The 45,419-nt window shown below is 65.3% G+C and carries 44 protein-coding genes; 27 read left to right on the top strand and 17 right to left on the bottom strand.

What is annotated here, in order from left to right; all coding sequences use genetic code 11:
* Positions 1–49: 49 nt before the first annotated feature.
* The 5 genes from B215_RS0118085 to B215_RS20415 all read right to left on the bottom strand — a co-directional run bounded on the left by B215_RS0118085 (position 50) and on the right by B215_RS20415 (position 9,109).
* Complete coding sequence (locus B215_RS0118085; protein ID WP_162839602.1) at positions 50–2,449, bottom strand: TonB-dependent receptor; 2,400 nt, start codon at positions 2,447–2,449, stop codon at positions 50–52.
* Between the two features lie 109 nt (positions 2,450–2,558).
* Entirely contained in the window at positions 2,559–4,415 is a 1,857-nt protein-coding gene (locus B215_RS20420) for an ABC transporter ATP-binding protein (protein ID WP_019371052.1), read from the bottom strand.
* A 217-nt stretch (positions 4,416–4,632) separates the two neighbouring features.
* Positions 4,633–7,536: a TonB-dependent receptor gene (locus B215_RS0118075; protein WP_236704491.1), complete on the bottom strand. Its 2,904-nt coding sequence runs from the start codon at positions 7,534–7,536 to the stop codon at positions 4,633–4,635.
* A gap of 161 nt (positions 7,537–7,697) precedes the next feature.
* Positions 7,698–8,213, bottom strand: a complete 516-nt coding sequence (locus B215_RS0118070) for a GAF domain-containing protein (protein WP_019371050.1) — start codon at positions 8,211–8,213, stop codon at positions 7,698–7,700.
* Positions 8,210–9,109, bottom strand: a complete 900-nt coding sequence (locus tag B215_RS20415; protein WP_236704490.1) for a GGDEF domain-containing protein — start codon at positions 9,107–9,109, stop codon at positions 8,210–8,212. Before B215_RS20415 ends, B215_RS0118070 begins: the two co-directional genes overlap by 4 nt.
* A gap of 299 nt (positions 9,110–9,408) precedes the next feature.
* Between B215_RS20415 and B215_RS0118060 the strand changes: the two genes are divergently transcribed.
* The 4 genes from B215_RS0118060 to B215_RS0118045 all read left to right on the top strand — a co-directional run bounded on the left by B215_RS0118060 (position 9,409) and on the right by B215_RS0118045 (position 12,823).
* On the top strand, positions 9,409–10,872 hold the full coding sequence (locus B215_RS0118060; protein ID WP_019371048.1) for a UxaA family hydrolase: 1,464 nt from the start codon (positions 9,409–9,411) through the stop codon (positions 10,870–10,872).
* A gap of 127 nt (positions 10,873–10,999) precedes the next feature.
* On the top strand, positions 11,000–11,230 hold the full coding sequence (locus tag B215_RS0118055) for a hypothetical protein (RefSeq protein ID WP_019371047.1): 231 nt from the start codon (positions 11,000–11,002) through the stop codon (positions 11,228–11,230).
* A 5-nt stretch (positions 11,231–11,235) separates the two neighbouring features.
* Positions 11,236–11,763: a gamma carbonic anhydrase family protein gene (locus B215_RS0118050; RefSeq protein WP_019371046.1), complete on the top strand. Its 528-nt coding sequence runs from the start codon at positions 11,236–11,238 to the stop codon at positions 11,761–11,763.
* A gap of 109 nt (positions 11,764–11,872) precedes the next feature.
* Complete coding sequence (locus B215_RS0118045; protein ID WP_019371045.1) at positions 11,873–12,823, top strand: NAD(P)H-dependent flavin oxidoreductase; 951 nt, start codon at positions 11,873–11,875, stop codon at positions 12,821–12,823.
* On the opposite strand, the gene B215_RS0118040 is transcribed toward B215_RS0118045, so the two are convergent.
* Both B215_RS0118040 and B215_RS0118035 read right to left on the bottom strand, forming a co-directional pair.
* A complete protein-coding gene (locus B215_RS0118040; RefSeq protein WP_026009388.1) occupies positions 12,820–13,278 on the bottom strand; it encodes a DUF1465 family protein in 459 nt (152 codons plus the stop codon). The genes B215_RS0118045 and B215_RS0118040 overlap by 4 nt on opposite strands.
* A gap of 72 nt (positions 13,279–13,350) precedes the next feature.
* On the bottom strand, positions 13,351–13,548 hold the full coding sequence (locus B215_RS0118035) for a YdcH family protein (RefSeq protein ID WP_019371043.1): 198 nt from the start codon (positions 13,546–13,548) through the stop codon (positions 13,351–13,353).
* A 159-nt stretch (positions 13,549–13,707) separates the two neighbouring features.
* Between B215_RS0118035 and B215_RS21090 the strand changes: the two genes are divergently transcribed.
* A complete protein-coding gene (locus B215_RS21090; protein WP_019371042.1) occupies positions 13,708–13,860 on the top strand; it encodes a YdcH family protein in 153 nt (50 codons plus the stop codon).
* A gap of 188 nt (positions 13,861–14,048) precedes the next feature.
* Here the strand turns inward: B215_RS21090 and B215_RS0118025 are convergent, their stop codons facing one another.
* The 3 genes from B215_RS0118025 to B215_RS0118015 form a co-directional block, all read right to left on the bottom strand.
* A complete protein-coding gene (locus B215_RS0118025) occupies positions 14,049–14,423 on the bottom strand; it encodes a PilZ domain-containing protein (protein ID WP_019371041.1) in 375 nt (124 codons plus the stop codon).
* Positions 14,424–14,539: 116 nt separating this feature from the next.
* Complete coding sequence (dksA, locus tag B215_RS0118020) at positions 14,540–15,007, bottom strand: RNA polymerase-binding protein DksA (protein WP_026009387.1); 468 nt, start codon at positions 15,005–15,007, stop codon at positions 14,540–14,542.
* Between the two features lie 311 nt (positions 15,008–15,318).
* Positions 15,319–15,828, bottom strand: a complete 510-nt coding sequence (locus B215_RS0118015; protein WP_019371039.1) for a host attachment family protein — start codon at positions 15,826–15,828, stop codon at positions 15,319–15,321.
* A 90-nt stretch (positions 15,829–15,918) separates the two neighbouring features.
* On the opposite strand from B215_RS0118015, the gene serS reads away from it, so the two are divergent.
* Genes serS through B215_RS0118000 form a run of 3 tightly spaced genes read left to right on the top strand, consistent with a single transcriptional unit; the run spans position 15,919 to position 18,329 of the window.
* Positions 15,919–17,199, top strand: a complete 1,281-nt coding sequence (gene serS / locus B215_RS0118010; protein WP_019371038.1) for a serine--tRNA ligase — start codon at positions 15,919–15,921, stop codon at positions 17,197–17,199.
* Positions 17,199–17,966 carry a 5'/3'-nucleotidase SurE gene (gene surE / locus B215_RS0118005; protein WP_019371037.1) on the top strand — a complete coding sequence of 256 codons (768 nt, stop codon included), beginning with the start codon at positions 17,199–17,201 and terminating at the stop codon, positions 17,964–17,966. Before serS ends, surE begins: the two co-directional genes overlap by 1 nt.
* Before the next feature lie 18 nt (positions 17,967–17,984).
* Positions 17,985–18,329, top strand: a complete 345-nt coding sequence (locus B215_RS0118000) for a DMT family protein (protein ID WP_019371036.1) — start codon at positions 17,985–17,987, stop codon at positions 18,327–18,329.
* A gap of 6 nt (positions 18,330–18,335) precedes the next feature.
* Here B215_RS0118000 and B215_RS0117995 read toward each other — a convergent pair whose 3' ends face one another.
* Positions 18,336–18,851 carry a GNAT family N-acetyltransferase gene (locus B215_RS0117995; protein WP_019371035.1) on the bottom strand — a complete coding sequence of 172 codons (516 nt, stop codon included), beginning with the start codon at positions 18,849–18,851 and terminating at the stop codon, positions 18,336–18,338.
* Positions 18,852–18,968: 117 nt separating this feature from the next.
* Here B215_RS0117995 and rimO point away from each other — a divergent pair, with 117 nt between their 5' ends.
* The 3 genes from rimO to B215_RS0117980 all read left to right on the top strand — a co-directional run bounded on the left by rimO (position 18,969) and on the right by B215_RS0117980 (position 22,784).
* Entirely contained in the window at positions 18,969–20,300 is a 1,332-nt protein-coding gene (gene rimO / locus B215_RS0117990) for a 30S ribosomal protein S12 methylthiotransferase RimO (protein WP_019371034.1), read from the top strand.
* A gap of 59 nt (positions 20,301–20,359) precedes the next feature.
* Positions 20,360–21,760 (top strand): serine hydrolase domain-containing protein, encoded by a 1,401-nt coding sequence (locus B215_RS0117985; protein WP_019371033.1) that lies wholly within the window; start codon positions 20,360–20,362, stop codon positions 21,758–21,760.
* A 352-nt stretch (positions 21,761–22,112) separates the two neighbouring features.
* Positions 22,113–22,784, top strand: coding sequence for a hypothetical protein (locus tag B215_RS0117980; protein ID WP_019371032.1), 672 nt, complete (start codon positions 22,113–22,115; stop codon positions 22,782–22,784).
* A gap of 21 nt (positions 22,785–22,805) precedes the next feature.
* On the opposite strand, the gene B215_RS0117975 is transcribed toward B215_RS0117980, so the two are convergent.
* Positions 22,806–25,223, bottom strand: coding sequence for a membrane-bound PQQ-dependent dehydrogenase, glucose/quinate/shikimate family (locus B215_RS0117975; protein ID WP_019371031.1), 2,418 nt, complete (start codon positions 25,221–25,223; stop codon positions 22,806–22,808).
* A gap of 180 nt (positions 25,224–25,403) precedes the next feature.
* Between B215_RS0117975 and B215_RS0117970 the strand changes: the two genes are divergently transcribed.
* The gene (locus tag B215_RS0117970) at positions 25,404–26,798 is read left to right on the top strand and encodes a leucyl aminopeptidase family protein (protein ID WP_019371030.1); all 1,395 of its coding nucleotides are present in this window, start codon (positions 25,404–25,406) and stop codon (positions 26,796–26,798) included.
* Here the strand turns inward: B215_RS0117970 and B215_RS0117965 are convergent.
* Complete coding sequence (locus B215_RS0117965) at positions 26,776–28,743, bottom strand: putative bifunctional diguanylate cyclase/phosphodiesterase (protein ID WP_019371029.1); 1,968 nt, start codon at positions 28,741–28,743, stop codon at positions 26,776–26,778. The two genes, B215_RS0117970 and B215_RS0117965, sit on opposite strands and share 23 nt — an antisense overlap.
* Positions 28,744–28,786: 43 nt before the next feature.
* The gene (gene tpiA / locus B215_RS0117960) at positions 28,787–29,533 is read right to left on the bottom strand and encodes a triose-phosphate isomerase (RefSeq protein WP_019371028.1); all 747 of its coding nucleotides are present in this window, start codon (positions 29,531–29,533) and stop codon (positions 28,787–28,789) included.
* A 134-nt stretch (positions 29,534–29,667) separates the two neighbouring features.
* On the opposite strand from tpiA, the gene B215_RS0117955 reads away from it, so the two are divergent.
* Positions 29,668–31,653, top strand: coding sequence for a peptidylprolyl isomerase (locus B215_RS0117955; RefSeq protein WP_019371027.1), 1,986 nt, complete (start codon positions 29,668–29,670; stop codon positions 31,651–31,653).
* Complete coding sequence (locus B215_RS0117950; RefSeq protein WP_019371026.1) at positions 31,650–33,137, top strand: anthranilate synthase component I; 1,488 nt, start codon at positions 31,650–31,652, stop codon at positions 33,135–33,137. Before B215_RS0117955 ends, B215_RS0117950 begins: the two co-directional genes overlap by 4 nt.
* 21 nt (positions 33,138–33,158) lie before the next feature.
* Here the strand turns inward: B215_RS0117950 and B215_RS0117945 are convergent, their stop codons facing one another.
* The gene (locus B215_RS0117945) at positions 33,159–33,569 is read right to left on the bottom strand and encodes a hypothetical protein (RefSeq protein ID WP_019371025.1); all 411 of its coding nucleotides are present in this window, start codon (positions 33,567–33,569) and stop codon (positions 33,159–33,161) included.
* Between the two features lie 114 nt (positions 33,570–33,683).
* Between B215_RS0117945 and B215_RS0117940 the strand changes: the two genes are divergently transcribed.
* From B215_RS0117940 to B215_RS0117890, 11 genes are all read left to right on the top strand, one after another.
* Entirely contained in the window at positions 33,684–34,271 is a 588-nt protein-coding gene (locus tag B215_RS0117940) for an anthranilate synthase component II (protein WP_019371024.1), read from the top strand.
* Between the two features lie 44 nt (positions 34,272–34,315).
* The gene (locus tag B215_RS0117935) at positions 34,316–34,723 is read left to right on the top strand and encodes a hypothetical protein (RefSeq protein ID WP_019371023.1); all 408 of its coding nucleotides are present in this window, start codon (positions 34,316–34,318) and stop codon (positions 34,721–34,723) included.
* A 58-nt stretch (positions 34,724–34,781) separates the two neighbouring features.
* The gene (trpD, locus tag B215_RS0117930) at positions 34,782–35,777 is read left to right on the top strand and encodes an anthranilate phosphoribosyltransferase (protein ID WP_026009384.1); all 996 of its coding nucleotides are present in this window, start codon (positions 34,782–34,784) and stop codon (positions 35,775–35,777) included.
* On the top strand, positions 35,774–36,544 hold the full coding sequence (gene trpC, locus B215_RS0117925) for an indole-3-glycerol phosphate synthase TrpC (protein ID WP_019371021.1): 771 nt from the start codon (positions 35,774–35,776) through the stop codon (positions 36,542–36,544). The genes trpD and trpC overlap by 4 nt, the downstream gene beginning before the upstream one ends.
* Positions 36,541–37,014 (top strand): cyclic pyranopterin monophosphate synthase MoaC, encoded by a 474-nt coding sequence (gene moaC, locus B215_RS0117920; protein ID WP_019371020.1) that lies wholly within the window; start codon positions 36,541–36,543, stop codon positions 37,012–37,014. Before trpC ends, moaC begins: the two co-directional genes overlap by 4 nt.
* An 80-nt stretch (positions 37,015–37,094) precedes the next feature.
* Positions 37,095–37,892, top strand: coding sequence for a uroporphyrinogen-III C-methyltransferase (gene cobA / locus B215_RS0117915; RefSeq protein ID WP_019371019.1), 798 nt, complete (start codon positions 37,095–37,097; stop codon positions 37,890–37,892).
* Positions 37,889–38,185: a DUF2849 domain-containing protein gene (locus tag B215_RS0117910; protein WP_019371018.1), complete on the top strand. Its 297-nt coding sequence runs from the start codon at positions 37,889–37,891 to the stop codon at positions 38,183–38,185. Before cobA ends, B215_RS0117910 begins: the two co-directional genes overlap by 4 nt.
* The gene (locus B215_RS0117905; RefSeq protein WP_019371017.1) at positions 38,182–38,574 is read left to right on the top strand and encodes a hypothetical protein; all 393 of its coding nucleotides are present in this window, start codon (positions 38,182–38,184) and stop codon (positions 38,572–38,574) included. Before B215_RS0117910 ends, B215_RS0117905 begins: the two co-directional genes overlap by 4 nt.
* Before the next feature lie 16 nt (positions 38,575–38,590).
* Entirely contained in the window at positions 38,591–40,225 is a 1,635-nt protein-coding gene (locus B215_RS0117900) for a nitrite/sulfite reductase (protein WP_026009383.1), read from the top strand.
* On the top strand, positions 40,218–40,643 hold the full coding sequence (locus B215_RS0117895; protein ID WP_019371015.1) for a DUF934 domain-containing protein: 426 nt from the start codon (positions 40,218–40,220) through the stop codon (positions 40,641–40,643). Before B215_RS0117900 ends, B215_RS0117895 begins: the two co-directional genes overlap by 8 nt.
* A complete protein-coding gene (locus B215_RS0117890) occupies positions 40,636–41,400 on the top strand; it encodes a phosphoadenylyl-sulfate reductase (RefSeq protein WP_019371014.1) in 765 nt (254 codons plus the stop codon). Before B215_RS0117895 ends, B215_RS0117890 begins: the two co-directional genes overlap by 8 nt.
* A gap of 9 nt (positions 41,401–41,409) precedes the next feature.
* Here the strand turns inward: B215_RS0117890 and B215_RS0117885 are convergent, their stop codons facing one another.
* Together B215_RS0117885 and B215_RS0117880 are read right to left on the bottom strand one after the other, a co-directional pair.
* A complete protein-coding gene (locus B215_RS0117885) occupies positions 41,410–42,006 on the bottom strand; it encodes a DUF1826 domain-containing protein (RefSeq protein ID WP_019371013.1) in 597 nt (198 codons plus the stop codon).
* The gene (locus tag B215_RS0117880; protein WP_019371012.1) at positions 42,003–43,259 is read right to left on the bottom strand and encodes a GTP-binding protein; all 1,257 of its coding nucleotides are present in this window, start codon (positions 43,257–43,259) and stop codon (positions 42,003–42,005) included. Before B215_RS0117880 ends, B215_RS0117885 begins: the two co-directional genes overlap by 4 nt.
* A 119-nt stretch (positions 43,260–43,378) precedes the next feature.
* Here B215_RS0117880 and B215_RS0117875 point away from each other — a divergent pair, with 119 nt between their 5' ends.
* Positions 43,379–44,182: a fructosamine kinase family protein gene (locus tag B215_RS0117875; protein ID WP_019371011.1), complete on the top strand. Its 804-nt coding sequence runs from the start codon at positions 43,379–43,381 to the stop codon at positions 44,180–44,182.
* A gap of 141 nt (positions 44,183–44,323) precedes the next feature.
* On the top strand, positions 44,324–44,959 hold the full coding sequence (locus B215_RS0117870) for a VIT1/CCC1 transporter family protein (protein ID WP_019371010.1): 636 nt from the start codon (positions 44,324–44,326) through the stop codon (positions 44,957–44,959).
* Positions 44,960–45,419: the final 460 nt, after the last annotated feature.

The following is a 45,419-nucleotide window of genomic DNA, read 5'->3' as shown; positions in this document are numbered from 1 at the left end:
TGGGAATCCCTCACCGATTCAGTGCGGTCGAAATCCGCTCTAGGCGCGGTCAGAAGCGGCCCGACACCTGTAGATACCAGTTGCGTGGCCGCGCATACATCCGCTCGGCATAACCGAGCGTCGCAAGCGAGGCGTTGCCTTGGATCAGATAGCGTTCGTCGAACAGATTGTTCACGCCGCCGCTCAACTCGTACCGATCGGATAGCTTGAGCGTCAGGGAGGCATTGCCGATGAAATAGCCATCCTCTTCGATAAGCGGGATGCTGCCGGTGATGAAGGTGATCTTCGACGTGTAGCTACCGTCGAACCGCGGTGTCAGTGTCATGCCGTTGGCCATCTTCAGATCAAAGGCGATGCCGATATTTGCCTGCAGATCCGGCGTCAGCGGCAGGTCATCGCTGGGCGTTACCGTTGCGGTCGCCCCCGGCACGGGCGTGATGCTCTTGATCTTGTCGTCGAGCACACTTGCCCCTGCGTCGAGGATGAGGCCCCAGGGCGCGCGCCAGCTGGCTTCCGCCTCGAGGCCGCGGATCCGTGCCTTGCCGGCGTTGAACAGCAGCGGCACCACGCCCTGTCGGAAGATCAGCTGAATATCGTCATACTCGGCCTGGAACGCGGCCAAATTCAGCCGCAGCCGGCCGATGTTCGTCTTGGCGCCGATTTCGTAGCTGGTGACGCTCTCCTCGTCGAACGGCACCGGCACGTTGCCGGCGGGCGCCGCGTTATAGCGTGTGTTGAAGCCACCCGATTTGAAGCTGCGGGCATAGGAGGCATAGGTGCTGATCGCATTGCTCCAGCGATACTGGATGCTCGCCGATCCGGTGAGCGCCGAGAACGTCTGGACGAACGGGCGGCGATAGAGAAACAGCGGCCCGCCTTCCGGGATGGCTAACGTCGGCAGCGGATCGGGATCGGGCAGCGTCGCCGGGAACAGATTGAACGCGGTTCCCAGATAGGTTTTGCGATCGGTGGTGTAGCGCAGCCCTCCGGTAAGTTCGAGCCCGGCCACCGGTTTCACGCTGACTTCACCGAAACCGGCCAGCGAGTCGGTCTTCAATCGTGACACCTGGAGGTCACGCGAGCCCGGGCCGCCCGCCAGGATCGAGCGGATCACCGGCGGCGAAGGCGGGAAGGATACCGGTACGGTCGCACGCTCGTTGGTCACTTCATTGAAGTAATAGCCGCCCAGAATGGCACTGACGCTTTCCCAATCGAGCTGCAACTGCACTTCCTGACTGAACTGGTGGGATTGGGCACCGACGTCGGTAGTGATCAGCAGCAGCGGCGTATTGTCTGCATCGCGAATGCCGCGTGATTCCGTGTTACGATAGGCAGAGATGAGCTTCACCGCCGCCACATCGGTCAGCCGGATATTAGCGGTCGCACCAATACCCCAAACCTCCGACGAACTCATCACCGGGGCGGTGCCGCCATTCACGAATGGGCCCCGTGCCTGCAGATCGTTGGCACAGCGGACGTCGTTCAGCATCGGCACATTGGGCGCGCCAAACCTCGGATCGCCCGCAGTCAGTGGCGCAAAGGGAATGGTCGCGCCCGGGCAGCCCGCACCGACGCTGGCGATTGCGGCGACAGGCGCCTGCTCGTTCACGCCGGCGAAGACGAACGGTGCGCCGTTTTCGTCACGCTTCGAATAATCGGCGCGGAGGAACAGGTCGAAATCGCTTGATGGTTCCCATTTCAGCGCGCCGTTGGCCGACCAGCCATTCTCATTGCCCAGGTCAAGACCGTCGACGCTGCGGATCACATAGCCGTCGCGCTTCCGAAAGCCGCCCGAAACCCGCGCCGCAAGCGTATCTGCAAGCGGGATGTTGAGCGCGGCGAACCCTTCGCGCAGGTTATACTCACCGGCGCGCAAGCGGGCACGACCGCTCCATTCGCCCAGCACCGGCTGCTTTGTCCGGACAAGGATGGCGCCGCCGATGGTGTTCCGGCCGAACAACGTACCTTGGGGCCCACGAAGCACCTCAACCCCATCGATGTCGCCGAAATCGATGGTGCCTCCCACTGCACGGCCCAGATAAACTTCATCGAGATAGATGCCGACGCCGGGGTCTACCGCCGCTGTCGGATCCACTTGGCCGACACCACGGATGAATACGACTGACGAGGCGCTGTTGCCTGAAAGCTGGCCCGCCGGCTTGAACTGCAAGCTGGGCGTGATCCGTTCCAGGTCCTGGGTTTGCTGGATCTGGCGGTCCTGCAGCGTCTCGGCGCTGAGCGCGGTGATCGCCACCGGCGTATCCTGAAGGCTCTCGGCGCGCCGACGCGCCGTGACGACGATTTCCTGGTTCGCCTCATCGGCTGTCTGCGCAGGCGAAGACGCCGATTGAGCGAAAACGGCAGCAGGATTGCCGCCGAGCATTGCCGCCACCATCGCAGCGACGCAATAGGTGCCGCGCAACCGAATGCGCGCTGTAAAGCCAGCCATGCCAACCTCCCCTGTCCAGCCTCTCGTGGGAAGCCGGTACAAAGGGAAAATCGCATTCTATTTAGTTTCCGTCAATAACAGTTATGGCACCGATCTAATTTGATATGGGTCAGCTGGCAGCCTGCCGCTCGAGTACCCGAAGCGGCGGCCTGCTCCCCAGCCCCAGTACGCGGCGTGCCGTGCCCGCCATCAGGCGCGGCATCACCGTCATGCGATCCAGCGGCGCGTCGAGCCCTTCGGCCTGCAAGGCCCATAGGCGCTGGAAAGCACCACCGGCCCGCAGCAACTTCAGCGGCGGACCATCTTCGACCACCCGGCCTTGTTCGACGACGATCACACGGTCGAGGCCCACAACCGTCGATAGTCGGTGAGCGACGGCCAAGACGGTGCGATCCGCCATCAGCGCTTCCAGTGCCTGCTGCACTTCGATCTCGGATCCGGTATCGAGCGCAGACGTCGCTTCGTCGAGCAGCACGATCGGTGCCTTGCTGAGGAAGGCACGGGCGATGCCGATTCGCTGCCGCTGCCCCCCTGACAGATTGGTGCCGCGCTCGCCCACCACCGTGTCATAGCCCTGGGGCAATGCGGCGATGAAATGCGCGCAATGTGCCGCCGCCGCTGCCTCGCGCACTTCCGCATCGGAAGCATCGGGGCGCGCGAACCGGATATTCTCCAGGATCGAGCGATGGAACAGCAGCACCTCCTGCGGCACCACGGCAACTGCCTGGTGCAAGCTTTCCTGGGTCACGCGCTCGATCGACTGCCCGTCGATCAAGATGCGGCCTTGCTGCGGATCGTGGAGACGCTGGACAAGCTGCAGGATCGTCGACTTGCCCGCGCCCGAGGGGCCGACAATGCCGATCTTCTGGCCGGCGGGAATTTCGAGGGTCACGCCGCGGACCACCGGGCGTGCGGGATCGTGACCAAACACGACCTCGTCGATGCGCAACCGGCCCTGGGTGACGCGGAGCGGCACCGCACCGGGCGCATCGGTGAGCTTGTGGGGGGTGCCGACGATCTCCAGCGTCTCGCGCAAATAGCTGAACTGCTGGCTGGTATCGATCAGCGCCATCGCCAGATCGCGCGAACCGTTGAGCATCCGGAAGGTCATGGTGCTCACGACCACCACGTCGCCGGCGGTGATGCCACCCGCAACCCAGCGCTCGATCGCCCACACCAGCGAACCTGCTACCAGCACCACCAGCGCGACATCGTGCAGCGCGCGGATACGCTCCACAAACATCCAACCGCGCCGCTGCGCCCTGCCTTCGGCTTCGAAGAAGCCGCGGAGCCGCTCGGCTTCCCGACGACGGGCCCCGAAGGCCTTGATCGCGGCGATGTTGCCAACAAGATCGACAAGCTCACCACCACTCTCGCTGGCACGACGCGCAAAGGCGGTATGATGGCGATCGCCTTTCAAGCCGAGCAGCACCAGGCCAATGCTGGCGCCGACGAAGACGAGCGCGATCACCGCGGCCATCCGCCAATCTATCGCAGCGAAGATCAGAAGCGCGCCGCCGAAGGCGATCAGCGGCGGCGTGATCTCCATCAGAATGCGGTGGGTAAGCGCCGAAAACGAGCCGGTCAGCGCGCCCACGCGATGCCCGAGCGACCCGCCGCGCTGGTTCTGGAAGAAGCTGATGTGGTGCCCAGTAAGATAGTGAAACATGTCGAGCCGGATGCGGACGCCGCTGGCTACGGTAATGTTGCACAACAGCATCGACGCACCGCGTACGAGGCCGTTCTCCAGTGCGACCAATCCGACGAATGCCGCCAGAGCGACATACACCGCGCCCCGCGAAGGCGCATGTACGGTCATGGCATCGATCAGCAGTTTCATGGCGTACTGCACACCCACAGCGCTCGCCGAGCCGCCGACGACAAGCGCCGCCAACAGCGCGAACGCCCAGGGGCGCTGCGTGACATAATGAAACAGGAACCTTGCCGGGCTTACAAGAAACGGCATTCTGCTCCCCTCACCTTCTGTTGGGCGCTGCGTTGCAACAAACATGGCCGCGAAAAGAGCCATCGCGCCATGAACCCGAAATGAATTTTGGTAAGGATAGCCGCCGGAGAGAGTGCGCTGGGCGACGAATGGTGGCAAAATCTGGGCAGCGGGGACGGGACGCAAAAAAGGGGAGCGCGAAGCTCCCCTTTTCTTACGCCCGACGATGTCCGTTCGGTTAGAAGCGATAGCCGACCCGGAACTGGATCCGGCGCGGCAGCGTGAGCAGGCCGGACGCCGTGGTGCCATTGGCAGGGCGAAGCGGATCGATGACCTGCCCCGTTGCCGGATTGATCTGGTTGTTGAAGCCTTCGTCGAACCCGGTGAAGTTCTTGTTGTTGAAGGCGTTGAGCACATCGACCGCCAGTTCGACCTCGTGGCTGCGGGCGATCTTCACGCGATTGGCGAGCGTCAGGTTGACCTCGCAGAAGGCAAAAACCCCCTTGATGCAATTCTTCTCGGGATAGGCCGCGGTGAACCGATTGAACCCGGCGGATTGGCCGTTAGTGCTATCGACCACCTGATATGCCGCGCCGCTGCCGAACGTGCTGAGCGTCGAAAACTGGAAGCCCAACGGCAAGTCGACCATGCCCGAGAAGACGACGCGGTGCCGCTCGTCGCCACGCGAAGGCCGCCACCCATAGGCATCCGGCGTGATCGCATCTAGGCTGAACAGGTCCCCACCGTTCTGCTCGGCCTTGCCCAGCGTGTAGGCGATGTTCATGCCCCAGCCAGACGTACGCGTGTAGTTCTTGTCGAGCGTGAAGAAGAGCGCCTTGTACCGGGTATCAAGCCCGTCATAGCCAATAATCACGTTCGAGTAGCCGTTGGCGATCGCCGAAGCGGTGTCGCAGCACGGACCCAGACCTGCGTTCCGACGGGTGGCAAACAGGTTCGTATAGCCATTGCGGCCACGCTGATAGGAACCCGACAGCGATGCTTCGAACACGCCGATGCGCTGGCGCACGCCGAAGCTGAACTGATCGTTCACCGGCGGCTTCGCGTCGTTCTTCACAGCGAACAGTTCCGGCAGGGCGACCTGCGGGTTTGCGTTGCGCAGGGCCAGCAGGCCGTCACGCGTCAGATAAGACGGGTTCCATACCGTCGTGGGCTGCCCGTTGCGCGGCGTGCCGTCCGCCGAGAAGCGGAAGACCCCCACGGGATTGATCGTGCGCGACAGTTCGTCGACGGTGTTGTTGAAGTTGTTGCGATCATAATAGCGGCCCGCGCCACCGAAGATCACCGTCGATCGGGTGCCCGTGATATCCCAGGAGAAGCCGAAACGCGGCGCGATTGCGCCCGCGAACGGAGACCGGCCCGAGCCGTCGGTGATGTAGTTTTCGGGATCGAAATAGCTGGTGCGCGGCAACGAACGCAGCGCTGCGGCCGCAGCAGGGGGCGTAACATAATCGTTGTTGAAGCCGTTGGTTTCGTAATCCCAGCGCACACCCAGATTCAGCTGCAGTCGATCGGTGACATCCCAGTCGTCCTGTGCATACAGACCGATTTGCGTGTTCGACGCGATAATGTTCCCATTGCCCAGGCCGAGACGTGCTTCCGCCGGGAAGGAGAAGTTCAAATTGTTGTTCGGCTCGCGCAGGAAGGTGTAACGCGGCTGGATATAGGCGTTGTTGGCGAACTGGATGTCGGTGACCTCGACGCGCGCGCCCACCTTGATCACATGGCCATCAAAGCCGCTGTAGGTGAAGTCATCGCGGATCGTGTAACCCTGCTGCAATTCGCGCCGCGTAGAATCCTTACCACCAAACAGGATCACACCACTGTAGTCGAAGCTCGGCAGGTTCGGATTGAGCGATGTCGGATTGAACTCGTAATTCAAATAGTTCGCATTGAACTCGTTGATGAACTTGTCGCCATTATAGGTCCACTTGAACAGATAGGTGTCGACCTTGTTGCGCTTGTTCTCAGCATATTCATAGGCGGTGTTGCCACCGAAGCCCTGAATGTCGGTTTCTTCGCGACGGCTGAACGACAGATCAAATACCTGGCGATCGTCCGGCGTGAGGGTGAGCTTGCCGAAATAGAAATCGCCGCGGAATGGGCTGACGAACGCGCCCTGGAAATCGGTGATCCGCCGACCGGAGAAGCGCTCGAATTCCTGGATCTGCTCCGCCGTGCCGTTGCTACGCACGTTGAAGGCGCGATCCTGGTCGTTGCCTTCATAGGCGCCGAAGAAGAACAACCGATCCTTGATGATCGGGCCGCCCAGCGACACGCCATATTGCTTGCGCTCGAACGACGGCTTCCGGTTGCCGTCGCGCGCGTCGATGAAGCTCTTCTGCGTCAGGCCGCGATCAGTGTACTGCCCAAACGCTTCGCCATGGAACTCGTTGGTACCGGACTTGGTGACCGAGGTGATGATCGCCGATCCAGCCTGCTCATATTCGGCCTTGTAGTTCTGGGTGAGAACACGGAATTCCTGCACCGCCAGCTGGCCGAACGGGTTGCCGCGGCTGTTCTGCTGGCCGGCGACGCCGCCTTCCCGCAGCTTGTTCTTCAGGCTCACGCCGTCGATGAAGACGTTCACCTGGCTCGCGGTGGAGGCGCCGGAACGGAAACCCTTATCGGTTTCCGAGTCGACATAGCGTACGCCCGGCGCCAGCGCGGCGAAGGACAGGAAGTTACGATCGGTCTGCGGCAGACGCTCGATCTGCTCGCGGCTGACGTTGGTGGCGACTTCGCTGGTACGAGTTTCGTTCAGACGTCCGCCGGTCACCACGATTTCCGCCCCACCCTCTGGTGCCGCAGCCGCGATGTCCGCGGCGAAACCGAGATCGAGGCTGGCCGACTGCCCGATGCCGAGTTGCACGATCTGGCGAGTGGTTTCCGTGCCGACCGTCGCGCTCACTTCATATTGACCAGGGCGCAGGCCGGTAAGGACGTAGTTGCCATTCGCATCGGCAATCGCGCGATAGGTCTGGTTCGTGCCAGTGCTGCGCGCCGCCACCTGCGCGCCTGCCGCCGGCGTGCCATCCGGCCCGGCAACCGCACCGCGGATGTTACCGGTGGTTACCTGCGCATGCGCACCCGCAACCGGAACGATCGCACCGCCTGCGAGCATGGTGGCCGCAACCAAACGACCTCGAAACGAGTTGAGCTTGAGCACCCTGGTCATCCCCTCTACATTTGTAACCGGTTACATTTCAGGGCCGAAAGAATCGGCTTGATAAGCAGGCCACTTGTCAAGTGGCACGGTCGGTGTCAACCAATTTCGTTACAGGCCTAATCCAGCCTTCGCGAGGCCGCACCAATATGCGCCGCGACAGCTTGGGCAAGTCGGGTCAGCGTGCTGCGTTTCGCCGACGAAAGCGGCCCGCCTGGCCGTGTGTCGATCCCGCACAAGGCACCGACGCGATCCAGGCCGTTCATTACGCTGGCGCCTGCATAATAGCGGATGCCCATCGGGCCGGAGACCATGGGGTTGGCGCTGAAGCGACTGTCGGCACGCAGGTCGGGTACGCACAGCACGCCGTCCGGTTCGGCCATGGTATGCGGGCAGAAGGCCATCGCGCGACTGACTGTCATGGGCTGCACCCCGATCGCGATCGGCATGTGTTGCACCTCATGATCGATGATCGTCAGCATAGCCATCGGCGTCCCCAGCACCGCGCGAACCTCTTCGAGGATGAATTGCAGCTCGGCGTCGTCGGCAGGGATCGACGGAAGGGCGTCGACAGCGCGCTGCCGCGCCACTTCATCATAGGGCCTGAATGCCGCCGAAAAGAAATGAAGCGTCATGCGGCTCTCCTCGAGCGTGGCTGTTCCGCTTCCGGGGCGTCGGAAAAGGCAATGCGAATTGCATCCTTGCCGCTGCGCTTCACCTCCAGCATTGCCTGATCGGCAAGCGAGATCAGCCGGTCGGTTTCCATCGTGTCCGCCGCAGCGACGACCACCGCACCCATGCTGCAGGTAACATCGAATCCGGTCGCGCGGAGCGCTTCGGTGAGCCGAGCGTGCAGGCTTTCGGCCACCTGTTCGGGCGCCACCCCCCGCTCGACGACTAGAAAGGCGCAGAACTCGTCGCCACCCACTCGTGCGAACAAGTCCCCGGCGCGTATCCGCGCACGCGCCTCGTCGGCAAATCGGCGCAGGACCAGATCACCGGCCGAATGGCCGTGCCTGTCGTTCACCGCCTTGAACCCGTCGAGGTCCATATAGACGAGCAGGAGCTGCGCCCGACGGCGGCGCGCCATCCTGGCGACCCGTTCAACCCGGCTGCGAAATGCGCCACGATTTAGGGACTGCGTCAGATGGTCGGTGGAAGCGATCCAGCGCTCGCGATCGATGGAATGGCGCAGCGTGGCGACCATCAGAACGATCATGATCGCCGTCAGCGTGCGAGTGCCCATGTTCCACAAGGTGACGGCAGCGGAATATTCTTCGCGCCCTGCAAACGCGTTCGCACCGAAGCCGTTGATCAGCGAATTGGCCGTGATGCAGAGAAGAACCACAGCGATGCCGCCCGCCTCGCGCAACGTCCACGCTGCAAGGCACTCAACGAAAACATATCCCATGCTGGGCGAAAGTCGCGGTCCGGTAATAATGTCCAGCGCCGCTACAATGGCAAAACAAAGGGCAACCGCGTGCACCGCCTGCCGGCGTTCCAGCTGCATGGTCCAGCGGAAGCTGCGCATCAGCACTGCAATCACCGCAGATCGTTTTGGCGGTGCGTTCACTACGACCCTCTTCCCATCTCAGCCGCCTGTTTGCAGCCCCAGGGTTAACGTAACTGGAACCGATACTCCCGCGCTCGCCCCTTCAGGGAATATACTTAGCCGACTTCAGCGCGGGCTGAATACCTGACTTACCAATTAATACGGAGGGTTCGTGCGACTTCCAAGCTGAGGGCCCTACGTCAGGGAAGTACCGCCCGCTGCAAAAAGCAGCACATCCGGCGGTGGACCGCGCATGGGAGCCGCAGTACGACGACGTTATGACCATCGCCCTGTTCCAGATCGATCCGCGCGACGCCGTCGCCAACACTCTTCGCGACGTGCAGGCAGGCGAAGTCGCGCTGGGCGTTACCGTGACATCCGATGTTCCCAAAGGGCACAAGATCGCTGTTCGCCCGATCGCCGCCGGCGCGCCTGTCCACAAGTTTGGCTTCCCCATCGGTCGCGCGACCCAGCCGATCGCGCCGGGCGAGCATGTCCATGTCCACAATGTCGCGACCGCGCTGGAAACGAGCGGCAGCTACACCTATCGGCCCGCGTTCGAAGCGCCCGCTCCTCGGGCAGGGCGAGGCGAATTTCTCGGCTATCGGCGCGCGGACGGCCGGGTCGGCACCCGCAACGAGATCTGGGTCCTCCCCACCGTGGGTTGTGTCGGGCGCACGGCGGAGAAGATCGCAGCGCTGGCGCAACAGCGGTTCGCCGGACGGGTGGATGGCATCCACGCCTTCGCGCATCCGTTCGGCTGCTCGCAGCTGGGCGACGACCTTGAAGGCACGCGCGCCATCCTCGCGGCATTGGCCAACCATCCGAATGCCGGCGGTGTGCTGCTCGTCGGGCTCGGCTGCGAATCCAACCAGATGGCCCGACTACTACCGGACATCACCCAGCCCAACCTGCGCACCATCGGGGCCCAGGCCGCGGGGGACGAGGTGGAAGAAGGTCTGGCGCTCGTCGAGGCGCTGATCGCGCAGGCGGAACAGGCGCTGCGGACCCCTACCCCGTTAGCCGATCTGGTGCTCGGGGTAAAATGTGGTGGCTCGGACGGCTTCTCGGGCCTTACCGCGAACCCGCTCGTTGGGCGGATGAGCGATGCGGTCACAGCAGCCGGCGGCGCTGCGATCCTGACCGAGATCCCGGAGATCTTCGGCGCCGAACAATTGCTCATGGCGCGCGCCGAAACTGCCCAGATCTTCGATTCGATCGTCGGACTGGTGAACGGCTTCAAAGCGTATTTCACTCGTCACGGCGAACCCGTGTCCGAAAACCCGTCGCCCGGCAACATCGCGGGCGGGATCACAACGCTTGAGGAAAAATCGCTCGGCGCGGTCCAGAAAGCGGGCCACGCGACCGTCACCGATGTGCTGCACTATGGAGAGCGTATCCGGCGGCGTGGACTGACGCTGCTGGAAGCGCCGGGCAACGATGCGGTTTCTTCCACCGCGCTGGCAGCGGCCGGAGCGACGGTCATCCTGTTTACCACCGGACGCGGTACGCCGCTCGGCTTCCCGGTGCCGACGATCAAGATTGCGTCGAATAGCGATCTTGCCGCACGCAAGCCGGGCTGGATCGACTTCGACGCCGGGCAGGTGCTGGCCGCGGGCATGGACGCGGCGGCGGACGCGCTACTGGCAAAGATCGGCGAAATCGCGTCGGGCGCGACTACCGCCTCCGAGCGCAATGGCGAACGCGAAATCGCGATCTGGAAGAGGGGCGTCACGCTTTGAACCTCCGAAAGTTCCCGGGCGGTGCGGCGAAAGCGCGCTGCACCGCGGCAGTCCGCAATTTCCCTGGATTGATGGTGCGACCTGAACGGTTTAGCCCTGATTGCGAGCAAGATCGGGGTGGTCGCAGGTGGCTGAATTCTTTGTCTTCGTCTATGCCATGGCATCGGGTTTCGTGCTGCTGACGATGCAGCGCAATCGCCGGGAACAGCGGCAGGATTCCCCTATGGTGACCATGGTCGGCTGGGGTCTTTTCTCGCTCTCCTCGACGCTGGCGCTGCTGATGGGCGCCGTTGCCCTCGCACTCGCCATGGGCCTGCAGATGCCGCTGCCTGGCGATTTCAGCGCACCGGTTTTCTGACGAACGTGCCGCGTTACAGCCTGGACGGAGTCGCGCCGCACGTCGCAACCGACGCCTGGATTGCGCCCAGCGCCGAACTGATCGCCGATGTGCAGCTTGGCCCGTTGTCCAGCATATGGTTCGGCGCTGTCGTGCGTGCGGACAATACCCCCATCATGATCGGCGCGCGCAGCAACATCCAGGAGGGCGCCATGCTTCATTCGGATCCTGGTGCACCGCTGACGATCGGCGAGGATGTGACGGTCGGACATCACGCCGTGCTGCATGGCTGCACGATCGGCGACCGCGTGCTGATCGGCATGGGCGCCATTGTGCTCAACCGGGCTGTGATCGGGCCGGATTGCCTGATCGGCGCAGGAGCGTTGGTGACGGAGGGAAAGGAGTTCCCTGCCGGTTTCCTGATCGTCGGCAGCCCCGCCCGCGCTGTGCGTCCTTTGAACGACGCGCAAAAGGCCATGCTGCGATCCAGCGCGGCACTTTATGTCGAAAAGGCGAAAAGCTACGCGATGAGCCTCACCCGACTCGAAGACTGACGCGATTCGCTGGCCAGGTAGCTTGATGCTCGCTTGCACTTGAAGGCTTTCCGTAGCGTCCGTGACCACCACCTAGACAGACTTCGTCATTGCGGTATCACTTCTGCGCATGGCACTTCCCGCGCTGTTTGATCGTCTGCGGCTTCCGGTTATCGGATCGCCGCTCTTCATCATCTCAGTCCCTGATCTGGTGATCGCGCAATGTACCGCCGGTATCGTGGGCTCCTTCCCGGCGCTCAACGCGCGGCCGCAGAGCCAACTCGACGAATGGCTGCACCAGATAACCGAAGCGCTCGCCTCCTGGGATCGCGACCATCCCGATCGTCCCTCTGCGCCATTCGCCGTGAACCAGATCGTCCACCGTTCCAACCCACGGCTCGAGGACGACTTGACGACGTGCGCGAAATGGAAGGTGCCGATTGTCATCACGTCGCTCGGCGCGCGCCCCGAATTGAACGATGCGGTCCATGCTTGGGGTGGCATCACTCTGCACGACGTGATTGACGATAAATTTGCCCACAAGGCGGTCGAAAAGGGAGCGGACGGACTGATCCTGGTGGCCGCGGGAGCGGGCGGCCATGCTGGTCGACTGAGCCCCTTCGCGCTGGTACAGGAAGTCCGCGCATGGTTCGATGGGCCGATTGCCCTTTCCGGCGCCATCGCAACCGGGGGAGCCATCCTCGCCGCACAAGCGATGGGCTCGGACCTGGCGTATATCGGATCGCCCTTCATCGCGACGAAAGAAGCCAATGCGGTCGACGCGTACAAGCAGGCGATCGTAGACGGCCGCGCCGACGATATCGTCTATTCCAACCTCTTCACCGGCGTACACGGCAATTATCTGCGCGCGTCCATCGTGGCTGCCGGCCTCGACCCGGACAATCTTCCCGAAAGCGATCCCAGCGCGATGAACTTCGCGGGCGCGAAGGCATGGAAGGAAATCTGGGGATCCGGCCAAGGCATTGGCGCCGTCCATGCCGTGGAGCCGGCAGCGGTGCGGATCGAGCGCCTGGCGGAGGAATATGCAGCCGCCCGCGCGCGGCTGCTCGCCAGCAGCTAGAAAGCGCCGGCGAGCCGGTCCAGCATCCGCCGGGCGGGGCTCGCCAGATCCGCCGGCACATCAACCGCGCTGTCGAGCCGCGCAACGCGACGATAGAGATCCTGGCTAGCCTGGATCAGCGCAATCGCCTGCTCAGGCAGGCCCTGCATCACGGCCGGGTTGGTTTCCGGACCAACGCCCAGTCGACGACCCGGAGCGCAGGCATCGTGCGTGCTCAATTCGCCGGCGTCGACGGCACGCTGGGTCAGCAGCCATGCGATTATATGCATCAGCCGCGTGGTTATCTTCAGCGACTCGCACGAAAAGGCGACGCGATCGAGTGCGCAGAGTGTCTCGCGCTCTTCACGGCCCAGGTGATCGAAATAGCCGCGCGTCTCATCGGCCAGCACCATCGCTTCGACATAGAGCGAGTCGATCAGCTTGCGGCGAATGGTGGATGGCCCCTCAGCAATCATGAAGGATCCGTGCCACAGCTGGCGATGGTCCGAAAAGCCCAAATCCGCGGTGCGCGCGTCCCGCTGCGGGCCTCATGCGATGATGTCGGGAATCAGTTGATCCTCAAGCAGCGAAATCTCGTCGCGCAGCTTCAACTTACGCTTCTTCAGCCGGGCGATCCGCAGCTGATCGCCGGTGGCGTCTTCGATCAATGTGGCGATGTTCGCATCCAGATCGCGATGCTCGGTGCGCAAATCCTCCAGACGTCGCCGGATCTCGCTATCGTCCATCCCTGCCCCCCGAAACGCTTAGCGAACGAAACACTCGCCCGTCGCAACCCATCGCGGGTTTTCGCCGATCTGTCGATGAGGGATGATTCTGCACGCGACAACCGGAGCGAATCATGGTCTAGTTGTCACCCCCTAGACGTACCAAGGAGGAACGCTTCCATGCACAATGCGCATATTTCGGCACTTAACGCCAAACATTCGCACCTGGACAAGCGAATCGCCGCGGAGTCGCAACGCCCCCTCCCCGATCAAATGCTTCTAGCGCAATTGAAGAAAGCCAAACTGCGCGTCAAGGAAGAGATGCAGCGCTAATAGCGCTATCCACAATTTATTTACCAGAGGATCGGTCGCGCGAGCGCGTTGCTCGCGCGGCAGGTCCTTCAAACAGCCCAAGCGCGAAAGAAGCTGCGAGCAGTTGCCTGACTAGCACAGCGCATCGAACGTGCGATGCACAGGCTTGCGCGAGACCCACCAACGATGTCGGGGAACCTGTTGGGCGTTCAACGACGCGTGAGGATGGGCTTCACATATTCCGGCGTCTGGGCGCCACCGCCCACCGGCTTGCGGGCGAGCTTGGGATCGATTTCAATGTCAAACGCCACGCCGACACGGCCTTCCGCAGCCCAGGCGATCTTGCCCGAAACCCAGCCCACGCCACGCACTTCGATCTCAACGGGTGCGCGCAGGCCGATCGGGCCCGGATACTCCGCCATCAGCCCGCCGGCCGAGAGGTTTCGGACGCGCACCTGCCCAACATGTTCGCCGTCAACGCGGAACTGCGCCGTCAGCAACAGGCTGTCGCGGGCACCGCTCCGTTTGCCGGCAAAATCATCGGCCGAAAGCGTGCTTGCGGGGATATACGACTGCTGGTCCATTCGAGACTCTCAAACGCAGATTCTCACGCGACGATGCGTAGACCAGCAATCCTTAACAAAAGAATTACCCCAATTCAGCCCTCGTACTTCTACGTGGCGCCGGACGGGTAGCGGCATCACTCTTCCCGACTGATCTTTTCGTTGCGCTCGTTGCGTTCTTGTGCCTCGACGGTCATGGTTGCGGTTGGCCGCGCTTCCAATCGTGCGAGCGGGATCGGCTCGCCGGTCACTTCGCAATAGCCATATTCGCCTTCGTCTATACGACGCAGCGCCGCATCGATCTTGGCTATCAGCTTGCGCTGGCGATCGCGCGTGCGCAGTTCGATGGACCAGTCCGTCTCGCTCGAAGCGCGATCCGTCAGGTCCGCCTCGCGCAGCGAATCCGATTGAAGCTGGTTCAGCGTTCCGGCCGCCTCGCGATAGATGGCATCCTTCCACGCGTTCAGCTTGGCGCGGAAATATTCCTGCTGCCGGGGATTCATGAACTCTTCGTCGTCGCTTGGACGATAGCTCGATCCGCTGTCATTCGCAGCAGGAGGAACGCCCTCACCCGGTTCGTCCGCACGACCCAAAACAGTTGCCATTCCCACTCTCCACACCAGTCACCCGGTGGCCAGCCGCCGGAAGACCGCATTGCCCGCAGGCCCTATACTTTCGCAATCAGCGCTTCACAAGCGGATGCTTACAAACCACCGACGGCAATTCCCTGTACTATGGGGGAAATTAGCATGGCCTGAACTGAAGCCACAGCGTATCGCGCAGCACATGCGAAATATACGAAGAAGAGGGTGAACGAAGGCGTAGTAGCGCCCCGAAAAAATACATGTTCACTGGGAAACGCGGGAGCCCGCGTCTGCCTGGCACTGGCTCCCGCGAAGGCAATCAACCGTGGGGATCACGCCCCCTGAAGGGCCGCCTCGATCTCGGGCACGGGGTGGTCGGTCAAGTCCTTGGCGAGTTCCCCGGCAAGCCGATCGCTGACCGAGCCATGATAATGTTTGCGCAGCTCGCCCAGAGTCTTCGGCGGCGCCACGATGATGAGCGCTTCGAAGTCGTTGCGCAGCGCCGCCTCCTTCAGCATCTCTGCTACTTCGGCAGCGAATCGATCTTCCTCCAGCTGGTGGAAGTCGGTTTCCCCCATCGTCCCGCGCGAAGGCGCGAACTGGGCTCCACCGCCCCGAGCGTGCATCGATCCGCCCTGCGCGGCAGGCGGCGCACCCTGTCCCGACTGGGTCGAACTTGCGCTCCCCGAGGAATCGGTTTTCTGGTCGGAGGTTTTCGGGTTTGCATGCACTTCCTTCTTCACCACCTGCAGGTTCGGATAGGTGGCATCGCCCTGGTTGCGAAGCATCAGCATCTTGCGCCCATCGGCAACAACAACCATCGCATCGTGCGGCACTTCCATGGGGCTCTCCTTTTGTGTCTGATGCAAGAGTAACGGACGGGCCCGCGCGGGGTTGCGCGGCTGCGGGGCCGCCGCCATAGGCTAATCGTCATGCACGACATCCGCTTCATCCGCGAACATCCCGAAACCTTCGACCAGGGCCTCGAACGGCGCGGGTTGGCACCGCTTGCGGCCGAGCTTATGGCGCTCGACGAGCGACGCCGCGCGCTGATCACCGAGCTGCAGAACGGGCAGGCGCGTCGTAATGAAGCGTCGAAGGCGATAGGTGCGGCCAAGGCGAAGAAGGACGAAGCGGCCGCCGCTGCGCTGATGACGGAAGTGGCGCAACTGAAGGAGCGGCTGCCCGCTCTAGAGGCGGAGGAAAAGACCCTAGGCGAGGCGCTCGAAGGGCAGCTTGCCGCCCTCCCCAACCTGCCCTACCCCGATGTCGCTCTGGGCGCTGACGAGAACGACAATGTGCTGGTGCACGAGCGCGGCACCCCGCCCCGCTTCCCCTTCTCGGTGAAGGAGCACGACGCGATCGGCTCCACGATCGGCCTGGATTTTGAGACCGGCGCCGCCATTTCGGGCGCCCGCTTTACTTTCGTGCGCGGCCACGCGGCGCGCCTCCACCGTGCGCTCGGACAGTTCATGCTCGATACGCTGACGGGCGAGCATGGCTATGAGGAATGCGTGCCGCCGCTGCTGGTGCGTGACGAAGCCGTATTCGGCACCGGCCAGCTTCCGAAATTCGCGGAGGATCTGTTCCGCACCACCGACGGCCGCTGGCTGATCCCGACGGCCGAGGTGAGCCTGACCAACGCGGTGCGCGAGAAAATCCTGGACGAGGAGGAACTGCCGCTGCGCCTCACCGCGCTGACCGCATGCTTCCGTTCCGAAGCAGGTGCGGCTGGCCGCGACACACGCGGTTTCATCCGGCAGCACCAGTTCGAGAAGGTCGAAATGGTGTCAATCACCACGCCTGACCAGTCCGAAGCCGAGCATGAACGGATGACGGCCTGTGCCGAGGATGTGCTGACCAAGCTGGGCCTCGCCTTCCGCCGCATGAAGCTTTGCAGCGGCGACATGGGCTTCACCGCGGCTCGCACCTACGATCTCGAAGTTTGGCTGCCGGGTCAGGACCGGTATCGCGAGATTTCGTCCTGCTCCACCTGCGGGGATTTCCAGGCACGGCGCATGAACGCCCGCTATCGCCCGGAAGGTGAGAAAGGCACGCGCTTCGTCCACACGCTCAACGGCTCCGGCCTGGCAGTGGGGCGCACGCTGGTCGCCGTACTGGAAAACTATCAGCAAGAGGATGGCGCGGTCGCCGTGCCGGCCGTGCTACAGCCCTATCTTGGGGGCCTCACAATGCTCGAACCGCGCGGCTGATGCGGATCCTCCTCACCAACGACGATGGCTATCACGCCCGCGGCCTCGGCGTTCTGGAGCGGATTGCCCGCACAATCTCCGATGACATCACCGTCGTCGCGCCGGCTGAGGAGCAGTCGGGCAAAGGCCGCTCGCTCACGCTTACCGAGCCGTTCCGCGTCCGCCGCCATGGCGACAATCGTTATGCGGTGAAGGGGACGCCCACTGATTGCGTGATGTTCGCGCTCGCGGAGGTGATGAAGGATGCCAAGCCGGACCTGATCCTTTCCGGCGTGAACCGTGGCGGAAACCTTGCGGAGGACGTCAGCTATTCCGGCACCGTTTCGGCGGCGATGGAGGGGGCGCTCGCGGGCATCCGCTCAGTCGCGCTCAGCCAGCGGTACGCCCGCAGCGGGATGGGCGATGAGGTGCCGTTCGGCACAGCGGAGAGCTGGGGCGAACGTGCGCTGCGGCCGCTGCTCGACATGGACTGGGCTGCGCGCACGCTGGTCAACATCAACTTCCCCCCCATCGACGCAGATGCAGTGCAAGGCATCAAAGTGGTGGCGCAGGGGCTGCGGGATTATGGGCGGGTCGGTCTCGACAAGCGCGTCGATCCGCGTGGCTTCCCCTATTACTGGCTGGCGATGGGCCGCCTGCAGCACCAGCCGATGCCGGACACCGATTTGGACGCAATCGAGGCGGGGTTCGTCACCGTCACGCCGCTCCATTTGGACCTGACGCACCGCGAATCCATGGATCGGCTCCGCGGCGCCTATGCCGGCTGAGGAGCGATAGCCGTGCCGATGATGGATCGCCTGTTGCCGATCGGGCTGCTGCTCGTCTCCAACCTGTTCATGACCTTCGCCTGGTATGGCCACCTGAAGTACAAGTCGGCGCCGCTACTGCTCGCCATCGTCGTCAGCTGGGGCATCGCCTTCGTCGAATATTGCTTCGCGGTGCCGGCCAACCGCCTGGGCAGCGCCGTCTATTCGGCCGCCCAGCTAAAGGGCATGCAGGAAGTGATCACGCTCACCGTCTTTGCCGGCTTCTCGGTACTGTACTTGGGACAGAAGATCACGACCAATCACCTAATCGGCTTCGCGCTGATCGCGGCGGGCGCGTTCTTCCTGTTTCGCGCACCCGCCTGATCGAGATCAGAAGCGCACTTCCAGCAGCACGACGCTGGGATCGCCTTCCACCGCATGGGCAACAAAGCCCATTTCGCGCTCGAGCTCGATGGCGAGGTGGTTCTCGCGGCTCTCGATCGACTGAAGTCGCTTAACACCGCGCGCCTTGGCCTCACCGGTCAGATAATGAAGGAGGCTCCAACCGATCCCCTGGCCCTTACGATCCGCGCGGATGGAGATCGCCACCTCGGCCGTTTCCATTGTCGCATCGCAGGCCAGCATCGCCGAGGCGACGAGTTCGCCCTCGGCCGTAAAGGCGAGATAGCTTTCGGTCTGATGGTGATCGACGTTGATCAGCGCCGCTGCCTGGTGCGGCTGCAGATGCGGGCTGGCCGTGAAGAAGCGGAAGCGCCGGTCCTCGTTCGAGACGTGATCGAAAAAACGAGTGAGTCCCGCCTCGTCGTCAGGGCGCACGGTGCGGACGTCAATGACAAGTCCGGAGCGGGTCGGCAGTTGGACAGGCTCTGCGGTGGTCGCGGTCATGACGATATCTCCCGAATGGTTGCTGGGCCGCCCCTACCGATCGAGGTGCGGGCGAGCCATCCGTAAACGCCCGATGGCTGGCAATTTCCGCGAAAAGCCCTATGTGCGCCAACGATCATGGCAACGCGACTCCCCGAAGCCCCCAAGGTGGGCATGGTGTCGCTCGGCTGTCCCAAGAATCTGGTCGACTCCGAGCGTATCCTCACGAAGCTCCGTTCGGACGGCTATGCGCTGTCGCCGGACTATGCCGGCGCGGACGTCGTGCTGGTGAATACCTGCGGCTTTCTCGACAGCGCCAAGGAAGAGTCGCTTGAGGCGATCGGCGAGGCGATCGCTGAGAACGGCCGGGTGATCGTCACCGGCTGCATGGGCAAGGAAGCCGAGGTCATCCGCGCCCGCTTCCCCAACGTGCTCGCGGTCACTGGCGCGCATCAATATGAGGAAGTCGTCGGCGCGGTGCACGACGCGGCGCCGATGCCGCCCTCGCCCTTCGTCAACCTGGTGCCGGACAGCGGGCTCAAGCTCACGCCGCGCCATTACAGCTATCTGAAGATCTCGGAAGGCTGCAACCATCGCTGCAGCTTCTGCATCATCCCGTCGCTGCGCGGCGACCTGGTCAGCCGCCGGCCCGATGCGATCCTGCGCGAGGCGGAGAAGCTGGTCGCCGCCGGCACCAAGGAACTGCTGGTCATCAGCCAGGACACCTCGGCCTATGGCATCGACATCCGCAAGGAGCCGCGCGCCTGGAAGGGCCGCGAAGTCGTGCCGCACATGACCGATCTCGCCCGCGAACTCGGCCAGATCGCGCCCTGGGTGCGGCTGCACTATGTGTATCCCTACCCGCATGTCGACCAGGTGATCCCGCTGATGGCGGAGGGGCTGGTGCTCCCCTATCTCGACATCCCGTTCCAGCATGCGGCGCCGAACGTGCTGCGCGCGATGAAGCGCCCGGCCAACGAAGCCAAGGTGCTCGAGCGGCTACGCGGCTGGCGCGAAATCGCCCCGGACATTGCGATCCGCTCGACCTTCGTTGTCGGCTTCCCTGGCGAGACCGAGTCCGATTTCCAGTATCTGCTCGACTGGCTCGACGAGGCCCAGCTCGACCGCGTCGGCGCGTTCCGCTTCGAGCCGGTCGAAGGTGCCTCGGCCAATGACCTGCCTGGCGCGGTGCCGGAAGAGGTAAAGGAAGAGCGCTACGCCCGGATCATGGAGAAGACCGCCGCGATCAGCGCCGCCAAGCTCCAGGCGAAGGTCGGCCGGAAGCTCGCGGTGATCATCGATGCGGTCGACGAAGAAGGTGGCGCCACCGGCCGCAGCCAGGCCGATGCGCCGGAGATCGACGGCGAGGTGTTCCTTCGCGACGCCGGACATCTGGAACAGGGCGACATCGTGCCCGTCCTGATCGAGGACGCCGACGAGCATGATCTGTATGGGGTGCCGATGGGCTGAGGCCCGTTGGCACAACGGGCGTGCAGCGCTAAGCCTCCGGCATGATTTCCGGAGGCCCGATGTTCCGTTCCGCTTTTGCCGCCACCCTGCTGATTGCCACCCCTGCCGCCGCACAGCAGCTTACCGCGGAGCAGACCGCCAAGGTGGACGCCATCGTCGCCGATGCGCTGAAGAGCAGCGGGGTGCCCTCTGCATCGGTAGCGATCGTGCGCGACGGCAAGATCGTGTTCACCAAGGCCTATGGCGACCAGGGACCCGGCATCGCAAAGGGCCCGGATGTCGCCGCCAAATACCAGATCGCATCCGTTTCCAAGCAGTTCACCGCCGCGGCGATCCTGCTGCTGGAGGAGGAAGGCAAGCTGAGCCTGGACGACAAGGTCGCCAAATGGGTGCCCGACGTCACCGATGCGGACAAGATCACCATCCGCCAGCTGCTCAGCCACACGGCCGGCCTGCAGGATTACTGGCCGCAGGACTATAGCTTCAAGGCGATGGAGACGGCGGTGACGCCGCAGCAGATCGTCGACCGCTGGGCGAAGAAGCCGCTCGACTTCGCCCCCGGCACGGCCTGGCAATATTCAAACACCGGCTATGTCGTCGCCGGGATGATCATCGAGAAGGCCTCGGGCAAGAAGCTGCTCGACTATCTGCGGGCGAAGATCTTCAAGCCGCTGGGCATGGACGCGATCGACCAGGACCGGGCGACCGGAAAGGGATTCCCCCAGGGAACGCATCGCTATGCGCTCGGCCCCGTCCGCCCCGCCAAGCCCGCGGCGGACGGCTGGCTCTGGGCCGCCGGCCAGCTGGCGATGAGCGCAACCGACCTAGCCAAATGGGACATCGCCCGGATCGAGCGCAGGCTGCTCCCCGCAGAGGACTGGAATGCGCAGGAAACCGAAGTGAAGCTCGCCGACGGCTCGTCCACGCGCTACGGCCTTGGTGTGTCGCTGGGGGAGCATGGCGGCAAGAAGGAGGTCTCGCATGGTGGCGAGGCGGTCGGGTTCCTGTCCAGCAACGTCGTGATCCCCGAGGCGCGGTTCGCCGTCGTCTCGCTGGTCAATGCGGATTTCGGCGGCGCGCACGACGCGATCGCCGAAGGCATTACCGATCTGCTGCTGCCGGTTGCCAAGCAGGCCGCCGCGCCCAGCCTGGACCAGCAGCGCGACGCGCTCGCCCGCACGCTGTTCGACCAGCTCCGCGCCGGCACGCCCAACCGCAGCCTGATGACCGAGGACGCCAACTACTTCTTCGACGACACCGTGCTGGGCGATTATCGCGCCAGCCTGTCCGCGCTGGGCGAGCCGCTGGCGTTCGAGGCGATCGGCAAGGCCCGCCTGCGCGGCGGCTTCGTCAACCGCAACTACCGCATCCGCTACAAGGACCGGCAGCTGATCGCCGTGACCTATGCCGAGCCGGGCGCCGAGGGCAAGTTCGAGCAGTTCCTGGTGATGCCACGCTGACGCGGCGGCGTTGAACGTTTTTCGCAGCGGAACGATCAAAGTTTATGAAGTTTAGGCTCCCGCGCGAATCTGCGCGACTGGGCCACTGAACGATTTCGGCAGCGGAACGGCCGAAGTTTATGAAGTTTAGGCTCGCGCACGACTCTACGTGGAGCGGCCGTTGAACGTTTTCGGCGACGGCACGACCAAAGTTTATGAAGTTTAGGCTCCCGCGCGCGTGAGCAGACCTGCATCCCGACAATTTCAAAGAGCGGCGGTCGACCTCGACCAAGGAGAACAAATAGGGATCAAAGGAAACGCAGACAAGGCGGGCGGCTTGACGGCGGACGTGCCAGATGGTGGAGATTGGGGGGTGAGCGATACGCCCCCCAGCCCGCCCCAGGACGATGCCGTCGCCCGCGCCAAGGCGCGTGCCGAAGCCGCAGCAGTACGCCGCCGCTGGATCACGCTCGGCGAAGTGCTGGGCGTGGCCGCCGTGCTGATTTCCGGGCTGACGCTGTGGAACAGCTGGTCCGATCGGCGCGAGAGCAAGGCCGAGCAGGCGACGGCGGCACAGCGGGCCTCGGCCCGGGCGGCGACGCTGGTGCTGGTGGCGGCGGACGGCGGCGAGCGCACGCTGACGCTGAAGCCGGCGACCGGGGAGCAATCGGTGCAGAGCCAGACGATCCTGTTCCCGACCGGCCTGGGCATCCCGCCCGCCGAGACCACCGGCGAACCCCGCATCGAAGTGGGCTGGTTCGAACATGCGCTGAAGAAGGCGCGGGAGAAGGCGCAACTGCCGGACGATAGCCGCGGCGACGATCGCTTGCCGGTTGCGATCGTCACCCGATTTCTCGCCGATGGCGAGCCGCACCAGGACGTGGCCCTCTATGACGTCGGCTACACCATCGCCGGCGGGTTCCTGAGCGGACACAGCATCAATCTGCGCGGCATCTCGCTGGTAACGAAGGTACGACGCGACGCGGCGCAGGCGCGGGTGGACGCGCGCTGGAAGAAGCTGCTGCCGCCTGCCCCGGCGCGCTGAGCCGGGGCGCGGCCACCCCGATCAGCCGGGCAGCGCATAGGCGACCACTTCGTCACCGATCGGCGTTTCCATGAAGTGATGCCCACCGGCATAGATCACCAGATATTGCCTGCCATTCACCTCATAGGTGATCGGCGTCGCCTGGCCGCCTGCGGGCAGCACGTCCTTCCACAGCGTCTTGCCAGTGCGCAGATCAATCGCGCGGATCAGATTGTCGGTCGTGGCGGCAACGAAGATCAGGCCGCCCGCCGTGACCACCGATCCACCGTTGTTCGGCGTGCCGATGGTGATCGGCAGCATCGAGGGAATGCCAAACGGACCGTTGGTGCGCGCTTCGCCCAGCGGGCGATCCCAAATCGTCTTGCCCGTCGCCATGTCGATCGCGCGGATGCCGCCATAGGGGGGCTTTTTGCAGAGCATGCCGGTGAAGGGCACCCGCCAGCCGGCATTCACATTGATCGCATAGGGCGTGTTCGCCTGCGGATCGCCTGCCCCTTCCGCCCCGCCTACCGCGCCCCGTGCCTGGTCGCGCGGTGCCCAGCCCCGCTTGTTCGCCTCGGCGCGCGGGACAAGCCGGACATAGTTGGGCATGTCGTTGTAATTGGCGACGATCACCCCGCGCTGCGGATCCACCGCCACGCCGCCCCAATCGGTGCCGCCATTATAGCCGGGATATTCGATCGAATGGCGATCGGCCTCGGGCGGCGTGAAGAAGCCCTTGTAGCTCGCGCTCCGAAACTGGATGCGACAGACCATCTGGTCGATGGGCGACATGCCCCACATGTCGCGTTCGGTCAGGTCACGCTTGCGCAGCGTATGCCACAGCGACACCGGCTGAGTCGCCGCGCGCTGCTCCGGCTCGACGCCGCCCGAAGGGGCGCGGATCTCGCCGACCGGCGTCAGCGGGCGACCGGTGCGACGATCGAGGATGTAGATGTCGCCCTGCTTGGACGGCAGCACCATCGCCGGTACGCCCTTGTAGTCGACGAGCGTCGCCTGCGCACCGAAATCATAGTCCCACACATCCTTGCGCACCGCCTGGAACCGCCAGCGCGGCTTGCCGGTGGTCACGTCCAGCGCGACCAAAGACGTGGCGAAGCGGTTCTCCTCGGGCCGGCGCAGGCTGGAATAATAGTCCGCCGCGGCATTACCCATCGGCAGATAGACCAGGCCGAGCTGCTCGTCGCCGCTCGCCATCGTCCACATGTTGGGCGTGCCGCGCGCCCATTCCTGCCCGGCGGGCGGATAGCCGTTCCATTCGGGGTGCATCATGTCCCACGCCCAGCGGAGCTTGCCGGTGCGCGCATCGAACCCCTGGATCACGCCGGAAGGCGCCCAGCGATCCTGCCCGTCCAGCACCTGGTGGCCGACGACGAGGACGCCGCGCACCAGCGTGGGCGGCGAATTGATCGAGACATAGCCCCAGGGCACGCGGCCCATGCCCTGCTTGATATCGGCCTGACCCGCCGTGCCGAAATCGGCGCAGGGCTTGCCGGTACGCGCGTCGACCGCGATCAGCCGCGCGTCGAGCGTGCCTTCGATGATGCGCGTCGCGCAAGCCTGGTTCGCCGCCATCCCGGGTACGGCGTAATACACCACGCCGCGACAGGCCGCCGTGTAGGGAATGGCGCGATCGGGCACGTTCGGATCATAACGCCAGCGCTGCTCGCCATTGGCGGCATCGAGCGCGATCAGGATGTTCTTCGGCGTGCACAGATACAGGCTGTCGCCGATCTTGAGCGGCGTGTTTTCCGCACCATAGGTTTTGGCGATCGTCGGCGAACTCGGCATGTCACCGGTATGGATCATCCAGGCACGCTCGAGCTTGCCGACATTCGCCGCATTGATCTGCGCAAGGGGCGAGAAGCGGCGCGCGCTGCCGGTGCCGCCATAGCTCGGCCAGTCCGCACCGGCCTGCTGCCCGGACGGATCCGCCATCCCCTGCGTTCCGGGCGCGGGGAGCGCAGTCTCGATCGTCGCGGGACCGCCGCTCGCGGCGGCGGCGAGATCGATCGCGGTCAGCACCACGGCACCGGCCGCGCTTCCCAGAGCGAGGCGCCAGCGATTGCGCCGGACGGTGAGCGTCGCCATCGCCACCAGCACGGGCACCAGCAGCACCACGGGCGCGATGATGCGGGGCACCTGCGCCCAGGCATCGGCGCCGACTTCCCACCAGGTCCACAGGAAGGTGATCGCCACGGTGGCCACGTACAGCCATCCGCCCAGCAGCCGCCCGCGCACCAGCAGCACCCCGGCCACCAGCATCGCAATGCCGGCGAGCAGATAGTAGAGCGACCCGCCGAGCACCGCCAACCACGCACCGCCGATCGCCAGGACCAGACCGATCAACGCAAGGACGGTGCCGACGAGATATCCAGCCCAACTGGGGTGTGACCCCGGCCGGAAGAAGGTGGCGAAGGCGGTGTGTGGATCGGACATGGCCGACTCTCCCGAACGGGGCGGCGCGGCCGGTCGGCTCCCGCGCAAAAAGGAAGCGGCCGGCGAATGCGTCAGGAACAGCGGGCAAACCCAAGCGGCGCCAGCATTGTTCCGTAACAATTCAAAATTCGGCAGGCGGACGGGCTAGGCGGAAGGTGCCCGGCGTCCTAGATCAGGAGCATGACGGATCTAAACACGCTCGTTCAGCCCGATCGCGGCCAGGCCGCTCGCACCATCCACCTGATCGACGCCAAGGGCTTTGATGCCTGGCTCGCCGCGCAGCCGCCCCGCCACCGCGCGGCCGCCGCGGCGCAGAAGCTGAGCGCCTCGGCATATTCGAGCGCCATCCTGCCCGGCGATGCACCCGAAGACTGGTCGGTCGTCAGCGTGGTCGCCAATGTCGAGAAGCTTTCGCCCTGGTGCCTAGCCAAGCTGGCCGAGACGCTGCCGGAGGGAAGCTATCGCGTCGAGGGCGTCGAACCCGGCAAGGCGATCTATGGCTGGCTGGTCGCGCAGTACAAGTTCGATCGCTACCGCAAGCCCGATCCCAAGGCCCAGGGTGCGCGGGTGCTGCTCACCGGCGATCCCGTGAAAATGGAAGAGGCGCTGGCGATGGCCGCCGTCACCTTCAAGCTGCGCGACCGGATCAACACCGGCGCCAATGACATGAGCCCCGCCGATCTCGAACAGGCGGGCGCGGAACTGGCCAAGGCATACGGTGCCACCTTCACCGTGGCGAAGGGCGACGAGCTCGAAAAGGGCTATGGCATGCTCTGGGCGGTCGGCAAGGCCGCCGGCGTGGGCCGCGAGCCGCGCCTGATCGAGCTGGAATGGGGCAACCCGGAACATCCCCGCATCGCGATCATCGGCAAGGGCGTGTGCTTCGACAGCGGCGGCCTCGACATCAAGCCGGCCAGCGGCATGCGGCTGATGAAGAAGGACATGGGCGGCGCCGCCCATGCGCTCGCGCTCGCCGAACTGGTCATGCAGAACAAGCTGCCGGTGCGGTTGCACATGCTCGTCCCCGCCGTCGAGAACTCGATCTCCGGCGAGGCGACCCGGCCCGGCGACGTGATGACCTCGCGCAAGGGCATCACCGTCGAGAACAGCAACACCGATGCCGAAGGCCGCCTGATCCTGGGCGATGCGCTGACCAAGGCCGAGGAAAAGAACCCGGAACTGGTGTTCGACTTCGCGACGCTGACCGGTGCCGCGCGCGTGGCGCTCGGCGCGGACCTCCAGGCGCTGTTCGCCAATGACGATACGCTGGCGGCCGAGATCCTGGCAGCGGGCGAGGAAGAGGCCGATCCGATCTGGCGGATGCCGCTCTACGATCCGTACAAGGATCTGCTGAAGTCGGACGTGGCGGACATGGTCAACGCGGCCGAGGGCCCGTTCGGCGGCGCGATCACCGCGGCGCTGTTCCTCAAGGAATTCGTGCCGGCCAAGGCGCAGTGGGCGCATTTCGACATCTTCTGCTGGAACAGCAGCGCCAAGCCCGGCCGCCCCAAGGGCGCCGAGGCGGTAAGCCTGCGCGCCACCTGGAAGGTGCTCAAAGACCGATACGGCGGATGAACTGCTCGGCCGCCGGCGGCACCTTGCCGTCGGCGAGCCATTGTTCGACCTCGGCCTTGTCCATCGGGTGGCCGAAGAGATAGCCCTGCCCTTCGGCGCAGCCCAGGTTGCGCAACGTCTCCGCCGTGTCGACGGTCTCCACGCCTTCCGCCACCACCGGCAGATCGAGCGTTGAGGCCAGGCCGAGGATAGCGCGCACGATGCGCAGCGCTTCCGCGTCCTCGCCGAGCGAGTCGACGAAGGAACGATCGATCTTGATCTTGTCGAACGGCAGCATCCGCAGATGCTGGATCGATGCATAGCCGGTGCCGAAATCGTCGAGGGCGAGCTTCACCCCCTGGTTCTTGAGCGACTCGATGGCCTGGTGCGCCTTGTCCGCATCGACGATCAGCGCGTTCTCGGTGATCTCCACGGTCAGTCGATGCGGCGGGAAGCCGGTCCGCGCGAGCACCGACAGGATTTTGTGGCTCAACCAGGTGTCGCGCAGCTGCCCGGGCGAGATGTTGATGGCGATGCCGACTGCCGCCGGCCATTCGCGCGCGTCGGCGCAGGCGCGGGTAAGCAGATCGAGCATCAGCTTGTTGAGCAGCCCGCACTCCTCGGCGATCGGGATGAACTGATCGGGGCCGATCTCGCCCTGTTCGCGGCGCCAGCGGGCGAGCAGTTCGAAGCCGCGGACATGGCCGGTGCGCAGATCGACGATCGGCTGGTAGCGCGGATAGAAATGCCCTTCGATCAGGGCGTCGCGCATCTCCGCCTCGATGTTCGACCGGCGGCGGATCTCCGCATCCATCTGCGCGGCAAAGGCGCAGTAGCGGCCCTTGCCCGCTTCCTTGGCCTGGTAGAGGGCGACGTCCGCCCGCCGCATCAACGTGTTGGCGTCCTCGCCATCGTCCGGATAAAGCGCGATACCGACGCTGGCGCCGATATGGTGCATTCGATCGTCGATCAGGAACGGGCGCCCGACTTCGCGGACGATCGCATGGGCCACGCTGCGCACGCGATCGGGATCGCCGGCGGAAAAGGGGATGGAGATGGCGAATTCGTCCCCCCCCAGCCGATAGCTCTTGCCGGCATCGCCGACGACCCAGCTGAGCCGCCCGGCCACCGCCCGCAGCAGCTGATCGCCGACCGGATGCCCGTGCACGTCATTGATCGACTTGAACCGATCCAGATCGACCAGCATCAGCCCGAAGGTGCGGTGCTCGGCGACGCGCAGATATTCGGTAAGTGCCCGGCGATTGGGCAGGCCAGTCAGCGGATCGTGATAGGCGAGTTGATGCGCCCGCTGCTCCGCCAGCCGCGCCCGGCGCTGCTCGGCCAGCATGTCCGCGCGGGAGGCGATCACTTCGACGAAGCCGGCATAGCCGGTCTCGAACATGCGCAGCACCACGCCGGAAACGATCAGCATGTCGATCGCCAGCCCGGTCAGGAACCAGTCGCCCGAGGCGAGCAGGCATAGCGTTACCGGCAATGCCCCGCAGCAAAGCACCAGCCGTGCCGCCACCGGAAAGGTCTGCAGGCAGTAGCAGCAGGTGATCGCGCCGATAAAGATGTAGAGCGCGATGCAGGTGCGCCGCGCGAGATCCGCTTCGGCATATAGCAGCAGCGCCCAGCCGCCGAACGCCAGGCTGAGCACCGCCGCCGCGATGATGGTGCCGGTCAGGTATCGCCGGATCGCCCGCAGCGACGGCAGCGCATCGCGCCGGCGGGTGATCCAAAGTCCCGTGCGAATCGTCGCCGCGATCCCGAGCAGTAGCGGCGCCCCGATCGTCAATCGCGGCGATGCGGTGCCGTGAGTCGCAAAGCCGAGAAACAGCGCATCGATGAAGACGAGCACGTACATCAGCGGGATCTGCTGACCGAGCACGCGATACTGCTCGGTCAGAATGGCACGATCCAGCTTTGTCAGTCCAGGCCGGACAAGGCGCATCCGCGAAAGCATGCCGCCTTGTACCGCCAACCTCCCGACAACGGGTTAATTCCGCCTACGCAATTTTCGCGGCGGCTTCGATGATCGGCACGAACTTGGCGGCGGTCAGGCTGGCGCCGCCCACGAGCGCGCCGTCGACATCCTCCAGCGCCAGGATCGACGCCGCATTCGCGCCGGTAACGGAACCGCCGTACAGGATGCGCATATTGCTGGCGGCATCGCCGATCATCCCGCGCAGCTTGGCACGCAAAATGGCGTGCATGGTGGCGATTTCGTCGAGCGTCGGCGTCTTGCCGGTGCCGATCGCCCAGCGGGGCTCGTACGCGATGGTCAGCCAGTCCGGCCCGGCGCCGTCCGGCAACGACTTCTCGATCTGCGACTGAACGATCCGCTCGGCCCGGCCGGCATCGTGCTCGGCTTCGGTTTCGCCGCAGCACAAGATCACCCCGAGACCGTGGCGACGCGCCGCCGCAGCCTTGGCCCAAGCGTCGTGGCTGGTCTCGTGCTGGTCGGCACGGCGTTCGGAATGGCCGACGATCACCACCTTGGCACCGGCTTCGAGCAGCATCGGCGCGGAAACGCAGCCGGTGTGCGCGCCCAGATCGTTCTCGTGCACGTCCTGCGCGCCGATCGGAAGCGAACCGGCCACCTCGCTCGCCAGCGCGATCAGCGTGGCGGGCACGCACAGCAGCACATCGACCTCGGGATGGGCCGACGCTGCCGCGGCGATCGCCTCGATCTCGCCCATATGGCCGCGCAGGCCGTGCATCTTCCAGTTTCCAGCAACCAGCTTCCGACGCATTTTCCACTCCCCTATCGTTTCATACTGCCGATACCGAAGCGTCCGCCCAGCACAAGCACCAATGGTTCGCAGGCGCAGCGAAGCCGCAACGAAGACGGAGCCGTGCGGAATCACAGCCATTGCCGTCCCTGGGGATGAACCCTAAAGCGTGGCAAAAATCCTCGAACGAACGGCTCTTCATGCTCAACGCCTTCCGCAAGTTCACCAAGTCGCGCTACGGCCTGGTGGTCGTGTTCATCTTCCTCGGCCTGCTCGCCTTCGCCTTCACGGCCGGCGACGTAACCGGCCTGCGCAGCTCCGTCACGGGAGCGAGCAGCACGACGCTGGCGAAGGTCGGCAGCACCCAGGTGACCGAGGCGGACGTGCGCGACCGGATCGATCGCCTGATCCGCAACGCCCAGGCCCAGGGCCAGACGGTGACGATGGCGCAGCTTCTGGCACAAGGCGGGTTCGAGGCCGCCGTGTCCGACGCGATCACCTCTGCCGCGATCCAGGAATTCGCGCACGAAAGCGATATGCGCGTTGGCAAGCGGCTGATCGATTCGATCATCGCCAACAATCCGCAATTCGCCGGCATCGACGGCAAGTTCAGCCAACAGACGTTCGAGAGCCTGCTGGCGCAGAACCAGATCATGCCCGGCCAGTTCCGCGATGCGCTCACCAGCCAGCGCTACGCCGCATGGCTGATCGGCCCGGTGACGATGCGCGCCGCCGCGCCCGACGGCGTGGTGCTGCCCTATGCATCGATGCTGCTCGAACGCCGCACCGGCGTGGTCGGCTTCGTCCAGTCGCTGGCGATGGATCCCGGCGCCGATCCGGACCAGAAGACTCTGGCCGATTATTATGGCCGCAATCGCACACGCTATCTGGTGCCGGAACGTCGCGTCGTTCGCTACGCGCTCGCCCGTCCCGAGGCGCTGCAGGCGCAGGCCGCGCCGACCGAAGCGGAAATCGCCGACGCCTATAAGAAGAACGCAAATCGCTACGCCGCGGTGGAGAAGCGGACGATCCAGCTCGTCGCCGCGATCGACCAAGGCGCCGCGCGCAAGATCGCCGATGCCGCCAAGGGTGGTGATATCGCCGCTGCTGCGCAGGCTGCCGGGCTGGAAAGCCGCACGCTCGACGCCGTCGACAAGGCAGCGGCAGCCAAGCAGGTTTCGGCGCCGTTCGCCGACGCCGCATTCGCCGCTCCCGCCAATGCCGTCCAGGGGCCGGTGCGGCTCGGCGCCAGCTGGTACGTCTATCGCGTGAGCAAGACGGAAACCACCGCCGCGCGAAGCCTGGATCAGGTGCGCGGCGAGCTGACCGAAGAAGTGCGCAAGCGCAAGCTGGCTGCGCTGCTGGCCGAGACGCGCCAGTCGATCGAGGACGGCATCGGCGACGGCAAGACCTTCGAAGAAGCGGTCCGCGATGCCAAGCTGACCGCCGCGAGCACCCCCGCGCTCACCGCTGCCGGCACCAACCCGGATACCCCGGATACGCCCGCCGATCCCAATCTCACAGCGATCACCAAGGCGGGCTTCGGCTTCGAACAGGCCGGCGACGAGCCGCAGGTGGTGCCGGTCGGCGAGGACGGCGGATTTGCCGTGGTGTCGCTGGAGCGCATCGTTCCCGCCGCCCCCCGCCCGCTCGCCCAGATCACCGAAAAGGTGAAGGCAGATTATCTGCTGGATCAGGCGCTGGCCAAGGCCCGCGCTGCCGCCACCGCGATGCTGCCCAAGCTGCAAAAGGGCGTTCCGATGGCGCAGGCGCTCGCCGAAGCGGGCGTTACCAAGGGCGCGGCGCCCAAGCCGTTCGACCTCAAGCGCAGCGAGCTGCGCGACAAGGAGAACTTCGTGCAGATGGCATTCGACATGCCGGCCAAGACGGCCCGCCTGGTCGAGGCGCCGAACCGCGCAGGCTATTATGTCGTCTATGTCGACACCATCCAGCCAGGCAACGCCACCGGCGATGCAGCCGCCATCGCGCCGCTGCGCAACGCGCTGAACCAGCTGGGCGCTGCGGAATATGAGCGGCAGTTCTCCGCCGCGGTCGCCAAGGCGGTGACGATCCGCCGCAACGAAAACGCGATTGCGCGCCTGCGCGCCGATCTCCAGCGCCAGGGCGCCGGCGGCCAGTGATCCAGGAGATCGACGCCGCCCGCGCCGCGCTGGCCGCCGGACGCCCGGCGCTGGTTTGGCGTCAGCAGCTGGCCGATACGGAAACCCCGGTCGCCGCCGCGCTGAAGCTGATCGAGCCCGGTCGCGGGGATTTCCTGCTCGAATCGGTCGAGGGCGGATCGGTGCGAGGGCGGCACAGCCTGATCGGGCTCGCCCCCGATCTCGTGTTTCGATCCACCGGCACACGGGCCGAGATCAACCGCAACTGGCTCACCGATCGCACCGCGTTCGTGCATGCCGGCGATGCGCCGCTGGCGGCGCTGCGGGGGCTGGTCGCCGATTGCAGGATGGACGTCCCGGAGTCGCTGCCGCGCGCGCTCGCCTGCCTGGTCGGCTATTTCAGCTACGAGACGATCGGCTTGGTCGAAACGCTGCCGCGCCCCGCCCAGAGCACGGTGGATGTGCCCGACATGATTTTCGTGCGCCCGACGGTGCTGCTCGTGTTTGATCGTCTGGCGGACTCGCTGTTCATCGTCGCCCCGGTGTGGCCGGGATCGGACCCGGACACCGCCGCCGAGCGTATCGACGCGGTCTCCGCGCAGCTTGCCAGGGCGCCGCTGCCTGCGCCGGTTCGTGCCGACCCGATCGCGATTGAGCCTACGCCGGTGCTGCCGGCCGGTCGCTATGCCGAAATGGTTGCCGCGGCGAAGGAATACATCTCGGCGGGCGATATCTTCCAGGTGGTGCTGGCACAGCGCTTCACCACGCCGTTCACGCTGCCGCCGTTCGAGCTTTATCGGGCGCTACGGCGGATCAACCCCTCGCCGTTCCTTTACCATCTTGATCTGCCCGGCTTCAGTCTGACCGGATCGAGCCCCGAAATCCTGGTGCGCGCGCGAGACGGGGAAATCACCATCCGGCCGATCGCCGGCACGCGGCCGCGTGGCCGCACCGCCGCGGAAGACGAGGCGAACCGCACGTCGCTGCTCGCCGATCCCAAGGAGCGGGCCGAGCATCTGATGCTGCTCGACCTGGGCCGCAACGATGTCGGCCGCGCGGCAGCCCCCGGCAGCGTTCGCGTGACGGACAGCTATACGGTGGAATTCTACAGCCACGTCATGCACATCGTATCGAATGTGGTGGGCCGGTTGCGCGACGATGCGGATGCGATCGACGCGCTGTTCGCCGGCTTCCCTGCCGGTACGGTGAGCGGCGCGCCGAAAGTCCGCGCCTGCCAGATCATCGCCGAGCTGGAACCGGAGACGCGCGGGCCTTATGCCGGCGGCGTCGGCTATTTCTCGCCCGATGGATCGATGGACTCGTGCATCGTCCTACGCACCGCGCTGGTGAAAGACGGCGTGATGCATGTTCAGGCCGGTGCCGGCATCGTCGCCGATTCCGATCCGGCCTATGAACAGCGGGAATGCGAAGCGAAGTCGGGCGCGCTGTTCGCGGCCGCGCGCGAGGCGGTTGCCCGCGCCGCGGAAGCGGGCTTCGGCCAGTAGCCCGCCCCCCGCCGCGGCCGATCAGGGCACGCGCGAGGCGGCGGCTTCCTTATCCAGCTTCTCCTGATACCAGCGCTGCAGCATCTGGCGGGTGCAGCCGGTCTGGCCGCCGGTGCCCACCGGCGAACAGCTGTTCGGCATGCCGCGGCTGTTCACTTCCTCCACCACTTCCATGCGACGCGTCCAGCTGGTCGATGGCGCGTCCTGCTTGGGCTGATCGCGGAACCGCTTGGGAATGCGATAGGGCGACTCGCCAGCGTTCGAACATACGACGATCTCGTCGGGCGAGGCCGGCTTGGGGCAGCTGTCGTCGTTGTAGAGAAGGATGCTGCGGACCCGCTTGGGCGGGCCCTCCGCTGCATTCTGATCCTGTGACTGGGCGAAAGCGGGGGCGGCAAGCAGGGCGGCGGCAATCATCACGCGAGCGAACATCGAATACTCCTGAACATCGGCAACGCCCCTGCGCGCCGGTACCGGCTGCCAACGCACTGTGGCGGCGACAAGGCCGGATTGTGCTGCGGCCCTCGAGCGCCTAGGTCAGGCGCCATGATCCTGGTTATCGACAATTACGACAGCTTCACCTGGAACCTCGTCCATTATCTCATGGACCTGGGGGTGGAGGTGAAGGTGGTGCGCAACGACGCGTTGACCGCCAACGAAGCCATCGCCAGCAATGCGCAGGGTTTCCTGATCTCGCCCGGCCCGTGCACGCCCAATGAAGCGGGGATCAGCCTCGATCTCGTCGCCGCCTGCGCCGATCTGGGCAAGCCGCTGCTCGGCGTCTGCCTCGGCCACCAGTCGATCGGCCAGCATTTCGGCGGCAGCGTGGTGCGCGGCGGGCTGATGCACGGCAAGACCTCGCCTGTTTCGCACGATGGCACCGGCCTGTTCACCGGCCTCCCCTCGCCGTTCACCGCAACGCGCTATCACTCGCTTATCGTCACCGAAATTCCGGATACGCTGGTCGTGAACGCCACCGCACAAGACGGATCGGTGATGGGATTCCGCCATCATAGCCTGCCGATCCACAGCGTGCAGTTCCATCCCGAAAGCATCGCCACCGAACATGGCCATGCGATGCTCGCCAATTTCCTACGCCTCGCCGGAATCGCCGACACGGCGGCCGCTGCCTGAGCTTTTTCAGCCGCCGTTCATGGCGATCATGCTATACGAGCGCCATGAAGAGGATCCTCCCTGCCCTGCTCGCCGGTGCCGCGCTGCTCGCGGCGCCCGTCGCTCAAGCCCAGCGCACGCGCGACACGCCCGATGCCAAGCTGGCAAAGCTGCTCGAAGGGCGAGTCGCCGGCACGCCCGTCGACTGCATCAGCCTGTCGCGGACGGGCTCGAGCCAGATCATCAGTGGCAAGGCGATCGTCTATCGCAGCGGCAGCACGCTCTATGTCAACGAGCCGCGCGGCGGCGCCGATCAGCTGGACGACAATTCGATCCTGGTGACCAACACGTTCGGCGCGCAGCTGTGCAGCATCGATATCGTCCGGCTGATCGACCGCGCATCCTTCTTCCCGCGCGGCTTTGTGAATCTCGGGAAGTTCGTGCCCTACACCAAGCCCAAAAAGGCAAACTAGCGCGGCCGAACAGAGGATTTGCTCGACAGGCTGGCCGCGCCCCGGAATAGAAGGCGGCGTGACCAGCCTAGCCATGCTTCCCGATCCCACGTCGCCTTTGGCCCGCGAGAGCGCCGCCCAGGCCTTTGCCGACATCCTCGACGGCACCGCGCCCGAAGCCGCGATCGAAGCCTTTCTGATCGCGCTGTCGATCCGCGGCGAGACCAGCATCGAAATCGCCGAAGCGGCACGCGCGCTGCGGGCCCGGCTGATCCCGGTCACCGCGCCGGAGGGGGCAATCGACGTCTGCGGAACCGGTGGCGACGGGCACCACACGCTCAACGTTTCCACCGCCGTCAGCCTGGTGGTCGCCGCAGCCGGCGTGCCGGTTGCCAAGCACGGCAACCGCGCGGCTTCGTCCAAGGCAGGCGCGGCGGATACGCTGGAGGCGCTGGGGCTGAATCTCGATCGCGCCGCCGCGCGCGCCGAGCAGAGCCTGAACGAAATCGGCATCGCCTTTCTGTTCGCGCAGCACCACCACCCCTCGCTGGCCCGCATTGCGCCGATCCGCCGCCGCATCGGGCGCCGAACGATCTTCAACTTGATGGGGCCGCTCGCCAATCCGGCGCATGTCCGGCACCAGTTGATCGGCATCGCGCGGCCCGATTATGCCCCGGTCTATGCCGAGGCGCTGGAGCAGCTCGGCGTCGAGGCGGCGGCGATCGTCTCCGGCGAAGACGCCCTCGACGAACTTTCGACCGAGACGGCCAGCGTGGTGGTGAATGTCGGGCGGGCCGCGCTGCCCAGCCGCATCACGCCAGAAGATGCCGGCCTGCCCCGCCATCCGCTGGCAGCGATCCGCGGCGGCGATCCGGAATATAATGCCCTTGCCCTTCGCCGCCTGCTCCAGGGGGAGCCCGGCGCCTATCGCGACGCGGTGCTGCTCAACGCGGCGGCCGCCCTGATGGTCGCCGGCCGCGCCGACACGCTGCGCGAGGGCGTGGAGGAAGCCGCAGAAATGCTCGACAACGGGCTTGCCAACGCGCTGCTCGACTGCTGGATCGCCTTCGCATGAGCACCATCCTCGATACGATCATCGCCACCAAGCGCACCGAAGTCGCCGCCCGCAAGACGGCCCCGCGCGCATGGCCCACGCCCACGGCACCGCGCGGCTTCAAGGCGGCGCTAGACGCGCGCGTCGCGGCGGGTGGCTATGGGCTGATCGCCGAGATCAAGAAGGCCAGCCCCTCCAAGGGCCTGATCCGCGCGGATTTCGATCCGCCGGCGCATGCCCGCGCCTATGCGGCAGGCGGCGCCACGTGCCTCTCGGTGCTGACCGACCGGGACTATTTCCAAGGCGATGACGCGTATCTCGTCGCAGCCCGTGCTGCGTGCGACCTCCCGGTGATCCGCAAGGACTTCCTGATCGATCCATGGCAGGTCGAGGAATCGCGAGCGATGGGCGCAGACGCGATCCTGATCATCGTCGCCGCGCTGGAAGACAGCCAGATGGCGGAGATCGAAGCGGCCGCAATCGAACAGGGCCTCGATGCGCTGGTCGAGGTACACGACGCCGACGAATTGGAACGCGCGCTCAAGCTTCAGTCGCGCCTGATTGGCGTAAACAACCGTAATCTCAAGACCTTCGAAGTCGATATGCAGAAGACCTATGAGCTGGTTCGCCACGCACCCAAGGACTGCACCTTCGTCGCCGAGTCCGGGCTCAACACGCGCGCCGACATCGACGCGATGGCTGCACATAACGTTCGCTGCTTTCTGATCGGGGAATCGCTGATGCGACAGGCCGATGTCGAGGCGGCGACGCGGGCGCTGGTCGGGTGAGCGGGCTCACGCATCTGGACGCGCAGGGCGCTGCGCACATGGTCGATGTCGGCGGGAAGGCGATCACCGCGCGCGAGGCGGTAGCGCGGGGCCGCATCACCATGTCGGCCGAAGCCGCCGCCGCAATCCGCGCGGGCAGCGTGAAGAAAGGCGACGTACTCGCAACCGCGCGCATCGCGGGCATTATGGCAGCGAAGCGAACGGCCGAACTGATCCCCCTGTGCCACCCCCTGCCGCTTACCCGCGTCGCTCTCGATCTCGATCTGGACGAAGGCGGCGTGACCGTCACCGCGACCGCCGCCACCGAAGGCAAGACCGGTGTGGAAATGGAAGCGCTCACCGCCGTATCGGTCGCGCTGCTGACGCTCTACGACATGGCCAAGGCGCTGGATAAGGGCATGGTGCTGGGCGACATCCGCCTGCTGACCAAGACCGGCGGCAAATCGGGCGACTGGCGCGCCGGGGACTGAGGCTCCCCCGAAAGAATCCCTTCGGCGGCCCCAAAGGATCCTCCATTGCCCCTTGGCCACCATCGGCCCATTTGGGCAGCATGGCATCGCTTCTCGATCCCCAATCGCGCGGACGCGTGATCCTTGTCGGCGCCGGCCCCGGCGACCCGGGCCTGCTCACCGTTCGTGCCGTCGAAGCGCTGAAAGCGTGCGACGTGCTGGTCCATGACGGGCTGGTCGACGAGCGCGTGCTCGATCTAGCGCCGCAGGCACACCGAATTTCGGTCGCCAAGCGCCGGTCGCAACACACGCTGCCGCAGGAATCGATCAACGCACTGATCGTCGCGCATGTGAAGACCGGCGCGGTCGTCGTTCGCCTCAAGGGCGGCGACCCGTTCATCTTCGGGCGTGGCGGCGAAGAAGTGGAGGCCGTGCGCGAAGCCGGGCTGCCGGTCGAAGTGATCCCAGGCGTCTCCGCTGCGCTCGGGGCAGCCGCCGAAGCGATGCTGCCGCTCACCCATCGCGACTGGTCGAGCGCGGTGAGCTTCGTCGCCGGCCAGTGCAAGGGGCTGACGGACCAGGACTGGTCCGGGCTCGCCGGCAAAGGCCGTACGCTGGTGATTTACATGGGCGTAGCGACGGCGTCCGCCATTGCCGACAAGCTGATGGCCGATGGCGTCGCTCCCGACATGCCGGTGGCGGTGTTGGAACGCGCGACCCTGGCGGGGCATCGCGCGCTGCGCACGCTGCTCGCCGATCTGGGCCCGATGGTGGAGCAGGAAGCCGTGAAGAGCCCGGCGATCATCGTCGTCGGCGAGGTGGTGCTGCTGGCCGATGCGCAGGACAGGCTGTCTCGCTGGGCGCGCACTGCCGAGATTCTGGGGGAAGAACAGGCATGAAACTCCTGACAGGAAACGATCTTTTCACCGGCGATGTCATCTGGTGGGCCGGCGAAGGCTGGTCGCGCCACATCGCCGATGCGGTGGATGTTGGCGACAAGGGCGATGTGCTTGCAGCGACGGAAGAGGCCGCACGCCGCGTGAACGTACCCTATGTGATCGAGGCCGAAGCGACGTCGGAAGGCCCGCGGCCCGCGCACATCAAGGACCGCATCCGCGCGCTCGGCCCAACCGTCCGCGCGGACCTGACGCTCAAGCCCGCCGACCCGGCAGCGGGAAGTTGGGTGATATGATCACCGGGCTGACAGTCGCTGCGGTAAGCGTCACGGCCCAAGCCGTCGCGCCGACCGTTGCGATCGAACAGACCTATTTGAAAGCTGCGCCCGGCCGACGTGCGGCGCTGATCCGCTTCATCGAGCAGAACTGGTTCGTGATGGATGAGGAAGCCGTCCGCCAGGGCCTATTCACCAGCTATGCGGTATATGAAGGCGGCGGGACGGACTGGGACGTAATGGTCACGGTCGGCTACCCCGATGCGCGAGGCTATGACGCGCCCGGAACCGCCGCCGCGTTCGAAGCAATTCGCGCACGGCATCGCACGGTGCTGGTCGATGGGCGCGGCTTGCGCGACCTTGGGACGATTGTCGGCAGCCGACGGCTTCGCCTCGGCGCCCATCGCTGAATTTCGGGAAACGACGATGTACAAATATGACGAATACGACGCTTCGATCGTCGCCGCCCGAGTCGAGGAGTTCCGCGACCAAGTGCAGCGCCGTCTGGCGGGGCATCTGACCGAGGATCAGTTCAAGCCGCTGCGGTTAATGAACGGACTTTATCTGCAGCTGCATGCCTATATGCTGCGCGTCGCGGTGCCCTATGGCACGCTCGACAGCCGGCAGATGCACATGCTGGCGCATATCGCCCGCAAATATGATCGCGGCTATGGCCATTTCACAACCCGTCAGAACCTCCAGTACAACTGGATCAAGCTGGAGGACGCACCCGACATTCTCGCCGAGCTGGCGACGGTGGAGATGCATGCCATTCAGACCAGCGGCAACTGCATCCGCAACATCAGCTCGGACCAGTTTGCCGGCGCTGCGGCCGACGAGATCACCGATCCGCGCCCCTGGGCCGAGCTGCTTCGCCAGTGGAGTACGTTTCACCCTGAATTCAGCTATTTGCCGCGAAAATTTAAGATAGCGGTGATCGCGAGCGACACGGATCGCGCGGCGATGCGGCTGCACGACATCGGTATCCAGATCGTGCGGAACGACGCAGGCGAGCTGGGCGCGCGAATCTATGCCGGCGGGGGGATGGGCCGCACCCCGATGATCGCACCGCTGATCAAGGATTTCGTGCCGTTCGCCGATTTCGTCAGCTATCTGGAGGCGTGCCTGCGCGTCTACAATCGCTACGGCCGGCGCGACAACATCTACAAAGCCAGAATCAAGATACTCGTCCATGCCATTGGTGCAGAAGAATATTCTCGGCAAGTTGAGGAGGAGTTCCAGGCAGTGAAGGCGCTGGGCATCGATCCGCCGCAGGCCGAGTTCGACCGCATCGCCGCGCATTTTGCGCCGCCGCCGTTCGAAGCCGGTCTTGCCGACGCCGTCGATCGCAGCGACCCCGATTTCGCCGTATGGCTCGATCAGAACGTTCATGCCCACAAGGTGCCGGGCTATGCCGTCGTCACGATCAGCCTCAAGCCCACCGGCGGCATTCCCGGCGACGCTTCTGCCGACCAGATCGACCTGATGGCCGATCTCGCCGAGCGCTACAGCTTCGATGAGCTGCGCGTTACCCATGCGCAGAACATCGTCCTGCCGCATGTCCGAAAGGCTGACCTGTACGCCATCTGGACCGCGCTACGCGATGCAGGGCTGGCCGAAGCCAATCTCGACCTGATCAGCGATATCATCGCCTGCCCCGGGCTCGATTATTGCAGCTTGGCCAACGCCCGATCGATCCCGCTCGCGCAGAAGATCAGTCAGCGCTTTGCCGATCCCGTGCGCCAGCGCGACCTGGGCGAACTCAAGCTCAAGATCTCGGGCTGCATCAATGCCTGCGGCCATCACCATGCCGGCCATATCGGCATTCTGGGCGTCGACCGGAAAGGCACCGAGAATTACCAGCTGTTGCTCGGCGGATCGGGCGCGGAGGATGTGAGCCTGGCCGACATTACCGGCCCCGGCTTCAGCGAGGATGGCGTGGTCGACGCGATCGAGCGCGCCACCAACGTCTATGTCCGCGAACGCACGCCCGGCGAGCGCTTCGTAGACACCTATCGCCGGATCGGCATGGCACCGTTCAAGGAGGCCATTTATGGTTGAGTTTCTGCGCTACCGCGACGACGAGGCGCATGACGAGCCCGCCGTCACGCTCGACAGCTTCCTCGGCCAGTCGAACGCCACAGCGGTGCGGATCGAATCCGGTGAGGATGCGCGCGCGCTGCTGGCGCATCTCGATCGGATCGCGCTGATCGAAGTGAGTTTCCCCAGCTTCCGCGACGGCCGCGGCTATTCCACCGCCCGCATCCTGCGCGAGGCGGGCTATATCGGCGAGTTGCGCGCCCAGGGCGACGTGCTCGTCGATCAGATCCCGCTGATGCGGCGCTGCGGCTTTGACAGCTTCGCGCCAAACGCCCCGGTTGACGAGGGCACGCTTGCCGCCGCGCTGGAGCGCTACGACTTCCGCTACCAGGCCGCAGCGGACCCGGTGGCGCCGGTGTGGAAGCTGCGGCATGGCTGAAGTCGCGCGCCAGATCGACCGGATTGATGTCGCCCCGCGCTTCACCGAAGCGGATGCCATCCGGCTGAACAACCTGTTCCGCGGCGCGAGCACGCAGGAGATGCTGCGCACCGTGCTGGCGGAGCAGATGGCCGGCGATGTGGCGATCGTCTCCTCGTTCGGCGCGGAATCGGCGGCGCTGCTGCACCTGGTCGCCAGCATCGACCCCACCGTGCCGGTGCTCTTCCTCGACACGGGCAAGCATTTCCCGGAGACGCTGGCCTATCGCGATCTGCTTGCCGAGCGGCTAGGGTTGCAGGATCTGCGCAACCTGCGGCCCGATCCGGAGATTCTGGCCAAGCGCGATGCCACCGAACTGCGCTGGTCCTACGATCCCGATGGCTGTTGCGAGATCCGCAAGGTGCAGCCGCTGGCGGCGGGCCTCGCCGGTTTCGACGCGACCATCACCGGCCGCAAGGCGTTCCAGGCGAGTACCCGCGCCGCCCTGCCCCGCTTCGAGCTGGACGGCGATCGGCTGAAGATCAACCCGCTGGCGGATTGGACCAAGGCCGATCTCGACGCCTATTTCGTCGCGCACGACCTGCCGGTGCATCCGTTGGTAGCACAAGGCTATCCCTCGATCGGCTGCGCGCCCTGCACCAGCATGGTCAAGCCCGGCGAAGATCCCCGCGCCGGGCGCTGGCGCGGCTGGGACAAGACCGAATGCGGGATCCACACCCCGGTTGACGGCGAGGATCCCAACCAGCCGGCTTTCTGATCCCGCGGATCAGCCGGTCAGGTCCTCCGTATCGAGGACCAGCATCAGCCGGCACTCTCCCGTCGCCACGATCGGTGGCGAGCGATGCAGCACGCGCGGCATTGGATGGAGCAGCCGCCCCTTGAAGATGCCGACGTCGCCGGTCGCCATCGCATTGATCGTGTCGGGGGCATCGGCGCGTATCCACTGCGTCGCCGGCCCGACATAGGTTTTGAGCAGCCGCCACGCGACGTAATCGGCGTGGAACTTGCGGCAGGCATCGGTTTCCACCACCTGCAGCCGCAACGCCAGACGCCGGCGTCCGGTGATCTCGGCGAAGCACGCAGCGAGCGCGAGGCAATCCTCGCTCAGCGCCATCGCGGCGCTTGCCGGATAGCCGGCGACCCGGAGCGTGCCGGCGAAGCTTGCCGCACCGACATCCACGCCCAGCACCAGATCGACATCGTCGATCGCCGCCAGCGGCAGCCCGGCCAAGGCGCGGGCCAACTGCGGATCGGGCGCGGGCGACCATAGCGCCAGCGCCACCTCCGCCGCCAGGATGCGCCGCAACACCGCCGCGTCTGCGCCACGCGCCACCGCGGCGTCGAGTGCTGCCACCGCGCTCATGCGAGCACCGCCTGCTCGGCGGTCCAGGCGGGAAACGGATCGGCGAGCTGCGTCCAGGCGCCAGGATCGAAGGCATCGGCGGCGATCAGACACCCGTCGAGCGCACGGGTGATCGCCGCCTGGTCCATGTCGATGCCGATGAACACCAGCTCCTGCCGGCGATCGCCCCAATCGCCATCCCAATGCGCCACCACGAATTCCTCGAACCGGCCATCGGCAGGCCAATGGTGCTTGGGGACCGAGGCCCACCAGCGGCCGAGCCGCGCCGTCATGGTCTGCCGCCCGGCGACTGCCAGTTCGCCCACCCAATGGGGCCGTGTCGCCAGCCAGAAATGCCCCTTGGCACGGATCACCTGGGCCAGGCCGCCTTCGGTGAGGAAGCGATAGAAGCGCGCCGGATCGAACGGCCGCCGCGCCCGATAGACGAAGCTTTCAATGCCATATTCCTCGCTTTCCGGGCGATGGCTGGCATAGCCGTAGAGCTCCTTCGCCCAGAGCGGATTGCGCGCCGCCGCTTCCTCGTCAAAGCGGCCGGTGCCCAGCACAGCATCCAGCCCCACGCAGGCCCGATCCGCCGTAACGATGCGGGCATCGGCATTGAGCGATGCGACAAGCTGCTTCACCCGCGCGAGCTGCGCCGGGGACACATCGCTCGCCTTGTTGACGATCACCACATCGGCGAATTCGATCTGCTCGACCAACAGCCCCACCAGGCTGCGCGTATCCTCCTCACCCAGCGATTCACCGCGATCGGCGAGGAAATCCTCGCTGTCGAAATCGGCGAGCAGGTTCAGCGCATCCACCACCGTCACCATCGTATCCAGCCGCGCGACATCGCCGAGGCTCTGGCCGGCTTCGTCGCGGAAGCTGAAGGTAGCGGCGACCGGCAGCGGCTCCGAAATGCCGGTACTTTCAATCACCAGATAGTCGAACCGCCCCGCCTCGGCGAGCGTGCGCACCTCCTTCAACAGATCGTCACGCAACGTGCAGCAGATGCAGCCATTCGTCATTTCCACCAGCGCTTCCTCGCTGCGCGACAGCGCCGCTTCGCCCCCGCGCACCAGATCCGCATCGATGTTCACTTCCGACATATCGTTGACGATCACCGCCACGCGCTTGCCTTCGCGATTGGCGAGGATGTGGTTGAGCAGCGTCGTCTTGCCGGCGCCCAGGAAGCCGGAAAGAACGGTGACCGGCAAACGGCGATCGGGTGCAAGGGAAGCGGAAGAGGGCGGCATCGGATACTCGCTCATGAGAATGATATGTTATATCGTCTAGCTCGTAACGGAGACTTCGTCCAGTCCTGGGGGAGCGGGCATGGCACGGCCGAACCACCCTTTCCAAATCGCCTCCTCCGGCCCACAGTCAGCCGATGCTTGCCAGCCTTGCCTCCCGCGCGGCGACCGCGCTCGGCACCACGGTCCTCGGATGCGCGCCGCTCGCGGGGGGCGATCTCTCCGCCGTCCATCGCCTGCGCCTCGGGGACGGCGGCAGCGCGATTGCCAAGCAGGGCCCCTTGGTGGCCGTGGAGGCGGCCATGCTGGCGGCGATCGCGGCAAGCGGCGCCCCCGCCCCGCAGGTGCTGGCGCTGGCCGACGATCTGCTGCTGTTGCAGGAATGCCCGGCGGGCGGCCAGCTTGGCGCGGCGTGGGAGGATCTGGCCGAAACGCTCGCTTGCCTCCATGCCGTCACGGCGCCCGACTATGGCTGGCCCGTCGACTATGCCTTTGGCCGCGTTGCGATTCCGAATGGACCTGCGGCGGACTGGCCCAGCTTCTGGGCGGAGCATCGCCTGCGCTGCCATCTGCCGCACCTGCAGCCGCCGCTTGCCCGGCGGGTCGAGGCGCTGGCGGATCGCCTGCCGGATCTGCTACCCGCCCGTCCCCCGCCCGCGCTGCTTCACGGTGATCTGTGGGGCGGCAACATCCTGGTGGCGGAGGGGCGGATCAGCGCGCTGATCGATCCGGCCTGCTGTTACGGCGATCGGGAGGTGGATGCGGCGATGCTCAGCCTGTTCGACGCCCCGCCGGCACGCTTCTTCGACGCGCTGGCGCTCCCGCCCGGCTGGAAGGCGCGGCAGCCCATCTACCGGTTGTGGCCGCTGCTCGTGCATCTGCGCCTGTTCGGGACGAGCTATTCCGCCGCCGTCGAAGCGGCGCTGCGCGAGGTGACGTAGCGGCTGACCCTTCGGAAAGTCCCCGATCGCCCCGCCGGCTCCGCGACACCATCCCAAGCGCCTCCATCACCCCGGGCAGCCCGCCATGCCCCCGTACGCGAAAAGCATCTCGTCGCCCGGATCGACTGGCTGCGCGCCGCCGTGCTGGGGGCGAATGACGGCCTCGTCTCCACCGCCAGCCTGATCCTGGGCGTCGCCGCCTCGGGGGGCGAGCGGCCCGCGATGCTCGTCGCGGGCGTGGCGGGGCTGGTGGCAGGCGCGATGTCGATGGCGGCGGGCGAATATGTCTCGGTCAGCGCGCAGGCCGATACCGAGCGCGCCGACCTCGCCCGCGAGCGGGTGGAACTCGCCACCGTGCCCGAGGCCGAGCTGCGCGAGCTGGCCGCCATCTATGTCGGCCGCGGCGTCGATCCCGCGACGGCCAAGGCGGTGGCCGAGCAGATGATGGCGCACGACGCGCTGGGCGCCCACGCCCGCGACGAGCTCCACATCACCGAGATGACGACCGCGCGCCCGGTGGTCGCCGCGCTCACCTCGGCGGCAACATTTACGGCGGGCGCGGCGCTGCCGCTGCTGCTCGCCGCGCTGCTGCCGATGCGCTGGATGGCGGCGGGGGAAGCGGCGGGATCGATCCTGTTCCTCGCCCTGCTCGGCACGCTGGGCGCGATCACCGGCGGGGCCAGGCCGCTCAAGCCGGTGGTGCGGGTGGTGTTCTGGGGCGCGCTGGCAATGGCGCTGACGGCTGGGATCGGGCGGGTTGTGGGGACGAGTGTTTGAAGTGCCCCACACTCGTCGTCGCGACCTTCACGTTTACGAACGAAGCGAAACGACTATGATCGCGGTTAGCACTTGAGATCGGATGCGGATCGGATGAAGTCTCCCTTGGCACGATCGCTCGGTTTCGATTTCTGGATCGGCTTTCTCGTGATCCCGATATCCCTCTTTTTTGCATGGGTGGGTTTCTCCAATGGAAGCGGCCGCAATTTCCTGGGGTCCCTCCTTCTTGCCATCATTTTTCTCTGGAAGATGATCGATCGCGTTCGGAAGGTCCGGCTTGCCAGGCTGCTGGACCAGAACCCGAAGGTTCGCGACATCTACCATTCGGTCGAGCGATAGTCCCTGATCCGATAAAGAGCTCGACGCGCCAGCGCCAATCCAAAGCCCCTCCCCTTCAGGGGAGGGGTTGGGGGTGGGGCATGACCGGGAAGCGAGTCCCGCGATCGAAGCGGAGTCCCCC

It is taken from the genome of Sphingomonas sp. ATCC 31555, assembly GCF_000282895.1.
In the GTDB taxonomy this organism is placed as follows: domain Bacteria; phylum Pseudomonadota; class Alphaproteobacteria; order Sphingomonadales; family Sphingomonadaceae; genus Sphingomonas.
This window is presented reverse-complemented; position numbering and strand designations above follow the sequence as displayed.

What these genes read in the sequence shown, in the direction of transcription:
- B215_RS0118085 (WP_162839602.1), bottom strand. Translation starts at nt 2,449, where the DNA reads ATGGCTGGCTTTACAGCGCGCATTCGGTTGCGCGGCACCTATTGCGTC.
- B215_RS20420 (WP_019371052.1), bottom strand. Translation starts at nt 4,415, where the DNA reads ATGCCGTTTCTTGTAAGCCCGGCAAGGTTCCTGTTTCATTATGTCACG.
- B215_RS0118075 (WP_236704491.1), bottom strand. Translation starts at nt 7,536, where the DNA reads ATGCTCGCAGGCGGTGCGATCGTTCCGGTTGCGGGTGCGCATGCGCAG.
- B215_RS0118070 (WP_019371050.1), bottom strand. Translation starts at nt 8,213, where the DNA reads ATGACGCTTCATTTCTTTTCGGCGGCATTCAGGCCCTATGATGAAGTG.
- B215_RS20415 (WP_236704490.1), bottom strand. Translation starts at nt 9,109, where the DNA reads ATGCGCAGCTTCCGCTGGACCATGCAGCTGGAACGCCGGCAGGCGGTG.
- B215_RS0118060 (WP_019371048.1), top strand. Translation starts at nt 9,409, where the DNA reads ATGACCATCGCCCTGTTCCAGATCGATCCGCGCGACGCCGTCGCCAAC.
- B215_RS0118045 (WP_019371045.1), top strand. Translation starts at nt 11,873, where the DNA reads ATGGCACTTCCCGCGCTGTTTGATCGTCTGCGGCTTCCGGTTATCGGA.
- B215_RS0118040 (WP_026009388.1), bottom strand. Translation starts at nt 13,278, where the DNA reads ATGATTGCTGAGGGGCCATCCACCATTCGCCGCAAGCTGATCGACTCG.
- B215_RS0118035 (WP_019371043.1), bottom strand. Translation starts at nt 13,548, where the DNA reads ATGGACGATAGCGAGATCCGGCGACGTCTGGAGGATTTGCGCACCGAG.
- B215_RS21090 (WP_019371042.1), top strand. Translation starts at nt 13,708, where the DNA reads ATGCACAATGCGCATATTTCGGCACTTAACGCCAAACATTCGCACCTG.
- B215_RS0118025 (WP_019371041.1), bottom strand. Translation starts at nt 14,423, where the DNA reads ATGGACCAGCAGTCGTATATCCCCGCAAGCACGCTTTCGGCCGATGAT.
- dksA (WP_026009387.1), bottom strand. Translation starts at nt 15,007, where the DNA reads ATGGCAACTGTTTTGGGTCGTGCGGACGAACCGGGTGAGGGCGTTCCT.
- B215_RS0118015 (WP_019371039.1), bottom strand. Translation starts at nt 15,828, where the DNA reads ATGGAAGTGCCGCACGATGCGATGGTTGTTGTTGCCGATGGGCGCAAG.
- serS (WP_019371038.1), top strand. Translation starts at nt 15,919, where the DNA reads ATGCACGACATCCGCTTCATCCGCGAACATCCCGAAACCTTCGACCAG.
- surE (WP_019371037.1), top strand. Translation starts at nt 17,199, where the DNA reads ATGCGGATCCTCCTCACCAACGACGATGGCTATCACGCCCGCGGCCTC.
- B215_RS0118000 (WP_019371036.1), top strand. Translation starts at nt 17,985, where the DNA reads ATGATGGATCGCCTGTTGCCGATCGGGCTGCTGCTCGTCTCCAACCTG.
- B215_RS0117995 (WP_019371035.1), bottom strand. Translation starts at nt 18,851, where the DNA reads ATGACCGCGACCACCGCAGAGCCTGTCCAACTGCCGACCCGCTCCGGA.
- rimO (WP_019371034.1), top strand. Translation starts at nt 18,969, where the DNA reads ATGGCAACGCGACTCCCCGAAGCCCCCAAGGTGGGCATGGTGTCGCTC.
- B215_RS0117985 (WP_019371033.1), top strand. Translation starts at nt 20,360, where the DNA reads ATGTTCCGTTCCGCTTTTGCCGCCACCCTGCTGATTGCCACCCCTGCC.
- B215_RS0117975 (WP_019371031.1), bottom strand. Translation starts at nt 25,223, where the DNA reads ATGTCCGATCCACACACCGCCTTCGCCACCTTCTTCCGGCCGGGGTCA.
- B215_RS0117970 (WP_019371030.1), top strand. Translation starts at nt 25,404, where the DNA reads ATGACGGATCTAAACACGCTCGTTCAGCCCGATCGCGGCCAGGCCGCT.
- B215_RS0117965 (WP_019371029.1), bottom strand. Translation starts at nt 28,743, where the DNA reads ATGCTTTCGCGGATGCGCCTTGTCCGGCCTGGACTGACAAAGCTGGAT.
- tpiA (WP_019371028.1), bottom strand. Translation starts at nt 29,533, where the DNA reads ATGCGTCGGAAGCTGGTTGCTGGAAACTGGAAGATGCACGGCCTGCGC.
- B215_RS0117955 (WP_019371027.1), top strand. Translation starts at nt 29,668, where the DNA reads ATGAACCCTAAAGCGTGGCAAAAATCCTCGAACGAACGGCTCTTCATG.
- B215_RS0117945 (WP_019371025.1), bottom strand. Translation starts at nt 33,569, where the DNA reads ATGTTCGCTCGCGTGATGATTGCCGCCGCCCTGCTTGCCGCCCCCGCT.
- B215_RS0117940 (WP_019371024.1), top strand. Translation starts at nt 33,684, where the DNA reads ATGATCCTGGTTATCGACAATTACGACAGCTTCACCTGGAACCTCGTC.
- B215_RS0117935 (WP_019371023.1), top strand. Translation starts at nt 34,316, where the DNA reads ATGAAGAGGATCCTCCCTGCCCTGCTCGCCGGTGCCGCGCTGCTCGCG.
- trpC (WP_019371021.1), top strand. Translation starts at nt 35,774, where the DNA reads ATGAGCACCATCCTCGATACGATCATCGCCACCAAGCGCACCGAAGTC.
- cobA (WP_019371019.1), top strand. Translation starts at nt 37,095, where the DNA reads ATGGCATCGCTTCTCGATCCCCAATCGCGCGGACGCGTGATCCTTGTC.
- B215_RS0117910 (WP_019371018.1), top strand. Translation starts at nt 37,889, where the DNA reads ATGAAACTCCTGACAGGAAACGATCTTTTCACCGGCGATGTCATCTGG.
- B215_RS0117905 (WP_019371017.1), top strand. Translation starts at nt 38,182, where the DNA reads ATGATCACCGGGCTGACAGTCGCTGCGGTAAGCGTCACGGCCCAAGCC.
- B215_RS0117900 (WP_026009383.1), top strand. Translation starts at nt 38,591, where the DNA reads ATGTACAAATATGACGAATACGACGCTTCGATCGTCGCCGCCCGAGTC.
- B215_RS0117895 (WP_019371015.1), top strand. Translation starts at nt 40,218, where the DNA reads ATGGTTGAGTTTCTGCGCTACCGCGACGACGAGGCGCATGACGAGCCC.
- B215_RS0117890 (WP_019371014.1), top strand. Translation starts at nt 40,636, where the DNA reads ATGGCTGAAGTCGCGCGCCAGATCGACCGGATTGATGTCGCCCCGCGC.
- B215_RS0117885 (WP_019371013.1), bottom strand. Translation starts at nt 42,006, where the DNA reads ATGAGCGCGGTGGCAGCACTCGACGCCGCGGTGGCGCGTGGCGCAGAC.
- B215_RS0117880 (WP_019371012.1), bottom strand. Translation starts at nt 43,259, where the DNA reads ATGAGCGAGTATCCGATGCCGCCCTCTTCCGCTTCCCTTGCACCCGAT.
- B215_RS0117875 (WP_019371011.1), top strand. Translation starts at nt 43,379, where the DNA reads ATGCTTGCCAGCCTTGCCTCCCGCGCGGCGACCGCGCTCGGCACCACG.